This window comes from Streptomyces sp. NWU339, from assembly GCF_003143855.1.
Lineage (GTDB): Bacteria > Actinomycetota > Actinomycetes > Streptomycetales > Streptomycetaceae > Streptomyces.
The window spans coordinates 1-56492 of sequence record NZ_QFRK01000045.1 but is presented as its reverse complement, the minus strand read 5'-3'; the positions used below and the strand labels follow the sequence as shown (position 1 = coordinate 56492).

Genomic DNA, 56492 nt, shown 5'->3' with positions numbered 1-56492 from the left:
GCGCCCTGATCGGTGCCGCGCTCCTCGTCTACGTCCTCACCTACATCCGCCGCTACTACGGCGGCCGGCTCGCCCTCGACGTGCAGCACGACCTGCGCACCGAGATGTACCGGTCGATCACCCGGCTCGACGGCCGCCGCCAGGACGAGCTGTCCACCGGGCAGGTCGTCGGGCGGGCGACCAGCGACCTCCAGCTGATCCAGGGCCTGCTCTTCATGTTGCCGATGACCATCGGCAACATCCTGCTGTTCCTGATCTCCCTCGGGATCATGGCGGCGCTGTCGCTGCCGCTCACGGCCGTCGCCCTCGCCGTCGCGCCCGCCCTGTGGTGGATCGCCAAACGCAGCCGCACCCGGCTGCACCCCTCCACCTGGTACGCCCAGGCCCAGGCCGCCGCCGTCGCCGGCGTGGTCGACGGTGCCGTCGGCGGCGTCCGCGTGGTGAAGGGCTTCGGGCAGGAGGAGCAGGAGACGGGGAAGCTGCGCGAGGTCGGCCGGCGGCTGTTCGCCGGGCGGCTGCGCACCATCCGCCTGAACTCCAGGTACACCCCGGCCCTCCAGGCCGTCCCCGCCCTCGGCCAGGTGGCGATGCTCGCGCTCGGCGGCTGGCTCGCCGTGCGCGGCAGCATCACCCTGGGCACGTTCGTCGCGTTCTCCACCTACCTCGCCCAGCTCGTCGGCCCGGTCAGGATGCTCGCCGTCGTCCTCACCGTCGGCCAGCAGGCCCGCGCCGGCACCGAGCGCGTCCTGGAGCTGATCGACACCGAGCCGTCCCTCACCGACGGCACCAAGGAGCTCCCCGCCGACGCCCCCGCGACCGTCGAGTTCGACGACGTCTCCTTCGGCTACGAGTCCGGGCACCCCGTCCTCAGCGGCCTCTCCTTCGAGATCCGTCCCGGCGAGACCCTCGCCGTCGTCGGCGCCTCCGGCTCCGGCAAGTCCACCGTCTCCCTGCTCCTGCCACGGTTCTACGACGTCACCGGCGGCGCCGTCCTCGTCGGCGGGCACGACGTGCGGGAGCTGACCACCGAGTCCCTGCGCGCCGCCATCGGACTGGTCCCGGAGGACTCCTTCCTCTTCTCCGACACCGTCCGCGCCAACATCGCCTACGGCCGTCCGGACGCGACCGAGGAGCAGATCGTGGCCGCCGCCCGCGCGGCCCAGGCCGACGGGTTCATCACGGAACTGCCCGAGGGCTACGACACCACGGTCGGCGAGCACGGCCTGACCCTCTCCGGCGGCCAGCGCCAGCGCGTCGCACTCGCCCGCGCGATCCTCACCGACCCGCGCCTGCTGGTCCTCGACGACGCCACCTCCGCCGTGGACGCCCGCGTCGAGCACGAGATCCACGAGGCGCTGGCACAGGTCATGCGCGGCCGCACCACCCTGCTGATCGCCCACCGCCGCTCCACCCTCAACCTCGCCGACCGCATCGCCGTCCTCGACGGCGGCCGGCTCGCCGACATCGGCACCCACGACGAGCTCCAGCGGCGCTCCGCCCGCTACCGCCGGCTGCTCACCGACCCCGACGAGCTGGGCGGCGTCTCCCCGGGCCACACCCCGTCCGCCGCGCCGCAGGGGGCCCACCCGGAGGACACCTCGGTCCGCGCGGAGCTGGACGCCGAGTTCGACGCCGAACGCGGGGTCACCCCCCACCTGTGGACCGGCGACCGCGAGCCCAAGGACACCGCCCTGGCCGACAGCCCGGCCACCCCCGAGCTGCTCGCCCAGGTCGCGGCCCTGCCCCCGGCGAACGACGTCCCCGACGTGGACGAGAGCCGGGCCGTCCAGCGGGAGGAGTCCTACGGCCTGCGCCGCCTGCTGCGCGGCTTCGGCCTGCCCCTGCTGATCAGCCTCGGGCTGGTCGCCGTGGACGCGGCCATGGGCCTGCTGCTGCCGGTGCTGATCCGGCACGGCATCGACGACGGCGTCACCCGGGCCGCCCTCGGCGCGGTCTGGGCGGCCGCCCTGCTCGGCCTGCTCGCCGTGGTCGTCCAGTGGGCCGCGCAGATCGGTGAGATCCGGATGACCGGACGCACCGGCGAACGCGTGCTGTACTCGCTGCGGCTGAAGGTCTTCGCCCAGCTCCAGCGGCTCGGCCTCGACTACTACGAGCGCGAGCTGACCGGCCGGATCATGACCCGGATGACCACCGACATCGACGCCCTGTCGACGTTCCTGCAGACGGGCCTGGTCACCGCGTTCGTCTCGGTGGTCACCTTCTTCGGCATCATGGGCGTCCTGCTGGTGATCGACGTACAGCTCGCCCTGGTCGTCTTCGCCACCCTGCCCCCGCTGATCGTCGCCACGTTCTACTTCCGCCGGGCCAGCGTGAAGGCGTACGAACTGGCCCGGGAACGGGTGTCGACGGTCAACGCCGACCTCCAGGAGTCGGTGTCCGGGCTGCGGATCGTGCAGGCCTTCGGGCGTGAGCGGCACGGCAACCGGCGGTTCACCGAGCGCAGCGCCGACTACCGCGCCGCCCGGATCCGGGGCCAGTGGCTGATCTCGGTGTACTTCCCGTTCGTGCAGTTCCTGGCGTCGTCGGCCGCGGCGGCGGTGCTGATCGTGGGCGGGGCCAGGGTCGACAACGGAACGCTGACGACCGGCGCGCTGGTGGCGTACCTGCTCTACATCGACCTGTTCTTCGCCCCGGTGCAGCAGCTCTCCCAGGTCTTCGACGGCTACCAGCAGGCGACCGTCTCCCTGGGCCGCATCCAGGAACTGCTCCGGGAGCCGACGTCCACCGAGGACGCCGAGAAACCCCTCGACGTGCCCTCCCTGCGCGGGCAGATCGCCTTCGAGGACGTGCGCTTCGCCTACGGGGACGAGGAGGAGGCGCTCAGCGGCATCGACCTGCGCATCCCCGCCGGGCAGACCGTCGCGTTCGTCGGCGAGACCGGCGCCGGGAAGTCCACCCTGGTCAAGCTGGTGGCCCGGTTCTACGACCCCACCGGGGGCAGGGTCACCGTCGACGGCACCGACCTCAGGGACCTCGACATCACCGCGTACCGGCACCGGCTCGGCGTGGTCCCGCAGGAGGCCTACCTCTTCCCGGGCACCGTCCGCGACGCCATCGCCTACGGCCGCCCGGACGCCACCGACGCCGAGGTGGAGGCGGCGGCCCGCGCGGTCGGGGCGCACGAGATGATCGCCACCCTGGAGGGCGGCTATCTGCACGAGGTCGCCGAACGCGGCCGGAACCTCTCCGCCGGACAGCGCCAGCTGATCGCCCTGGCCCGCGCCGAACTGGTCGACCCGGACGTCCTGCTGCTCGACGAGGCCACCGCCGCGCTCGACCTGGCCACCGAGGCGCAGGTCAACCAGGCGACGGACCGGCTGGCGGGGCGGCGTACGACGCTGGTCGTCGCGCACCGGCTGACCACCGCCGCCCGCGCCGACCGGGTCGTCGTCATGGACCACGGCCGGGTCGCCGAGGACGGCACCCACGAGGAGCTGCTGGCCCGCGACGGGCGGTACGCCGAGCTGTGGCGGACCTTCATCGGGCAGGCCGAACCGGAGGAGCCGGTCGGCGCCGGCCGCTGACCGCGCAACCATCCGCGGTACGCCAGGCGTCCGTATCCGCATACGCCGTTGTGCGCGGCGGATGCGGCAGGTGCGATGCGGTTCGGGGGAGGAACGGCAGTGGGCAGTGGAGCGATACGGCGGCGGCTCGCGCTCGGTCTGGCGGTGCTGACCGCGTCGGGGCTGCTCGTCGCCGCCGCACCGGGCGACGCGCAGGCCGCGGGGCACTGCGCGGGACGCAAGGTGCGCACCCTGCCGTTCTCCACCGGCACCGTGGTCGTCCACAAGCGCGGCGGCTACCTCTGCGCCGTCACCCTCGCCGAGAAGCCCGGCACCCGGCGGACGATGTCGGTGAGCATCCGGGCGCGCGGCGGCCGGCCGGTCGTCGACGAGGGCCGCTACACGCGCTACGCCGGCCCGGTCACCGTGCACGCCGGCCGCCGGTGCGTCTGGGTGAAGGGACGGGTGGGCGGCGGCTCGGTCAGCTCCGGCTGGATCCTGTGCTGAGCCGGGGACACACCTGACCCAGGGACACATCTGCCCCAGGGACATACCTGACCTAAGGAAACGCCTGACCGAGGGATATCCCTATGTCCCCTGTTGCTGCGGGGAGTTGGTCCGATAGCTTCCGGCGCACATCTGTCTCACAGGGGAGTGCGCATGCGCAAGGCGCTCAGATGGCTGCTGGCGCTCACGGTGCTCATAGGCACACTGAGTACGGCCGGGGCGGCCACCGCCGCCGAGCCGGAGGCCACCGGCACCACTGACATCAAGGAGAGACTGCTCTCCGTACCGGGCATGAGCCTGGTCGAGGAGAAGCCGTACACCGGGTACCGCTTCTTCGTTCTCAACTACACCCAGCCGGTCGACCACCGCAGGCCCTCCCAGGGCACGTTCCAGCAGCGGATCACCGTGCTGCACAAGGACGTCGCGCGGCCGACCGTCTTCTTCACCGGCGGCTACAACGTCTCGACGACGCCCCGCCGCAGCGAGCCCACCCAGATCGTGGACGGCAACCAGGTCTCCCTGGAGTACCGCTTCTTCACCCCGTCCCGTCCCGAGCCAGCCGACTGGTCCAAGCTGGACATCTGGCAGGCCGCCAGTGACCAGCACCGCGTCTTCGAGGCGCTGAAGGGGATCTACTCCAAGAAGTGGATCTCCACCGGCGGCTCCAAGGGCGGCATGACCGCCACCTACTACGAACGTTTCTACCCGCGCGACATGGACGGTGTCGTCGCCTACGTCGCCCCCAACGACGTGGTGGACAAGGAGGATTCCGCCTACGACCGCTTCTTCGCGGAGGTCGGCACCAAGGAGTGCCGCGACCGGCTGAACGCGGTGCAGCGCGAGGCGCTGGTGCGCCGGGCGCCGCTGGTGAAGAAGTACGCGGCCCTCGCCGCCGAGGACGGCTACACCTTCGACACCGTCGGCAGCCTGGACCGCGCCTACGAGGCGGTCGTCCTCGATTACGTCTGGGGCTTCTGGCAGTACAGCACGGTGGCGGACTGCGAGCAGATCCCGGCGGACGCGAAGAACGCCACCGACGACGAGATCTGGACCTCGATCGACACGATCTCCGGCTTCTCGTTCTACACCGACCAGGGCCTCAGCCCGTACACGCCGTACTACTACCAGGCCGGTACGCAGCTCGGCGCACCGACCATCCGCTTCCCGCACATCGAGAAGAAGTACGTCCGTTACGGCTACCAGCCGCCCCGCACCTTCGTCCCCCGCTCGATCCCGATGAAGTTCGAGCACCGGGCCATGCGGGACGTCGACACCTGGGTGCGGCACAACGCCCGGCACATGCTGTTCGTCTACGGCGAGAACGACCCGTGGGGCGCCGAGCCGTTCCGGCTCGGGCACGGCGCGCGCGACTCCTACGTGCTGACCGCTCCCGGCATGAACCACGGCGCCAACGTGGCCGGTCTGGCCGGTGAGGAGAAGGCGCTGGCGACGGCCCGCATCCTCGACTGGGCGGGCGTCGCGCCGGCCGCGGTCCGGGAGGACCCGGCCGAGGCGAAGCCGCTGGCGGCGTTCGACGCCAAGCTGGACCGGCGGGACGTCGAGCGGGAGCCGGCCCTGCGCCCGTAGGGGACGCGGCGGGCGGGTAGGGACGCGCCGGGCGGCTCACACCGGGCGGGCGCAGCCCACCGGTGCGGCGCCGCCGAGCCGGACGAAGAGGACCGTGGACGCCGGGCACCGCGACTTGGCGTCCACGGCCTCGGTCACCTTGTACTCCGGCTTGTGCTTCCCCTCGCCGTCGCAGGCCGTCTCGTGGACCTTTCCGTCGGGCAGGCCGTAGACGCAGTCGCCGACGATGGTGCGCGGGCCGCCCCCGCCGCCGGGATCGCCCGGGTGCGGCGGCTGGAGGTTGCGCATGCAGGCGTAGCCGCGCGGCACCACCCCGTCGCCGTCCTCGTCGAAGGAGGGGTGCTGCTCGCTGATGTGCAGCACGAAGTCCGTGGTGGCCGGGCAGCGCGGCCCGTCGCGCACGGTCCCGTCGTGGCGGGCGACGACCCGGGCCGCCGCCCGTTCACCGTCGCAGGGCACCTCGGTGAAACTGGTCCGGCCGAACGAACTGCACTCGTCGACGTCGAGGAACACCGCCCCGTACCCGGAGGTCCGGGTCGGCGTGGGCGATTCCGTCGCCGTCCGCCGCTCGCCCGGGCGGCCGTCCTCCCCGCCACCGCCGAGCGCGCTCTGACATCCGGTCGACAGCACCGTGGCAAGGGCGGCGAGCGCGCACACCGCTCCCAGGGAACTCCTCATGCGCGTCACCATCCCCCGAAAAACCCCGTCCAGCGTGACCCGCCGGGGCGGGTCACGCCAGACATACGGGATAGTTTGCGTACGTCGGTGACGGTGTGTCGGGTGTGTGGCGTACAGGCGCTACGTCCACGCGCCCGGACGCGTCCGTACGGGCCGGCCGGTCAGTACGTCAGCCCGTGCCCGACGGGGTACAGCACCGTCGCCGGGTCGTCCGCGCGCTGCACCGGCACCGGCAGCTTCCCGCGCGGCTCCGCCTTGCCCGCGATCACCCGGGCCGCCGCCCGCAGTTCGACGTCGGTCCAGGAGTACGTCGCCAGACACGCCGGTACGGCGGGCAGGTGGGCCACGTCGTACGGGTTGCGGATCGCCACCGCGACCACCGGCCGGCCGGTCGCCAGGAGCTGCTCGACCAGGGTCCGCTGGCTGCTGGCCGCCGAGACGTTGTACGTCCCGACGACCACGGCGTCCGCGTCCCGCGCGGCGGCCACGGCCTCGGCGATCGTCGCCGCGGACGGTGCCGTCCCGGTGGACAGGGCGGTGGCCGTGAAGCCCAGCTCGGTCAGCGCCTGGGCGAGCACCCCGGTCGGCGGTCCCGTCGTACCGGACGGGGAGGCCGGGTCGGCGCCGACCACCAGCAGCTTCGGCCGGCTGCGCCGGGACAGCGGCAGCAGGCGCCCCTCGTTGACCAGCAGGGTGGTGGTCCGCTCGGCGATCCGGTCGGCCGCGGCCAGGTGCGCCCGGGTGCCGACGGTGCGGTCGACGCCGCCCGGGGACACGTACGGGTCCTTGAACAGGCCCAGCTTCGCCTTCAGCCGCAGCACCCGCAGGATCGATTCGTCGAGCCGCTCCTCGGTGAGCTCGCCGTCCTGGACGGCCTTCAGGACGGCGTTCCAGGCCACGTCCAGGGACGGCGGGTTGAGCAGCTGGTCCACGCCCGCCTTCAGCGCCAGCACCGGCACCCGGTCGTCGCCGTACTTGGTCCGTACGCCCTCCATGCCGAGGGAGTCGGTGACCACGACCCCGTCGTAGCCCAGTTCCTCGCGCAGGATGCCGGTGAGGATCGGGTGGGAGAGGGTGGCCGGGTCCTCGGAGCCGTCGAGCGCCGGGACCATCAGATGGGCCGTCATGATCGAGTCGATGCCCGCGGCGATCGCCGCCCGGAACGGCGGCGCGTCCAGCCGCTCCCACTGCTCACGGCTGTGGGTGATCACCGGGAAGCCGGTGTGGCTGTCGACGGCGGTGTCGCCGTGCCCGGGGAAGTGCTTGGCGGTCGCCGCGACCCCCGACTGCTGGAACCCGGAGACCTCGGCCGCGACCATCGCCGCCACCGCGCCCGGCTCGGAGCCGAAGGACCGTACGCCGATGACCGGGTTGGCCGGGTTCACGTTCACGTCGGCCACCGGGGCGTAGTCCTGACGGATGCCCAGGGCGCGCAGTTCCCGCCCGGCGATCCGGCCCAGGGTGCGCGCGTCGGAGCGGGAACCGCCCGCGCCGATGGCCATCGCCCCCGGGAACAGGGTCGCCGGCTCGCCGACGCGGGCGACGATGCCGTGCTCCTGGTCGGTGGAGATGAGCACCGGCAGCCCGCGCGGCAGGCCGAGGGACGCCTTCTGGATGCCGTTGGAGAGTCCGGCGATCTGGTGCGGATCGCGGGTGTTGTGCGCCCAGGCGAAGTAGATGATGCCGCCGACCCGGTACTTCTCGAGCAGCTCGGCGGCCGTGCGCACGCCGATCTCCTTGAGGTTGGCGTCGATGTCCGCCTGGTCGGGGTCGGTGGCGGAGTGGCCGTAGACGCGCATCACGAACAGCTGGCCGACCTTCTCCTCCAGGGTCATCCGGGAGATGAGGGCGCGGAGCTTTCTGTCGTCGGGGGAGGCGGGGGAACCGGGAGGGGCTGTGGCCGCGCCGGCCGCGTGCGCGGTGCCGCCGGCCGCGAGGACGGTGGTGACGCCCGCGGTCGCGGCGAGGACGGTACGTCTGGACGGACGTGCGGTGCCTGCCGTGCTTCCCGTGCCTGCTGTGCTTTCCGTGTTCCCCGTGCTTCCCGTGTTTCCCGTGCTGCTGTCGGGCACGTGCGCTCCTTTGGGAGGTGATACGCGACGGAATCCGCTGAAGGTAACTTCCAGGACGCCACCAATATCCGGGAAGTTTCTGCCAGTCAAGGGAGTGCGCGGTACGGGGGAGCGGGTGCTGTGCGGGAGGGGCCGCCACCGGCGCGCTGGGAGGGGGCGCGCGCCGATGACGGCGGTGCTGCCGGCCACGGCACGGCGGAGAGGGTAGGTCGGCGATCGCAGCCAGCAGCGAGGCCGACACCGCACCACGGAGACTCGTCCGGCAGTCCGAGCATTGGACGGGGCGGAGCGGGCGGGGGTTCCAGGGTGCGGGCGGAAATCTCAGATCGGGGAGGACGGTGTGCGAGCGGCCGCCGGTGACGGAGGGACGGCCGAACGGGTCCGCGCCGCCGGGGACGGGGGCGGCGCGGGGGGCCGGTGGGCCGCGACGTCGGGCCAGTGGGCGCGCAGGGTGCGGACGGTCTCCGCGATCGCCGGGCGGCGGGCCGCGCCGGTGCGCCACAGCGCGTACAGGTGCCGCACCGGCACCGGGTCGAGCGGCACCTCCACCACCCCCTCGGGCAGCGGACCGCGCCCGAGCCGGGGGATCAGCGCGATCCCGAGCCCGGCCGCGACCAGGGCGACCAGGGTCGGGTTCTCGTCCGCCTGGTGCACGATCTCCGGCTCGTGCCCGGCGGCCCGGAGGGTGCGCACCAGCCACTCGTGGCAGACCCGCCCCGGCGGCTGGCAGATCCACCGCTCACCGCCCAGCTCCTCCCGCCGTACCGCGCCGCGCCCCGCGAACGGATGCCCGCTCGGCACCAGCAGGTCGCACAGGTCGTCCCCGACGACCGCCTGGTCCACGCCCGCCGGGGCGGGCAGCGGCGCGATGTCCCAGTCGTGCGCGACGACGAGATCGACCGCACCCTTGGCCACCAGGTCCACGGACAGGTGCGGGTCGACCTCGGTCAGCCGGGTGTCGAGCGCGGGATGGCGCACGGCCAGATCGGCCAGCACGGACGGCATCAGTCCGCGCGCCGCCGACGGGAAGGCCGCGACGGTCAGCCGCCCGGACGGCACCCCGCGCCGCTCCTCCAGCTCGGTCTCCGCCCGCTCCACGATCGCCAGCAGCTCCTGTGCGGTGGCGACGAGCTGATGGGCCGCGTCGGTCAGCCGCACGCCCCGGCCCTCCCGCTCCAGCAGCACCGTCCTGGTCTCCCGCTCCAGTTTGGCGATCTGCTGGGAGACGGCCGAGGAGGTGTACCCGAGCGCCACGGCGGCGGCTCCGACGGTGCCGTGGACGGAGACGGCGTGCAGGGCGCGCAGGCGCTGGAGGTCGAGCATGACGGCTCCCTGACCGGTGGGCGGTGCGGTCGGTGGGTGGTGCGATAGGTAAGCGGTGCTTCATCCAACCATGCAGGAATCGTCGCTGGTCCTGAAGGGTTCCGGCGGTGATCCTCGACGCATGCGACCTTCCCACGTCCTGCTCGCCGTTCTCGTCACCGCCATCTGGGGCGTGAACTTCGTCGTCATCGAGATCGGCCTCGACCACTTTCCGCCGCTGCTCTTCTCCGCCCTGCGCTTCCTCGTGGCGGCACTGCCGGCCGTGTTCTTCGTCGGGCGCCCCGGGGTGGCGTGGAAGTGGATCGTGGGGGTGGGGCTCGCCCTCGGGGTGGCCAAGTTCGGGCTGCTGTTCGTCGGCATGGACGCGGGCATGCCGGCCGGGCTGTCCTCCCTGGTCCTGCAGATCCAGGCGGTGTTCACCGCTGTCATCGCCTTCCTGGTCCTCGGCGAACGGCCCGCGGGTATCCGGCTCGTGGGCATGGCGGTGGCACTGGCCGGGATCGCCGTCGCCGCCGTCGACGAGGGCGCCTCGGGACCCCTGGGCGCGTTCGCCCTGGTCGTCGCGGCGGCCGCCTGCTGGGGCGTCTCGAACGTGCTGACCCGCAGGGCCGCGCCCGACGACGCCCTGAACTTCATGGTGTGGGTGAGCACGGTGCCGGTGCTGCCGCTGCTGGCGTTGTCGCTGCTCCTGGAGGGTCCCTCGCGGGACCTGGCGGCGCTGGGCTCACTGGACTGGCGGGGGGCGGGCGCACTGCTGTTCGTGGCCTGGGTCGCCACCGTGTTCGGCTTCGGAACCTGGGGGTGGCTGCTGCGCCGTCACCCCGCGTCGACGGTGGCGCCGTTCTCCCTGCTGGTGCCGGTCTTCGGGATGTCGTCGGCGGCCCTGTTCCTCGGCGAGTCGGTGACACCGCTGCGGTGGTGCGCGGCGGCGCTGCTGGTGGGAGGCGTGGCGCTCGCGTCGGTCACATGGCGGGGGCGGGGCGCGGAGCAGGGCGCCGGGGTGCCGGGCGGCCGACGGGAGGGACCCGTCGGCCGGGGCAGCGGATCCGCCGACCGGGAGTCGGTCAAGCCGAGTCGTTGAGGAGGCGGGAGAGGTGGGCGTGGCCGGGGCCGAGCAGGGCGGGGAGGTCGGCGGCCCGCTCGTACCAGCGCTTCTCGTACTCCCAGCAGAGCCAGCCGTCCCAGCCGTGGCGGGAGAGGATCTCCACGCAGTCGGCCAGCGGCAGGATGCCCTCGCCGAGGGGGAGCGGCGTCGTGTCGTCGGCGGAGGCGATGTCCTTGACCTGGACGTAGCCGAGGTGGGGGGAGAGGGCCGCGAAGCTCTCCGCGGGCTGCTCGCCGCCCAGCCAGGTGTGCATCACGTCCCAGAGGGCGCCCACCTGACGGTGGCCCACGAGGCCGAGGATCCTCATCGCGTCGGCGCCGGTGCGGTGGGAGTCGTGGGTCTCCAGCAGGATGCGGACGCCGACGTCACCGGCGTACCGGGCGGCCGTGCCCAGGCGCCGGGCGGCCGTCGCGTCGGCCTCCTTGGGGGTCTGCTCGGGGGTGCCGCCGGGGAAGACCCGGACGTAGGGGGCGCCGAGGTCGCGGGCGAGGCCGAGGAGGGCGCGGATCTCGTCGACGACTGGGCCGTCCTCGCCCGGCGCGGCGACTCTGGCGTATCCCGCGACGCCCAGGACCTCGATGCCGGCCGCCTTGAACTGGGCGGCGACCTCGGCCCGTTCGTCGGGGGTGAGGCCCGGGTTGACCGGTTCCTCGGGGTGTGCGCGCAGTTCGACGCCGTGGTAGCCGTGCGTGGTCGCGAGGCGGAGCACGTCGGTCACGGGCAGGCCGGGGACACCGAGGGTGGAGAACGCCAGCTTCATGTCCACGGACCTACCCGCGACACCCGCCGGCGACTCCCCCTCGTCACCCCGATCCCCCGCGCGGGTCCGTGTCAGGCCCCGGCGGCCCTGCGGTAGACGCACACCTGGGCGCCCGACTTCGCGGTGGTCGTCCGGACCAGCTCGAACGGGCGCTTCACACCGTCGACGGGGAAGATCGACTTGCCGCCGCCCAGGACCACCGGCATGACGACGAGCTGCAGCTCGTCCACCAGGTCCTCACTCAGCAGGGTGCGGACGAGAGTGGGGCTGCCCATCATCGCGAGGTCGCCGCCCTCGGCGGCGCGCAGCTCCCGGATGCGGGCGACGGCCTCCCCGGCGGGGATGAGCCGGCTGTTGTTCCAGGTCAGGTCGGACTCGGTCAGGGTGCCGGAGACGACGTACTTCGGCAGGCTGTTGATCCGGTCGGCGAAGGGGTCCCCGGCCTGCTGGGGCCACGCCCCGGCCATCGTCTGCCAGGTGCGGCGCCCGTACAGCAGCGCGTCGGCCTTCTCCAGCGAGGCGTCGAAGGCGCCGCCGAGGACCTCCGGGTCGAAGTACGCGTGCGACCATCCTCCGTGCCGGAAGCCGCCGTCGGTGTCCTCCTCGGGGCCGCCGGGGGCCTGCACGACACCGTCGAGACTGATGAACTCGGTGATCACGATACGCATGGCTGCTGCCGCTCCTCTTGCGCGTCCTGCGCGCTCTGCTCGCTCGGGCGATGACGGAGGTGCAGACCGACGCCGCCGACGGAACTCATCGCTCCCACCGGAAACTCCGCGACGCGCACGACGTGCACGGTCGACGCGACCGCTGCGGCCGACGGCCCGCGGGGCCGGAACACCGCGCGCCCGACGCGCCCCGGCGCGGCAGACGCGGCCAGTGTGACCGGGCGTGCCCGATGCGTCCCGCGCCCGGCGCGGTCCGGCCGGCGCGCCCTCACGCGCCCGACGCGTGCCGACGCGGCCGACGCGTCCCGTGTGGCTGGGCGTCCGGCGCCCGACGGGCCCCGCGCGCCGGCGTCGCGGTGACCGGTCCCTCGTATCGAGCGGCTGAGAGGCCGAGCGGGCCGGGTGGCCCTGCGCCCCGCTCACCCCCTGGGCGTCCCGGAGGACCCCCGTACCATCAGCTCGCCCCGGATGGACGCGATGTCCCCGGGCGGCGGCTCCTCGCGGCCCATCGCGATCCGGCCGGCCCGTGCCCCCGCCTCGGCGAGCGGCAGCCGTACCGTCGTCAGGGCCGGTACCGCGTCGATGCTGAACGGCAGGTCGTCGAAACCGGCGACCGAGACGTCGTCGGGGATCTTCCGGCCGGAGTCCCGCAGCGCCGCGCACGCGCCCAGCGCGACGGAGTCGTTCGCGGCGACCACGGCGGTCAACCCGGGATCCCTGCGCAGGAGTTCGAGGGCGGCCTCGTAGCCGGACCGGCGGTCGTAGCGGCCGTGGACGGTCCAGCGGGGGTCCTCCTCGATGCCGTGCGCGGCGAGCGCGGCCCGGTGTCCCTCGAGGCGGTGGCGCGTGGTGGTGCGCTCCCGCGGGCCGGCGATGTAGCCGAGGCGGCGGTGGCCGAGCCCGATCAGGTGCTCGGTGAGCTCCCGGCCGCCGCCGCGGTTGTCGAAGGTCAGCGCGATCGCCCCGGTGTCCGGCGCCGGCGGCCGGCCGCACAGCACCACCCGGGTCCCGGCGTCCGCCAGCTTGCGCAGCTTCGCGTCCATGGCCGCCCGGTGCGGGGCGTCCTCGATGGCGCCGCCGGTCAGCACCACCGCCGCGGCCCGCTGCCGCTGCAGCAGCGTCAGGTACGTCAGCTCGCGCTCCGGGGTGCCGCCCGTGTTGCACACGACCGCGAGCCTCTCCCCGCCCGCTCGCCCGCCCGGACCCCCGATCTCGGACTGGATCGCGCTCGCCATGATCCCGAAGAACGGGTCGGCGATGTCGTTCACCAGGATGCCCACCAGGTCGGAGGTGGCGGCGGCCAGGGAGCTCGCGGGGCCGTTGAGCACGTAGTCCAGTTCGTCCACGGCCTTCAGCACCCGCTCGCGGGTGGAGGCGGCGACGGGATAGTTCCCGTTCAGCACGCGCGACACCGTCGCGGGGGAGACCTGCGCGCGGGCCGCCACGTCCGCCAGGGTCACCGTCATGTCTCGTCCTCCGGTCGCGCAGGTCGTCTCGTCGTCGTCCACGCCGGGCTCCCGCGCCGCGGTTCCCGGGGCCGCCCGTCGAGCAGACCCTATGGCCCCACGCTCCGTTGTTCGCCCCCTCGAACAAGTCGGATTCGCCATGGTCTTGTCCGGACCGCCGTTCAGAGGCTAGCTTCTAGCTACATAGAAAGCGCTTGCTGTGGCGTTCGCCAGTCACCGGTCACCCGCCGTCGGCTCCTGTCGAGCGGCAGCGGCCGGCACGTGACGGGTGGGGCGTACGCGGCGCGCGGGGACCGCGTACGAAGGGAACGACGTGACACGCAAGACGGTGTGTATCGCCATGAACGGTGTGACGGGGCGGATGGGCTACCGGCAGCACCTCGTCCGCTCCATCCTGACCCTGCGCGAGCAGGGCGGCCTCGACCTCGGCGACGGCACCGTGCTGTGGCCGGAACCGATCCTGGTCGGCCGCCGCGAGCACGCGCTGAGGGCGCTGGCCGAACGGCACGGCCTGGAGCACGTCTCCACCGACCTGGACGCCGTGCTCGCCGAAGAGAGCGTCGACGTCTACTTCGACGCCCAGGTCACCTCCGCCCGCGAGGAGGCCCTCAAGAAGGCGATCGCGGCCGGCAAGCACATCTACACCGAGAAGCCGACCGCCACCGGCCTCGACGGCGCCCTGGAGCTGGCCCGGCTGGCGAACGCGGCCGGCGTCAAGCACGGCGTCGTCCAGGACAAGCTCTTCCTCCCCGGCCTGCTCAAGCTGAAGCGCCTCATCGACGGCGGCTTCTTCGGCCGCATCCTGTCCGTGCGCGGCGAGTTCGGCTACTGGGTCTTCGAGGGCGACTGGCAGGAGGCCCAGCGCCCCTCCTGGAACTACCGCGCCGAGGACGGCGGCGGCATCGTCGTCGACATGTTCCCGCACTGGGAGTACGTCCTGCACGAGCTGTTCGGCCGCGTGCGCTCCGTCCAGGCCCTCACCGCCACCCACGTCCCGCAGCGCTGGGACGAGAACGGCAAGCCCTACGACGCCACCGCCGACGACGCCGCCTACGGCGTCTTCGAGCTCGACGGCGGCGCGATCGCCCAGATCAACTCCTCCTGGGCGGTCCGCGTCAACCGCGACGAACTCGTCGAGTTCCAGGTCGACGGCACCGAGGGCTCCGCGGTGGCCGGGCTGCGGGGCTGCCGCGTCCAGCACCGCTCCGCCACCCCGAAGCCCGTGTGGAACCCGGACATCCCCGCCACCGAGACCTTCCGCGACCAGTGGCAGGAGGTCCCGGACAACGGCGAGTTCGACAACGGCTTCAAGGCCCAGTGGGAGCTGTTCCTCAAGCACGTCTACGCCGACGCCCCCTACCACTGGGACCTGCTGGCCGGCGCCCGCGGTGTCCAGCTCGCCGAGCTGGGCCTGAAGTCCTCGGCCGAGGGCCGCCGCCTCGACGTACCGGAGATCTCGCTTTGAACCCTCCCCCGGCTGCCGCAGGGGGATTCCTGGCTCAAGCTGCTCATTCGCTCAGCGAGCGAGTCTGACGCTCTCAGCGCCAGCCGGGACGGAACCTGCCCGGTTGCCCTTCAAAACAAAGGAGTTGCGCGTGCTTGGTTCTCGCGACGCGCGCTGGTCATCTTGCGCCACCATGTGGGCGATCTCTTGCCTTTGGGGCGAAACCCCATTTCCCGCCAGAGGCGACCTCGGAGGTTCCCAGTGACGATCCGACTGCCCGACGCGCACGGCCGGTTGCGGACGTACGAATCCCGCACCGAGCCCCTCGCCCTCACCCCCGGAGCCCCCCTCACCTCCCGCACGGTCTTCTCCGCGGCGCACGTCGTCGCCGACCCGTACGCCGACACCACCCCCGACTCGCCCGCCGCCGTCGACTGGGACGCCACCCTCGCCTTCCGCCGCCACCTGTGGTCGCACGGGCTCGGCGTCGCCGAGGCGATGGACACCGCCCAGCGCGGCATGGGCCTGGACTGGGCGGGCGCGGCCGAACTGATCCGCCGCTCCGCCGCCGAGGCGAAGGCCGTCGGCGGCCGGATCGCCTGCGGCGTCGGCACCGACCAGCTCGCCTCGGGCACCCTCGCCGAGGTGCGGGCGGCCTACGAGGAACAGCTCGCGCTCGTCGAGGAGTCCGGCGCGCAGGCCATCCTGATGGCCTCCCGCGCGCTGGCCGCCGCCGCCCGCGGCCCGGAGGACTACCTGGAGGTGTACGGCCACCTGCTGCGCCAGGCCGCCGAGCCGGTGATCCTGCACTGGCTCGGCCCCATGTTCGACCCGGCGCTGGAGGGCTACTGGGGCTCCTCCGACCTCGACGCGGCCACCGACACCTTCCTGGAGGTCATCGCCGCGCACCCCGACAAGGTCGACGGCATCAAGGTCTCGCTGCTGGACGCCCGGCGCGAGGTCGACCTGCGCCGCCGCCTGCCGCAGGGGGTGCGCTGCTACACCGGCGACGACTTCCACTACCCCGAGCTGATCGCCGGCGACGCACAGGGCTTCAGCCACGCCCTGCTCGGCATCTTCGACCCGCTCGGCCCGCTGGCGGCCCAGGCCGTGCGCGTCCTGGACACCGGGGACACGGCGGGCTTCCGCGCCCTGCTCGACCCGACGGTGGAGCTGAGCCGCCACCTCTTCCAGGCCCCCACCCGCTTCTACAAGACGGGTGTGGTCTTCCTGGCCTGGCTGACGGGCCACCAGAGCCACTTCACGATGGTCGGCGGCCTGCAGTCGGCCCGCTCCCTGCCGCACTTCGCCCGCGCCTACGAACTCGCCGACGGCCTCGGCCTGTTCCCCGACCCCAAGCTCGCCGAGGACCGCATGAGGACCCTGCTGCACCTGTACGGAGTGACCCCATGACAGCCGACCTCGCACGCTTCAGCATCAACCAGATGACGGTCAAGCAGCTCTCCCTGCCGGAACTCGTCGACGCCTGCCGCGACCTGGGCGTGCCGGGCGTGGGCCTGTGGCGCGAGCCCGTCCAGGCGTACGGGCTCGACGCGGCCGCGAAACTGGTCCGGGACGCGGGCCTGACGGTGACGACCCTGTGCCGGGGCGGCTTCCTCACCGCGCTCGACCCCGCCGAGCGGGCCGCCGCCCTCGCCGACAACCGCCGCGCCGTCGACGAGGCGGCCGCGCTCGGCACCGACACCCTGGTCCTGGTCTCCGGCGGCCTTCCGGCCGGCTCCAGGGACCTGCGCGGCGCCCGCGAACGCATCGCGGACGCCCTCGCCGAACTCGGCCCGTACGCGGAGCAGCACGGCGTACGGCTGGCCATCGAGCCCCTCCACCCCATGTACGCCTCCGACCGCTGCGTGGTCTCCACCCTCGCCCAGGCCCTCGACCTCGCCGAACGGTTCCCGGCCCGGCAGGTCGGCGTCACCGTCGACACGTACCACGTCTGGTGGGACGACACGGCACCCGCGCAGATCGCCCGGGCCGGCGCCCAGGACCGCATCCACACCTTCCAGCTCGCCGACTGGACCACCCCGCTGCCCGAGGGCGTCCTCAACGGCCGCGGCCAGATCGGCGACGGCTCGATCGACATGCGCGAGTGGCAGGGCTACGTGGAGGCGGCCGGCTACACCGGCGCCATCGAGGTCGAGCTGTTCAACGACGTCCTGTGGGCCCGCGACGGCCGCGAGGTCCTGGCGGAGACGGCCCGGAGGTTCACGGAGCACGTCGAGCCGTGAGCCGTGAGCCGTGAGCGGTGACCCGGGTCCCGTGTGCTCCGTGACCCGGGTCCCGCCCGCGGTGTCCCGTGCGCGGAGCACGCCGTCAGGCGTCCGTCCCCGCCCCCGGCACACCGGCCCGCAGATGCGTCGCCAGGCGGTGCAGCTCGACGAGGGCGCCGGTGTCCGACCCGTCCCCCAGCGGGTAGTGCAGGGCCGGCTCGGAGGCGGGCCCCAGGACGACGGGCCGTACCCCGACGGGCGGGCGACGGGCATGGGTGAGTCCGATGCCCCGCACGTCGCGCGCACCCAGGGTGAAGGCGACCGGGACGGACGGGGCCTGGAGCACGGGCGCCGTCGTGAGGTCGCGGGAGGCCCGCCGCACCGAGGTCAGCATCGTCGTCAGGCCGTGTTCCACGACGAGGGTCTCGGCGAGGAGTCCGATCGCCTCCAGGGGCGGTTCCTCGCCCTCCCCGTATCCGAGGGTGAGCGTCACGTCCTGCTCGATCCCGGCGGTCGTCCGCGTCACCCGGATCCACGCCAGCGCGGGCCGGTCGGGGTGCCCCGTCACGAGCAGATGGGTGGGCTCGGGGGCCCGGTCACGGGCCAGTTCGGTCAGCCGGCGCGGCGACCAGGGCAGGTTGACGGGTTCCGCGGTGCCCCAGCCGGCCGGGGCCGAGCCGGTGAGCGCGCGCCAGGCCGTCTCGAGTGCTTCGCCCAGAACGGCGTCCTGGTGCGCGGGGAGCGTCGTACGGAACGCCACGACGAGCTGCCGGTCACCCGCCGGGGACGTCCGGCCGAACGCCTCGGCGACCGAGGCCGTGCCGTCCGCCCCGAGCGCGGGCGCGAACGTCCCGTCCCGCCAGCGCAGCACCGCCCCGGACAGCCCGTCGTAGTAGCCCTGTGCCGGGTCCTGGACGACCCAGCGGTTGGGCACCTGGAGGAGGGTGGCGCGGGCCGGGGCACTGAGCCGGACGTGCGGCGGGGTGACGATCTGCAGGGCCCGGCCCGACTCGGAGGTGCCGCGCAGCACCTCGGACAGCCAGGTGGTCAGGGCCAGGACGGGCCGGTCGGCCAGGACGACGGACGTGCTGTCGGTGAGGACGTCCACGACCGGCTGTCCGTCGTCCGGCGCGGCGGCCGCGCTCACGTCCACGACCTCGGTGCCCGCCGCCGGCTCGGGCCAGGTGCTGCCGCCCAGCAGCAGGGCGAGCCGCCCGCACACGGACCCCGCCAGCCGCTCGGCCTCGGGCACGGCGCCGGAGGCCCGGGCCTCGGTCCACCAGAACGGCACGGGCACGTCCTGCCCGAGCAGCCGTTCGGCCTCCCCGGGGACCTGGACCAGCAGCGGGGCCTCCACCGACACGAGGGTCCTGCCGTCCGGGGCGCACAGACGCAGCACGGCGCCCTGGGACCCGGCGGTGACGCCCGCCTCGGGCCCGGCCGCGTACAGGCCGGCCAGCAGGGCCCAGGTGTCCGGCATCGTCGGGGTGAGGGCGATGACGTCCTTGGTCACGACTGCTCCTCTTCGGCCTCTTCGGCTCCGGCCAGCGCTGTCTGGACGAGTTGGTGGCGCCGGCCGCGGCGGACCAGGGTGCCGCGGCCGGGCGGTTGCGGGGAGGCGTACAGGCCGGGGAAGAGCTGCCCCTCGGTGCGGTCGCCGGTCATCACCAGGGCGGTGGTGCCCGTCTCGCGCAGGGTGGTCAGCAGCGGCTCGTACAGCGCGCGGGAGGCACCCGCGACGCGGCGCGCCAGGACGAAGTGCAGGCCGATGTCCTGTGCGGAGGAGACGTACGGAAGGAAGGGCGCGAGGGGCTGCTGTCCGGCGGTGGTGAGGATGTCGTAGTCGTCGACGAGGATGACGATCCGCGGGCCCCGGAACGCGGGTTCGCCGGTCTCGGGTGCGTCCGGGTCGGCGGTCTCCGGCATCCGCTTGTGAAGTTCGGCGGCGATGCCCGTGGAGAGGGCGGCGGCGAGCGTGGCGTTGTGGGCGTAGCCGCCCCGGTACGGCTCCGGGACGACGCCGCGCAGGCCGCGGCGGGGGTCGAAGACGCCGAAGACCAGCTCGTCGTCGGAGTACCGCTCGACGAGCCCGGCGACGACCTGCTTCAGCAGGTTCGTCTTGCCGCACTCGTTGTCGCCGAGGACCAGCAGGTGTTGGTCGCCGCCGAAGAGGTCGAGCAGCACGGGGGCGAGGGCGTCCTGGTCGAGGCCGAGGGGTATCCGCCGCGGTTCGGCGGCCGGTGAGGGCAGCCGGGTCGCCGGCAGCCGGGCCGGCAGCACCCGCACCGGGGCGGCGGGCTCGCCGTGCCAGGTGGCGCGGACGGTCCGGGCCGCCTCGTCCAGGGCCGGGCCCAGGTCGCCGGTGGTGGGCGAGCCGTCGATGCGGGGCAGGGCGGCCTGCGCGAACAGCTTGCCGTCGGTGAGCACCCGGCCGGGCACGTCCGGCGAGAGGGTCTGGGAGAGCTTGCGGTCGACGGAGGAGTCGGCGGGATCGTTCAGGCGCAGTTCGACGCGGGTGCCGAAGAGCGACTGGGTGGCGATGCGGACGTCGTTCCAGCGCAGCATGCCCGCCACCACGTGGATGCCGTAGCCGCCGCCCCGCTTCAGCAGGTCGGCGACCGGCTCGTCGAGGTCGGCGAAGTCGTCGCGCAGCGCGCCGAAACCGTCGACGACGAGGACGATGTCGGTGGAGCCGAGCTGCGGCAGCCGGCCCTGGGCGCGGAGCCGGCGGAGCTGGTCGACGGAGTCGATGCCGTGCTCGCGGAAGACCGTCTCGCGCTCGTCGAGCATGGCGCGCACCTCGGCGACCGTACGGGCCGCGCGCTCACGGTCGGCCCGTCCGGCGATCCCGCCGACGTGCGGCAGGGCGGCCAGCGCCGACAGGCCGCCGCCGACCAGGTCCAGGCCGTACACGGCGACGTCGCGGGGGGTGTGGGTGACCGCCAGGGACAGCACGAGGGTCCGCAGGAGTGTGGTCTTGCCGGACTGGGGGCCGCCGATCACGGCCACGTGACCGCCGGCCGTGGTCAGGTCCAGCTCCCACTGGCCCTGCCACTGCCGGGCCGGGTCGTCGAGCACACCGAGCGGCACCCGCATCCCGCCCGTGGCACGCGCCAGGTGCAGCCCGTGCTCGGAGACCCGGACCGGTCCTGCGGCCGCGTCCAGGGTGACGGCGTCCGGCAGCGGGGGCAGCCAGATGCGGCGCACGGGCGATGGGGGTCCCCCCTGCTCTTGGGGGTCCCCCCTGCTCGAGCGGAGCCGAGAGCTTGGGGGAGGAGCCGAGAGCTTGGGGGAGGCGCCGGCGAGCCCGCCGACCATGAGGGACAGGACGGTCGGGCCGGTCTCGCGCCGGGTGGCGGAGGGTTCCTCCTCCGGCTCCTCGGCCCGGCCCGCGGTGTTGTACGCCGGGTAGGGCAGGGCGAGCGGCTCCTCGTCCCGCTGCTCACGCGCCGCCGGACCGCGGTGGGCGCCGGAGACGTACCCGGCCTTGAACCGTTCGTAGGTGGAGGTGTCGACCTTGAGGTAGCCGAAGCCGGGCAGCGGCGGCAGGTGGAAGGCGTCGGTGGTGTCGAGGACCGTGCGGGACTCGTCGGCGGAGAAGGTGCGCAGGCCCAGCCGGTACGACAGGTAGGTGTCCAGGCCCTTGAGCTTGCCGCCCTCGATGCGCTGGCTGGACAGCAGCAGGTGGACGCCGATGGAGCGGCCGATGCGCCCGATGGACAGGAACAGGTCGATGAAGTCCGGCTTGGCGGTGAGGAGTTCGCCGAACTCGTCGATGACGACGAACAGGTGCGGGAGCGGTTCGAGGTCCGGCCTCTTCGTCGCGCGCAGCACGGCGTAGTGGCCGATGTCGGCGACGTTGCCGGCGTCCTTCAGGACCTGCTGGCGGCGCTTGACCTCACCGGCGAGGCTGGTGTGGACGCGTTCGACGAGCCCTGCCTGATTCTCCAGGTTGGTGATCATCCCGGCGGTGTGCGGGAGGTCGGCGAACGGGGCGAAGGTGGCGCCGCCCTTGTAGTCGACCAGGACGAGTGCCAGGTCCTCCGGGGGGTGGGTGGTGGCCAGGGCGAGGACGAGGGTGCGCAGGAGCTCGCTCTTGCCGGAGCCGGTGGCTCCCACGCACAGTCCGTGCGGGCCCATGCCGAGCTGGGAGGACTCCTTCAGGTCCAGCAGGACCGGCTCATGACGGTCCGTGAGGCCGATGGGCACGCGGAGGAGGTCACGTTCGCCGCGGGGCTGCCACAGGGTGGGCAGATCGAGGTCGGCGGGGTCGGCGACGCCGAGGAGCGCGGGGAAGTCGACCGGACCGGTGACGGGGCTCCCCTCGGCGACGGACTCCGGCGACAGCCGCAGCGGGGCCAGCAGCCGGGCGACGCCCTCCGCCCCGGCCGCGGTGACCGGGTCGACGGCGCCCTCGGCGACGGCGGTCGGTGCGGTGGCGCCCTCGGCGACGGAACCACGTACGTCTCCGGCGGCGGAACCGCGCACATCCTCGACGACCACCCGCTCGCCCTGGACGGTGAGGCGCACGCTCACCTCGTCCGGTTCGTGCACCTGCTCCTGGAGGAGGTGCACCACGGTGACCCCCATGTCCGCCAGCCCGACCGCCGAGTCCGGGCGGGGGAGTTCGGCGGCCGGCTCGCCGTGGGCGTCGACGACCACCAGCAGCCGGCCCGCCAGCCGCAGCGCGGTCCGGTCGGCCAGACCCCGCCGCACCTCCGCCGCGTACGCGGAGCGTCGGCCCAGCTCGTGCCGGAGCCCTTCGGCGAGCTGCCGGACATCGGGCGCGATGCGGCGGGCGGCCACCGGACCGTCGTGCGCCTGCGGATCCAGCACGTGGGGCAGCCACTTCGCCCACTCCCAGTCGGCGAGCCGCTCGCCGGGCACGGCCAGGGCGAGCGCGACGTCGTCGGGAGCGTGTGTCACCGCCGTCTGCACCAGCAGGGCCCGGGCAACCCGCAGGACGTCCTCCCGGTCGCCGACGACGCTGACGTTCCCCGCGCGGTCCAGCGGCACCGTCAAGGGCACGTCGGCGGCCGTCGCGAACCGGCGCTGCAGGGCGCGCGCCTCGTTGAGCATGAACGGATCCGGCGGCGTCAGCACCCCGCCGGCGCCGCTCTGCTGGATCACCGGCTCCTGGGCCGGTACGTCACCGAGACCGACCCGCACCCGCAGGAAGTCGGCGTCCCGGCGGCGCCGCTCCCACAGCCGGGCGGGGTCCCGCACCAGGTCGTACAGCGCCTCCGGCGGCGGGTTCAGCTCCCGCTCCGCATCCCGCAGCCGGCGCTCCGCGACGCCGAGTTCCCCCCGCAGTTCCTCCAGGTACTCCAGGTAGCGCTCACGCTGGGTGCGCCGGGTGCGCTGCGCCTTGCCCCGCTGCGACAGGAACAGCGCCACCGCGCCCAGCAGCGCGAAGACCAGCACGACCGCGCCCACCACCGCGAACCGGCTGTTGCGGATCACGGTCATCATGATCACGGAGCCCATGACGCCGGCCATCGGCAGCAGCGCGGTGGCCGCGTTGCCGATCTTCCCTTCGGGAAGGTTCGGCGGGGGTTCGATCGTGCGGGGCCGGGCGGGTTCCGGGGGGCGGGTGCTGCGGGCGGGCCGATGGACGATCTGCAGGGTCACGGGCGGACTTCTCCGGAGCGGGTCGTGACGGAAGAGACGGAAGAGGGATGGGGCGGACACGAGCTGGGCGCACCGGCCGGGCGCTCATCGCACCCTCACCGCGCGCCCCATCACCTCGGCGGCCAGCCGCAGCACGGCCTGTTGCGTGGCGTGTGCCAGGAGGTCGGTGCGGATGGGACCTCCACCGGCCAGATGACGGTCGTACGGCACGGAGACGACGGTGACCCCGGCCTCCTTGAGGTGCCCGACGGCCGTCTTGTCGTCGAGGAGCATGTCGGGGGTGCCCGACACCAGCGCCACGACCGTCGTGGCCAGCGCGGAGTGCGGCAACCGGGCCAGCCAGTCCAGCACCTGACGGGTGGCGTTCACCCCCTCCGCGGTGGCCGGCGAGACCACCACCCGGGCGTGCGCGGTGTCCATGGCGGTACGGGCCACCTCGCCGGGGAGCGTCTCGCAGTCGACCACGGTCACGGCGAAGTAGCGGCGCAGCGCCAGCGTCACCTTGCGGTACGACGTCATGTCGAGCGGCGGACCGACCTGGCCCCGGCTCGCGGGCAGCAGCCAGCCGCCATCCGACACCGGCACCAAGTAGCCGGTCACGTCCGTCAGTTGCATGGACGGGTGGAGGATCGGCGCGAGGTCGGCACACGTCCAGCGCACCGCCTCCGCACCCATGCGCACCGGCAGGGTGCCCAGCGCGGCATCCGCCTCCAGTGTCAGCACCGGGTCGTGCCGGTAGTGGTTGAGGGTGCGCCCGAGCAAGGCGGAGACGGTGGACTTGCCGACGCCGCCACGGATGGAGGTGACGGCCACCACCCGGCCCGTGGTGACGGGCTGCTGCAACTCACGGGCGATCCGCGTCTGTTCGGCGACGTCCTGCGCCACGGACGAGGTGAGCTTGCGCAGGGCCCGCCCCGTGCGCCGGGTCACGGAGTCGCCGTGCAGGGGGCGTCCCAGGGCGAGGAGGAGACGGGGGTCGAGGGTGGGGGAGGACTCGGGGGCGGGGGCCGCCGGGAGGTGGGGGGCACGGGTGGGGACGGGGGCGGCGGGCGCCGCGGGCCGCTCCGGGACCGGCTCGTCGGCGGCCCGGTCGGCCGGTACGGGGGAGGGGGACACCGGGCCGAGCGCGTCACCTTCCGCGCCCGCCCCCGCTTCCGCACCGGTGTGCGTGCCCGCATCCGTACTCGTATCCGAAGGGCCGCTTCCCCCACCGCCCAACTCCCGCAGCACGTCCCGCTGCCAGTCGCCGCCACCGCCACCGTCGTGCGCCGACGGCTGCTCCCGTCCCTGCTCCCCGCTCGTCATGCCGCCGCGCCCCTCAAGCCCTCAAGCGAAGGTGTCGAGCAGTCGCCCGTACACACCGAACACGCCGACGAGCAGCGGAAGCAGCGCGATGACCCCCACCGACTCGAGCAGGTCACCGGCCCGCCGCAGCCTGACCCGTACGTGCTCGGCCGGCTGCACGGCGAGCACGACGAGCGGCAGGACCGCCAGCACCACGAGGACGGCCAGCGGTGCCGCGGCCGAGGACCGCTCCGCCCACACCACCAGCAACCGCACGGCGACGCCCGCCGCTGCGGCCAGCAGCACGACCACCTCGGCGACCAGCGGGAACGCCCGGGCTCGCAGCGCCAGCACCACCGCGACGACCGCGGCCAGCGGCACCGTCCACACGGAGGGATCCCGCAGCGCCAGTACGGCGGCCACGGCGGCCGACCCCGCCAGAGTGATCGTGGCGAGCACCAACCCGCGGTGGGCGGCGGCCAGGGCGACGGACACCTGGTGGCGGCTGACGGAGACCCCGCCGGCCCGGCGGTCGTCGAGCCCGGAGAGCCCGGACGCCATCAGCGCGAGCCGCGGCAGCACTCCGAGCAGCACCACCGAGACCACACCGAGAACGGCCCCGACACGGGCCTGCTGTTCCGCCGTCCCGGCACCGGACTGCACGGCGACGACGACCTCCCAGCCGACGGCGGTCAGCGCCACGGCCCCGGCACCCACGAGCCCGCCCCGCCCCAACGGCGTGAACAGCCCGAGCAGGACGAGGACCAGCACACTCACAGCAGCCACCCCGGCGAGCCGCAGCGCACCCGCCGAGGCCCCGCCGAGGTCGTCGACCAGGCTCCACACGCCCAGCACACCGAGCGCGCCACCGGCACACAGGAGGGTCGCGGCGAGCCCGTGCCTGCGCACCCGCCCCAGGACCGCGCCCGCGACCGCGGCCGCACCGGCGGCGGCGAGCAGGGCACCGGCGACGACCGAACTGTCGTACCGCGCACGTGCGAACAGGGCGGCGACGACCACCCAGCCCACGCTCGCGACCCCCGCCGTGACCCGCCGCGCGGCCGGCCCCCACACCCACGCCCGGTGGCCGAGATCCTCCGCCACCTCGTCGGTGACGTCGTGCACGACGGGGGCGGGCGGGGCGTCCTCCGCACGGACGAGACGCAGGACGGCACCGTCGCGGATGCCCGCCGTCTCCAGCGTGCTGTCGTGATCGAGCGCGGAGCCGTCCACCGTGACGAGGTGACGCGAGGCGGGCCGCCCCTCCACACGGTCGTCCAGCAACCGCATGACCTCGGGCAGCAGCAGCCCGACCGGCTCCCGCGCAGGAAGCACCAGGTCGACGCGGCGCCGCTCACCGACGAGCGTGACCCGGCTCAACACCGTCGGCCCACCGGCCGTTTCCCTGCTCAAGGCCCCCGTAGACATCACGCTCGCGAACCTATCACCGGCTTGTAGGACTATTGGGGGGCGTGGAAACGCCGGGAGAGTACGGGCTGTTCTGCCCCATCAGCCGATTCGAAACGAACGACCACCCCACACACCCCGCGCACAGCACGGCCGCGATCACCATCCCGGCGATCACCTTCCCCACCCGCTCGTCCACGGCCCGCCGTTGCCGCTGCGCCCCGAACAACAGGGCGTCCCGCAACCGCCGCCGCCGCACGGAAACGGATTCGAGAAGCTGACTGTCGTAGTCCTGAGCGGACATGCCGGTCACCTGTCTCACGTGGGGAATTCGCCCAGCCAATCGTGCTGGAGGAGGTGCTGGGGCAGGTAGTCCGACTCGACCTCGATGGGCAGGTGCCCGTCGTACGCCCAGCAGGCGATGGCGAGGGGGCCGAGGGCGATGGCGCCGTCGATGTCCTTCTGCCGTTCCTCGGTGAGGGTCCAGTAGGCGCGGTGCAGTTTCAGGGCTTCTTCCAGTGCGGGGCTGAAGCCTTCCACGTCCCTGCGTACGAAGTGGTAGAAGAGGTTGATCGGCGGATAGAGGATGCCCTGCAGCAGGTCTCGCGGGGCGATGCGGGCGACCGCCGGATCCGACATCTGCACTGCGGCGGTCAGCTTCTCGACCAGTCCTGGCCGGCGCAGCCAGTACGTCTGCAGGGTGTCGACCCAGTGGTAGATGTACTCGTCGTACTGCCCCTCCGGCGCCCGGAGCCGCTCCAGGGGGACCTCACACAACTGCGTCATACGCTCCGGCTCACGGCAGATGACGGCGAGCCAGAACGCGTTCAGCCAGGTTCCCGCGCGGGCCGTCGAGAGCGGGCCGGTCGCCCGAAGGGCGCGCACTTTCCCGTTGATGCGGCATTCGACTGTTCCCTCACTCTTGGCCGTGACGGCGAACAGCGCAGAACCCAGCTGCATCGCGTTGACCGCCGCTTCCCAGGTCTCCACTGCTTCGGCCTGAGGATCATTCACGCAGTGGGCGCGCAGGTTCATCACTCCGGAGCTGAATGCGAAGTCGATCAACTCCGATGAGTCCTCAAGGTCGTTGATCTCGTCAGTCAGATCGGAGGCCAACTGCTCAGCGAACTGTTCGGCATCAAGTCCTGCCGACAGACTATGCCGGGTGATTTCTGTGGTCATGGAAGGGTCCGGCGATGTCGTAAGCCATAGCTGCATGAAGATAGGTGCGCATGAAGGTTTCGAGCTCATCGTTCATGTGTAGATCCTGTGCACTCGCGCCGGTCGCACGGCGGTCCAGTGGACGGGTGAGTCAGTCGCTCCCCGAATCCAGAGCAAGCTGGGCTTTGATGACTGTCATATCGAGTGGGTGATCGAGGTGGGGAGTTTGTATGCGCGCACTGCTTCCGGGAATTTCATTACGGGAACATTCGGAAGATCCGGGATTCTCGATTCTGCGGCGTCGACCACGTAAGCGGGACTGTCGTCCTCCGGCTGCAGCACCCGTGCCAGTGTGAAACTGTCGTCCGGCAGGGCTACCCTTCGGACCCACGGGAATTTGGCATCCCAGGAAGTGAAAACCGACGCGGAGAGGCGCTGGGCTACCGACGAGGCCAGCTCCTTCTCTGACGGTCGGTGCTCGACCTTGTTGGCTGCGTAGATGCTCAGGGACCAGTTCAAGTCGTCTTGCAGGCGCTCGTATTCGCACGTGACGACAGCATCCCAGTTCCGGTCCTCCCACTCTGATTCTGCCGACACGTCCGTCTGTTCCAACGTGACACGGAACACCTCGGCGAGAATCACGGGCAGGTGGGTTGGCGCATCACTGCCGCGAACCATCAAGTGGTACATCACGAGTAGTACGTCCGGTAGAGGGCTGGCTCTTGTACAGACCCGTCCTGAGCGGTCATGTCGGTCACCTGTCTCACGTCGGGAATTCGCCCAGCCAGCTGCGCTTGAGCAGGTGCTCGGGCAGATACTCCGACTCGACCTCGATGGGGCGTCCGGCGTCGTGGGCGAGGCAGGTGAGGGCGAGAATCGCGAGGGGGATGTCGCCCTCGCCGGATTCCTCGCGGTCGGGGTCGGCGGTCCAGTACTCCTTGTGAAGCTCAAGCCCTTGAACCAGGGCCTCGTTGAACTGGTCGGCATCCCGGCCGACGAAGCGGTAGAACAGATTGATCGGCGGATACAGGACCTTGAGCATCATCTCGCGGTCCATGAACCGCAGCCGGTCCGGGTCGGTCGCGTCGAACGCGGCGACGAGCTTGTCCCCGAGGCCGGGCCGCTCCAGCCAGTACGTCTGGAGGGTGTCGACCCAGTGGTAGATGTACTCCTCGAAGACGGCGCCGGAGGCGCGCAGTGTCTCGATCGGCACCTCGCACAGCTGTGACATCCGCGCCTGGTCCCGGCAGACGACGGCCAGCCAGAAGGCTTCCAGCCAGGTACCGGCATCTACGAAATGCGTGATCCCCACGGCGGGGAGCGTCCGCACCTCATGGCCGATCATGCACTCGACGGTAGTGCCTTCGGGTGCGGTCGCCGAAGCGAACAACGCGGACCCGACCTGCATGGCCATCACCCATGCTTCCCACGTCTCCAGCTTGTCGGCAGTGGGATCGCTCAGCGTAAAGAGGCTGGCGTTGGACAGAGCACTGCTGAAGGTCAGGCCGAAGCTCTGCGGGTATTCCTCAAGACGCTTGATGTAACTGAGGGTTTCCTCGTTGAGTTCTTGTCGGAATTCATCCGGGTTCGGATGGCTACCCTTCGACGGAGGGCGGGAAATGCGTGTGTGCATGAACAATTTTCTCATTTCGTGAGGTCGAACTGCCTTATCTGGTATCCAGCATATGTGGGTCCGTTGAAGTCCGCCTTGACCAAGATGTAGTCCACCTTGCCCTCACTTAGCGCGTTTCGAAGGTCCATGGCCAAGGTGCGCTCGGCGCGAGCCGCGTCAAGGGAACCGCTATCTGCGCGTCGCTTGGCCCTCCTCTCCATTTCCTTGAGGATGGTCTCGAAGTACTCCTTCGTGCCCTGCGTCACCAGCCGTCCACTATGCCCCTTGCGTACCCCGAGGGAGGCCTTCGTGGACCCCTTCGCCTCGACGACGTACCGGCCGTCCGTCGTCCGGTACACCTGGTCGAACCGATTGTTGCCGAACGCCCCGTCGTCCAGACGCACCGCACCCTCGTAGTGCTCCGGGATCGCGTGGCGCTCGGCCGCGTACTCGCCGAGCAGTTCGCTCTGCCGGTTGGCGTCGCCATGGAGCGGTGAGTGTGTCTTGTCGGCGAGATCCCTCGCGGCGGCCAGCTCGTCCGTGGGGTTGGCGGCGTAGGCCTTCTCCGCGGCCTCGAGGACTTTCTCCGCCGCGTTGTCGGCCTTGACCGCCGCGTCCCGCCTGGCGGCCTGTTCGTTCAGGTATTTCAGAGTCTCGTCGGGAAGATCCGACACCTTGCCCGGGATGGGATCCGGCCGGATGTAATCCTCCTTGATCGCAGGAGGCATGTCACTGGCCGCGATCCACTTGGGCGGCGCGAACGGGTTGCGTGTGAGCTGGGGCACGGCCTGGCCGTAACCGCCCTCGGCGGATGTGGAGCGCCGGTATCCGTTGTTCTCCCGGTAGTGCTCCTTGAACCACTGGGGGTCGTTGTTGGCCCGCTCGACCTGCCGGCGCATGACCTCGCGTTCGTGGTCCAGCGGATCGCGGTTGCTGCCGGACGGCGATCCGTCAGGGCCGTTGCCGCCCCCGGTCCCGCCGTGCTGGGCGGGAACCCGGCCGCCGTCGGTCCCGTCGCCGCCCGCGTGCCCGTGGTCGCCGCCCGCCGCGTGCCCGCCCGTGTCGCGTGCGGGCACCGTGTCCGTGCCGCGCCCCCCGGTGTGGTCGGTGGCGTGCGCGGTCGCCGCCGTGTTGCCGCCGGCCCGCCCCGTCGCGTCGCCGCCGACGTGGGCCGTCGTGCTCCCGGCGGCGTGCGCGCCTGCCCGGTCGCCCGCCCCGACGAGTGCGCCCTCCTCGTGCGGCAGGCTCCGCTCCAGCAACTCCCGGTCCGCCGCCGACAGTTCCACCTTCGCCGGTGCCGCCGTGCCGTCCGGACGGACGACCGAACCGTCGTCCAGGTTCAGGCGGGTGCCGTCGGGCCACTCCACGACGTTGTCGCGGATGACTGGCGTGTCGTCGGCGACCCGGACCACGCTGCCGTCGGGCTGGACCCGTCCCGCGCCGGAGAGGACGTCGGCGTAGGCGCCCGCGTGCACGCCCCGCAGGCCGGCGAACAGGTCGGTGACCTTGACCGTGCCGAACGTCGCGGCCTTGCCCAGATACGTCATGGGGTCGACCAGCCGGGCCGTCTTGCCGAGCGCGCCGACCGTGCGGGCCACCGCGCCGCTCTTCGCGGCCGCTCCGGCGCCTCCGGTGAACACCGTGGTCAGCACGTTGAAGGTGACCGCGCCGCTCGCGCGTGCGGGGTTCTCGCCCCACTGGTCCCAGGCGACCAGCGCCTTGCCCGTCTCCTTGACCGCGTTGCGGGAGTCGCGCAGGTAGGAGGGCAGTTTGTCCTCGGGCATCGCCCAGTAGGCGACGCCGACGACGGGCACCGCGGTGATGAGCACACCGGTGGCGAGCTTGCCGAGCCCTTTCCAGGCCTCGCCCGCCGCGTCCCAGCCGTCGAAGCCGACGAGGGTGCCGAGGCCCTGGATCGTGCCCCACACTCCGTCGACGAAGAACCCCTTGCCGAACTCCCACACCTGGTGGCCCAGCCAGTCGAGCCCGTGCCGCTCCTTCTCCACGGTCCTGCCCCAGGGCAGTTCCTCGGCCTGGTCCAGCAGGTCGGCGGTGAAGCCGTAGGTGCTGGTGCCGCGCTTCACCAGGCGCTTGTCCGTGCCGTCCTCGAGGATCAGCGTCGAGCCGCCCACCAGCGCGGTGATCGCGTTGTGGCAGGCGATCTCCGCCAGCCAGAAGGCCTCCGCGGTGGCGTTGACGTCGTGCACCAGGTCGTTGTTGAGCTGGACGTTGTCGTCGTCCTCGCGCCAGTCGTCGTCACCCGCTATCTGGTGCCGGAAGGTTTCCGCACGCCGCTTGAGGCTCTTCAGCTTGGCCACGAGCGGCTGGATCTCCGTCTCGTACGCGCTGAGGGCCGCCGCGACCTTCTCCAGATCGTCGGCGAACTCGTCCGCCTTGGCCGCCACCGGCGCGGTCGTGGCGAACAACTGCTCCGCCTCCGGTGCCGTGTAGCACGCCGACAGCCCCTGGAAGCGGGTGTGCACGTCGGATCCCGACTGGCGGAAGACGAGGGCCTCCGCCGTCAGCAGCATGTGGTCCGTGCCCAGTTGCTCCAGGTCGCCGGTGAACTGCGGGATGTTCTGCGGGTCGATCAGGCCCGCGCTCACGTGCCCCCCTGTTGCCCGCCCGCCCCCGGCAGGTCGATCTTCGGTTCCTTCAGCGCGTTCGCCTGGGCCTGCGCGGCCATGTCCAGGTCGCCCTTGACGTATTCGTTGGTCGCGGTGGCCGCTCCGTTGAGGGAGTTCGACGTGCGCACCGCGACGTACATCAGCTTTTCCTGGTAGGCGGTGAAGAACTCGCCCAGCGCCGCCGCGACCGGGCCCTGGACCCCGCTCTTCTCCACGCCGCCCTGCTGGACCGTGCCGGCGGACTTCGCCGCGCTCGGCATGGTCTCCTGCAAGGCTTTGCCGGTGTCCGAGAGTCCCTCGGCCGCCTCCGCCGTCTTCGTGAGAACGCGATGCACGCCCGACGGCGAGATGTCCCACCCCGTCATGTGGATTCCCCGTATCCCCGTGTCCCCGTGTGCCGTCGGTCCGCCGACGCGCCCGTGTCAGCCGATGTTGTCGACCGCCGCCCGCGCCTTCGCCATCGTCGCCTGGGCCGTCCCGTCGTTGTCCTCGAGGGTGGTGCGCACCAGTTGGATGATGCTGCGTACCTCGTTGGCCGCGCGGTTCCAGCGCAGTTCCTTGCCGTGGTACTCCTCGGAGACCCCGTCGGCCTGGAAGTCGGCCATGGCGGCCTTCACGGCCTTGTCGCGGTCGGCCAGTACGCGCTCCAACTGGCCGACGATGCCTTGCAGACCACCCTGCACCTCGCTCGACGCGCCGGTGTCGTAGGAGCGGCGGTCCAGATTCTGGCCCATCGTCAAAACCCCCTGTGGTTGTCGGTCTCTGCCCCGGACGGCGGTCTAGCGCGCGCCGAAGCGGGCCGCGTCGAAGTTCGCCGCGCCCATGTTCTTCTGGGCGTTGTCCTGCTGTTCCACGTCACCGGTGCCGAACGCGGTGTCCATACCGCCCTGGCCTTCGAGGATCGCGCCGAGCGACTGGTTCAGCGCGGCGGTGATCTCGTCCGCCCGCGTCTTGAACGAGTCGAAGGCGACCTTTCCGGATCCGTTGAACTTGCCCTCCAGCGGCTCGGCCGCCTGGATGAGCATGCGGATCAGCGTGCCCAGGTCGGTGCTCGAACCAACCGTGTTCTTGCCCAGATCCGACAGGGTCGTGGACCCCATGTCGAACTTCACGTGTGTCACCCCCGTGCGTCACGTACGCATCACAAACCTGTTCGAACAGGCTGTCGCACAACCCGTCGCGAACGCAACGTCGTTGAGCATGATGTGACGTGATCCGGACATGTCGGGGACAACGTCCCACGGCTCGGGCGCGACGACGGTGCCGTGGACCCCCGGCACCGCACCCGCACCCGTATCCGTACCCGCACTCGCAGCCGGCCGAAGGCCGGGAAAGTTTTTTCGCGAAGACCTACAACCCTCCCCGCACCCCGCGGGTCGTACTTGCTGTCAGGACTTCTGTGGGGGGACCCGGGGGGGATCCGAGAGGTTCTGACAGGGGAGGGAACAGGGGGAGGGAACCGAGGGGGCCCGGTCACGTACCGGGCCCCCTCGAAATTTCTCCGTGTCGAAGTTTCCCCACGCACGGCAGAACCCCGTCCCCGTGGCCCGGCTCGGCCGACGTGTCGGAGAGACGCCGGTCGAGTATTCCGCTCCCCTTCACAGGGCGGCTACCTCTTCCGCCGTCGGGAAGGACACCTGCGCGCCCTCCTTGGTGACCGTCACCGCCCCCACCCGGGCCGCGTAGGAGGCCGCGTCGGCGAGGGAGTCGCCGAGGCCGAGCCGCCAGGCCAGCGCCGCGGTGAAGGAGTCCCCGGCGCCGGTGGTGTCCACGGCGCGCACCGGTACGGAGGGGACGCGGGCGACACCGTCGGAGGAGGCCACCAGGGAACCCTCACCGCCCAGCGTCACCACCACCGACCGGGGCCCCTTCGCGAGCAGCAGCCGTGCCCAGTCCTCGGGCTCCTCACCGACGCGGGCCTCACCCAGGATCACCTTCGCCTCGTGCTCGTTGAGGATCAGCGGGTCGCACGCCGCCAGCACCTCGGACGGCAGCGGCTGCGGCGGCGACGGGTTCAGCACGAGCCTGCTGCCCGGCGCCAGCGTGCGTGCCACCTCCGCCACCGTCTCCAGTGGGATCTCCAACTGCGTGGACACCACCCGGGCGGCGTGGAAGATGCTCCCGGCGGCGCGTACGTCCGCGGGTGTCAGCCGGCCGTTGGCGCCCGGTGAGACGACGATGCTGTTGTCCCCGGACGGGTCCACCGTGATCAGCGCGACGCCGGTCGGCGCCCCGCCCACCAGCACGTTCGCCGTGTCGACCCCGGCCTCCCGCTGCGAGTCCAGCAGCAGCCGCCCGTGCGCGTCGTCGCCGACCCGGGCCAGCAGGGCCGTACGGGCGCCGAGCCGGGCGGCCGCTACCGCCTGGTTCGCGCCCTTGCCACCCGGGTGGACGGCCAGGTCGGAGCCGAGCACCGTCTCTCCGGCGCCCGGCCGGCGCTCCACGCCGATCACCAGGTCGGCGTTGGCCGACCCCACGATCAGCAGGTCGTAGTCGTACACGGACTGGTGCTCCATGGCTCCCCATAGGGTCGTTCCGGGCGGGCGGCCGGCCGGCTGCTGTGCGGTGGACGCGTACAGCGTGCCCTCCCCGACCGCCTTCCGGCCGTCCGGCGTGCCGTCGAAGCCGACGACCCGGACCGGTTTTCCGGCCTTGGAGCCGAGCACCTCGATCGCGCCGAGCGCCGTCTCGTCGTCCTCGGCGTGCGGGGTGCCGCGACGCGTGCGTCCGGAACCGGCCGCCGACTGTCGACGTCGTGGTGTTCATGGCGCAGGGCGGGAGCACGATGGTCGAGGAGCCGACGTGGGCGGAGTCGCTGCTGATGTTTGTTTTCATCGGGGCGATCCCCACCGTCGTCGGAGGAGCGGTGCTCCTGTCCCTGTTCGGTCTGACGATGTGGGCGACAGCACCGCTGCGGCGCCGCAGACGGACCAGCGCTTGAGGTGTACGCGAAGGGCGGCCCGGCTTCGGCTCGTCGGACGGTGCCGGGTCTCCCTGCCTGTTGCCCGGCCGTGAGCACTTGGCCCTGAGGTGTACGTATCGCGCTCGGGTGAGCGCAGATCCAACAGCCGGCCGGGAAGTGTCAACGAGTCTGCGGGGCCATCAGGGGGCAGGGCCTGTGGGGCGACGGGGCGAGTGAGAGCCAGTTCGCACCATCGGAGATGTCAGCCGTTGTGATCTTGCTGCTTTTTCTGCAGGAACTGGGTGCTGAGCAGCAGGTTCGGCGAACCCTCACCCGGGTTCTGCACGACGTCCTTCAGCGCGTTGTCGGTCAGTGCCATGGAGACGTCGGCAGGAGCCTCATCCGGGTCGGCGCCCAGGTACAGCACCGCGACACCCGCGATGTACGGGGAAACCATCGAGGTACCGGATGGGTAGGAGCCGGTATGAAGGCGGAGAACGGCTGCGAACGGCGCGGGTGTTAGCTTCTTCCCCGTGGCGGAACACCAGGACGAGACCAGGGCGGCCTACGACGGGGTCGTCGAGCTCTATGCGTCGATGTTCGCTGATCGGTTGGAGACGCAGCCGTTCTCACGGAACATGATCGGCACTTTCGCCGAGCTGGTGCGCGGGACGGGGAACCCGCGGACAGCCGACGTCGGGTGCGGGCCCGGTCATCTGACGTCCATGCTGCACGACTTGGGGCTGGACGCCTTCGGGCTCGACCTGTCCCCGGGCATGGTCGACCACGCCCGGCGGGCCCATCCGGCGCTGCGGTTCGATGAGGCGCGGATGGAGGCCCTGCCGGTCGAGGACGGCGCGCTCGGCGGCGTGCTGGCCCACTACTCGGTGATCCATACCCCGCCTGGAAAATTGCCCGCGCTGCTCGCCGAGCAGGCACGTGTTTTGGCACCAGGGGGCCTGTTCCTGGTCTCGTTCTTCGCGACCGAGGGACCGGAGCCGGTCCGCTTCGACCACAAGGTGACGCCCGCCTATAGCTGGCCGGTGGACCGGTTCGCAGAGTTGCTGGCCGGGGCCGGGCTCGTCACGTTCGCCCGGCTGCTCCACGACCCGGCCTCCGAGCGAGGCTTCCTCGACGCCCACTTACTGGCCCGCCGCCCCTAGGACGCCTGCAGGCGACGCGCACACCTTCCGCATGTAATGTCCCATCGACATCGTGCACTTGGACCGCAGGCTGCGCGTCCTGTCGGTACGCACGATGCCCGGGCCACTGAGCCTCCCGCACCTACGCGCCCGGCACATCCCGGAGGCGGGGGCCGGGCGGCGGCGGACTGAGGGCTGTGGCCAGGGGCGCAGATCGCGGTCGACGAGGTCACGACCCCTCCGGACCCTCCGTGAACGCGGTGGCGTGGTCGGCGGCCCACTGGCGAAACGTTCGCGGCGCCGTCCCGAGGATGTCGGCCACCGCAGTGGTGATGTACGCGGGCTGTCCGACCGCCGCGCTCCACGCGGCGAGCAGCATGTCGACGACCGAGCTGGGCGCCGTGCCCTCCGACAGGCTTCGGAACTCGTCCGGCGTCATCTCCTCGAATGCGATCCGGTTCCCCAGGGCGTCGCCGATGACGCCGACCTGCGCGGCTTGGGTCAGCGATTCGGGGCCCGTAAGGACGTAGTCGCCTCCGACGTATCCGTCCTGACAGAGCGTCCGCGCCGCGACGGCTGCGACGTCGCGGTCGTCGACCGGTGCCGTCTCGGCAGCGCCGTAAGGCCACCGGACGACCTCGCCGGCCCGGATCGCGGGCGCCCACCAGGCCAGCGAGTTCGACGCGAGCATCCCCGGCCGGATGATCGTCGACTCGAGTCCGGTGGCTGCGATGAGCCGCTCGATGTCGGCGTGCAGCACCGCCGTGGGATTGGGCTGCTGGAAGAAGGGGTGCGGCGTCTGGTGCGGAGAGGAGAGGAAGACGACCCGCCGCACATGGGCTGCCAGCCGCTCGACGACCGCCGCGGCGGTCTGAGGCGGGGCGGTCCAGACGAGGAAGACGGCACCGGCGCCATTCAATGCCGGGTCGAGCGTCTCGGGCACAGTGAGGTCGCCGGTGAAGACCTCGACCTTCGCCGGCAGCGTTGCCGCCGCCTCGGAGCGACGGGTGAGGGCACGGACCGGCACGCCCGCGTCGAGGAGTCGGTCGATGACGACGCGGCCGACCCGGCCCGTCGCCCCGGTTACGAGCACGGGAGGAGTGTCTCTCTTCTGATTCACGCCGCCCATGGAAACGTTACTCGGTTAAAAAAGCAACCCGGTCATGAATGTTACGGTGGTCAGATGAGCGAGTCGACGGGACTGCGGGCCCGCAAGAAGGAGCGGACGCGCGACGCCATCGGCGACGCGGCCGTCTCGCTGTTCCTGGAGCGCGGCTTCGACCGCGTCTCGGTCAACGACATCGCCGCGGCGGCCGAGATCTCCAAGCCGACCCTCTTCCGGTACTTCCCCACCAAGGAAGACCTGGTGCTGCATCGGTTTGCGGACCACCAGGGCGAGGCAGCACGCGTCGTACGTGACCGCGGGTCCGGCATCAAGCCGGTGACGGCGCTGCACCGGCACTTTCGGGCCGGCCTCGATCGGTACGACCCCGTCACCGGTCTCAACGATCATCCCGAGGTGGTGGCGTTCCATCGGCTGGTGTTCACCACACCGAGCCTGGCAGGACGGCTCACGCGGTACCAGCTCGAGGACGAGGAGGCACTGGCGGACGCCCTCGGTGAAGGCATCCAGGCACGCCTGCTGGCCGCCCAGGTGCTTGCGGTCCAACGGGTGCTCGCCCGGACCAACTGGCAGAAGATCGCCGACGGTCGCACCGCCCACGACGTCCACCCCGAGGCCGTAGCCGACGCCGACCAGGCATTCAACCAGCTGCGGTGACAGGCGACCCTCCCGGTCGAAGGAGGCTCCGCAGTCTGGTGCACACGTTGCCACCGGCCCGGTCATGCCGCTTCCGCACTGTTCCGATCGGTGCCGACGTCCTCTGACCATCGCCGGAGGCGGCAACGGTCCAGGGCACGAAGGCTCCGGCGGTGCGGCGACCGCAGTAGTGCGAGCAACGATCTCCCGGAAGGTGGGAATTCCCAGGTCGACAGACTCCTGCTGCCGGGAGATCTGCGCGTCGAGTTGAGCGAGCTTCCCCTCGGCGTGGGTCAGGCTGCTCTGCAGTCCTTCGATCTCGCCGAGCCGCCCCTCGCCTTCGGCTTCCAGGATGCGTGCGAGGAGGTTGTCGCTGATCTCGACGAGCCGCGGGCGTTCGGAGACCTGCACGGTCAGGGCGGGACAACGGGCACACGTCCGCTGTCCGAAGGTCGGCTGTCCCGAAGGACGGCCTTCTCGGAGCGCGCGAAGATCAGGCGTTCCACCACTCATCGGTGGCACAGCCGACTTCGTAGTGCCACCACCCATCCTCTTGCCCTTGGGCCAGGAGCGCCTTGATTCCGTGGAAGTCACCACCGGCTGGTGCGTTGAAGGCCACCATCGGGAAGTCTTCACTGAAGACCTCGCCACCGAGCCCGAATCTCGAAAGATGCTGATGAACTGCCTGAGGGCTGCGCCCCAGCGGCCCGGAAGGAAGAGGCACAACGCGTATCGTGCAGTTGCCGGAGGAGCTGACCCGCCCCACGGCCCAGCGAAGCCCTTCCGAGTCGGTCTGGAACCGCACGACGTCACCCTCAGCCACCCCGTTCTGAAGAAAGGGGACGTTCTGTACGCGAGCCGTGTCAGCGCTGAGCCTCGTAGCCCATAGACCCTCGGTGTCCTGCGGGAGCCACCCCTCGCAAGGAACGAACCGGAACCAGACCTTGATCTTCTCGACCATGCTCTCCATGCCGGGCATCATGCGCCAGCCGCCGAAGTCCCGTCGCATCGGACCTGAGCTGGGCGATCAATCCTCGCTGTCACCGGACGCCCACCAGCAAGACCACGATCTACAGCTGGAGTGCTGATTCGTCACTTGTCTGAGTGAAGTGCAGAGAAGTGAGCGCAGATCCAACAGGTGGCCGGGAAGTGTCAGCGAGTCTGCGGGGCCGTCAGAGGGGTCGGGGGCTGTGGAGCGACGGGGCGAGTGAGAGCCGGCTCGCACCAGATGAACTTGCCCCGGTTGCCGTGTCTGGACAGTGGGTGCCACCCCCACACGTCGGCGCAGGCCCGCACCAGGGCCAGCCCCCGACCCGTCTCCAGCTCGCCGGCCTGCTCGAAGAGGGTCGGCGGTTCCGGTGGTTCCGGGTCCGCGTCCCATGCCCCGATCCGCAGCGTGCCCGGCGGTGCCCAGCGGACCCGGAGGGCGGCGGGACCCTGGGTGTGCGTCACGGCGTTGGCGACCAACTCGGTCGCCAGCAACTCGGCGACATCGACGAGGCCGATCAGCCCGTGCATGGTCAGGACCAGCCGGAGGGTGCGGCGGCTGATGGTGACGGCGCGGAGGTCGTTGGGGATGTGGAGGGAGTACTCCCACGGCTCGTTTTCAGGCATGCGTCAACTCCGTTCGGTGAGGGAGGGGTTCAGAGGGGGGCCCGGTGTCATTGCCGCAGCCGTCACGACAGGACGGAACGGTGCGCTTCCGGTGCCCCGGTTGCACTTGGCGTTCAATGCGTCACCGACGGTAGATCTAAATATAGAGACGTAGCAAGCCGGTCGCGTAAAGTGACACCGAACGAGTCGCGCTTACGGGCGCGTTGGATCAGAGAGCGGTCGAGGGCTGTGAGGCGCGAACCAACGGCACGCCAGATGCGACTGGCGACTGAACTGCGCAGACTGCGCGAAGCGGCCGGTCTCACTTCTCGCCAGGCGGCGGCCCTGCTGGGCGTGAGCCCCGCCCAGATCACCCATATCGAGTCCGCGCTGGCAGGCGTGAGTGAACAGCGGCTCCGTCGCCTCGTGTCCCACTACGCCTGTACGGACGAGGAGTTCATCGACGCCCTGGTCGCCATGGCCACCGACCGGACACGCGGCTGGTGGGAGGAGTACCGGGGCCTGCTGCCCACGTCGTTCCTCGACCTCTCCGAACTGAACCACCACGCCCTGTTCCGACGCGACGTGGCCATTCTCTACGTACCGGGCCTCCTGCAGACGGAGGCCTACGCCCGTGCCGTCTTCTCCGGCCGGGTACCGGAACTCACGCCGAACGAACTCGAGTTGCGTGTCCGTCACCGAATGACGTCCCAGGAGATCACTCTCCCGTACGAGTTGGTCATCCACGAGGCGGCCCTGCGGATCAGGGTCGGTGACCGGGCCACCTCCAGGGCTCAACTCACCAGACTCCTGGAGCTCTCCGAAGCGGACGACATCACCATGCGTGTCATCCCGTTCGACCTGGACGGCTTCGCCAGAGCCGCCAGCACCATGACCTATGTGGGTGGCCCCGTGCCCAGGCTGGACACGGTGGTGCGTGACGTACCCCACGGCTCGGCCTTCATCGACTCCGAAGCACAGCTCGGTGCCTTTCGAACTCGCTTCCGTAAAGTGGAGGCGGTAGCACTCGACCCCGCACGGTCACGTGACTTCATCGGCCGACTGGCGAAAGAGCTGTGAGGCGCATGGACAACTGGCGTACGTCGTCCTACTCAGGTCCCGACGACGGCAACGAGTGCGTGGAGATCGCGAACTCGCCCACCCGTGTCGCCGTCCGTGACTCCAAGGCCCCCACCCGAGCCACCCTCACCTTCCCCACCACCGTCTTCACTCCCTTCCTCGATGCCCTGAAGGAGTCGGGCAAGGAGCTGTGACACGCACGCGGGGCCGTTGCCGGCATGGGGCTCAGGAGGGCGTCGGCAGCGTCTGCGGCCGTGCCTCGTGGCCGGCGAGGTGGAGCCTCAGGCGAGTGAGGTCCTCGGCCTCGACGAACACCTGCTGTCCCCAGTACGCGGTGAGGCGATGGGCGACATCGACCAGCCGACGGCGGTCCTCGGGCGTGTAAGCCGGGAAACGCGCGTAGCCGTGGTCGGCGATCTCGTTCCCGAGCTCGCTGAAGAGCACGGCCCGGAAGCGCTGCTCCTCCTCGTCGGTCAGCGGTGCGTCGGCGGCCTCGGTGGGCCGCAACCGGACGTTGTAGAGGTCTCGCATCACGTGCCGCTCCGCCATCTGCTCGAGTTCGTCCGCGGGAGCCTACCGACTGCGGCCTCCCGGGCAGGTCCCGGCTGTCACAGCCCGCCGGTACCGTCACCGGGTTCCTTGGGCAGTCCCCCCGTGCGGGCGTCGCCATAAGGCTCGGCTGTCATCGTTCGATCGTTGGCCGACGGAGGCTGGGCGGTTTCGTTCGGATCAGCCGCTTGTTGTTTCCGGCCGCAGGCCCGGTCGCGGCGTCCGGTCCGGAAAGAGTGGCTCGATCCGCGCCCACTGCACGTCACTCAAGGCCAGGTACGTATCAGCCTGCAGCAGAGACGGGAGAACGCCGTCAAGGCCGGGAAGCTCGTGCGTCGTGCTCCTCGCGGTTGGCGAGGACTTGGGCCATGTGGGTCTGCGCCCACTGTCGGAGCCCGCGTGTCAGGTGGTGGAGTGAGAGGCCGAGGTCAGTCAGCTCGTAGGTGACGGTGACGGGGACCGTGGGCGTCACGGTGCGGGTGAGCAAGCCGTCGCGTTCGAGGGCCCGCAGGGTCTGGGTCAGCATCTTCTGGCTGACGCCGGCCAGGAGCCGGGCGAGCTCGGAGTAGCGCATCGCCTTCGGGGCGTGCGATGCACCGGACCGCTCGGGCGCGCTACCGCCCAGTGCGCACAGGATCAGGACGACCCACTTGTCGGAGATCCGGTCGAGAAGCTGACGGCTGGGGCACACCGCCAGGAACGCGTTGTACTCCGCCTTGGCCCGTGCCTTCTTGTCGGCCTTCGTCGTCGTCACTGATCCCGCCTCTCACCCTCTGGGTTGGTTACGCACTTCAGAGTGCCTACTTCCCGCAAGGAAGCATCTCTCCAACACTGGTCCAAGGGGACCGGAGACACCACCCCTGGCAAGAAGCGAAAGGCACTGTGATGAACACGCCCTCCACACCTCTTCCAGGCGGAACCTGGACGCTGGGTGACTCGACCGTCACCCGGTTCGGCTACGGCGCGATGCAGCTCGCCGGCCCGTGGGTCATGGGCCCGCCCGCCGACCACGACGGCGCCCTGGCCGTCCTGCGCGAGGCAGTCGGCCTCGGGATCACCCACATCGACACCAGCGACGCCTACGGACCGCGCATCACGAATGAGCTGATCCGCGAAGCGCTGCACCCCTACCCGGAGTCGCTGTTCATCGCCACCAAGGTGGGCGCGACCCGCGACGCACAGGGCGGCTGGCCCACGGCCCGGCGCCCCGCAGACCTGCGCAAGCAGGTCCACGAGAACCTCGAATCCCTCGGCGTCGAGGCTCTCGACCTGGTCAACATGCGCATGGGCGACGCTCGGGGCTCCCGGCCCGGCTCGATCACCGAAGCATTCGAGACGCTCGTCGACCTCCAGCGAGAGGGCCTGATCCGCCACCTCGGCGTCAGCAACGTCACCCCGGAGCAGGTCGCCGAGGCACGCGGCATCGCCCCGATCGTGTGCGTGCAGAACATGTACAACCTCGCCCACCGCCACGACGACGACCTCGTGGACCGCCTCGCCACCGACGGCATCGCCTATGTGCCGTTCTTCCCCCTGGGAGGCTTCACGCCGCTGCAGTCCGAGGCGCTCTCGAAGGTCGCGAGCCGACTGGAGGCGACGCCGATGTCGGTCGCGCTGGCCTGGCTGATGCAACGCTCGCCGAACATCCTGCTCATCCCCGGTACGTCGTCCACCGCCCACCTGCGCGAAAACATCGCAGGCGCCGGGCTCTCCCTTTCCGACGAGGACATGGCCGAACTGGACAGCATCGGCCGCTGAACAACACACAGGTCACCGACCGGGACCAGGCGGTTTCACTCGGACTGTCGGGCGGACCGGAGGAAGATGCCCGCGATGTGGAGTCCGGCCAGGTAGATCGGGGCCGTCTTCTCACAACGGGTCGCGATGCCGCGCCATTGCTTGAGCTTGTTGATACACCGCTTGCCGGTGTGGCGTTGCTTGTGTGCCTCACGGTCGAAGGCGGGCGGTCTGCCACCCCGGCAGCGCCTGTTCACACGGGCGCATGTGCACACGGCGTGGCAGCGCCTGTCCGAGGCGGGCCTCCTGCCGTCGCACGAACCCGGCTCACCCGCGTGAGGGAACAGGCCCTGGCCCGCGCCACCCACGCCGTCCTGCCCCGGGGCCTTCGCCCCCTTCGTCCAAGCGCTCCCAGCGGATTCCCGGCGCTGAAGCCCGGGCGACCCGGCACCCTGTCACAGCCCCCCGGTACCGTCGGAGCATGTCCAACCAGTCCGCAGCGGCCCCCGGTGAGCGGCGGCTCGCCACCCTCGAAGGTGTCCTCGAGCGCATCACGTACGCCAACGAGGACAACGGCTACACGGTCGCCCGGGTCGACACCGGCCGGGGCGCCGGCGACCTGCTCACCGTCGTCGGGGCGCTGCTCGGCGCCCAGGTGGGCGAGTCGCTGCGGATGGAGGGGCGCTGGGGGTCCCATCCGCAGTACGGCAAGCAGTTCCACGTGGAGAACTACACGACACTGCTCCCGGCCACCGTCCAGGGCATCCGCCGCTATCTCGGCTCGGGGCTGGTCAAGGGCATCGGGCCGGTCTTCGCCGACCGCATCACCCAGCACTTCGGGCTGGACACCCTGACCGTCATCGAGGAGGAGCCCAAGCGGCTGATCGAGGTGCCCGGTCTCGGCCCCAAGCGGACCAAGAAGATCGCCGACGCCTGGGAGGAGCAGAAGGCGATCAAGGAGGTCATGCTCTTCCTCCAGACCGTCGAGGTGTCCACCTCCATCGCCGTGCGGATCTACAAGAAGTACGGCGACGCCTCGATCTCCGTCGTGAAGAACCAGCCGTACCGGCTGGCGTCCGACGTCTGGGGCATCGGCTTCCTCACCGCCGACCGGATCGCCCAGTCCGTCGGCATCCCGCACGACAGCCCGGACCGGGTCAAGGCGGGCCTGCAGTACGCCCTGTCGCAGGCCACCGACCAGGGGCACTGCTACCTCCCCGAGGAGAAGCTGATCGCCGACGCGGTGAAGCTGCTCCAGGTGGACACCGGACTCGTCATCGAGTGCCTTGCCGAGCTGGCCGCGGAACCGGAGGAGGGCGAGGACCCCGGAGTCGTACGGGAGAAGGTGCCCGACCCGCAGGGCGGCGACCCGGTCACCGCCGTCTACCTCGTCCCCTTCCACCGCGCCGAGCTGTCCCTCTCCGCCCAGCTGCTGCGGCTGCTGCGCACCGGAGAGGACCGGATGCCGGGCTTCCGGGACGTGGACTGGGCGAAGGCCCTCGGCTGGCTCAAGGGGCGTACGGGGGCCGACCTGGCCCCCGAGCAGGAGGCCGCCGTGAAGCTGGCGCTCACCGAGAAGGTCGCGGTCCTCACCGGCGGTCCCGGCTGCGGCAAGTCGTTCACCGTCCGCTCCATCGTGGAGCTGGCCCGTGCCAGGAAGGCCAAGGTGGTGCTCGCGGCGCCGACCGGCCGCGCCGCCAAGCGCCTGGCCGAGCTGACCGGAGCCGAGGCCTCCACCGTCCACCGCCTGCTGGAGCTCAAGCCCGGCGGCGACGCGGCCTACGACCGGGACCGGCCGCTGGACGCCGACCTGGTGGTGGTCGACGAGGCGTCCATGCTCGACCTGCTGCTGGCCAACAAGCTGGTCAAGGCCGTGGCCCCCGGCGCCCACCTGCTCTTCGTCGGCGACGTCGACCAGCTCCCCAGCGTCGGCGCGGGCGAGGTGCTCCGTGACCTGCTGGCGGACGGCAGTCCGGTCCCCGCCGTCCGCCTCACCCGCGTGTTCCGCCAGGCCCAGCAGTCGGGCGTGGTGACCAACGCGCACCGGATCAACGCCGGGCGGCACCCGGTCACCGACGGCATGAAGGACTTCTTCCTGTTCGTCGAGGACGACACGGAGGAGGCCGGCCGGCTCACCGTGGACGTGGCGGCCCGGCGCATCCCGGCGAGGTTCGGTCTCGATCCGCGCCGGGACGTGCAGGTCCTGGCCCCCATGCACCGGGGCCCGGCCGGCGCCGGCACGCTGAACGGACTGCTCCAGCAGGCCGTCACCCCGGGCCGCCCGGACCTGCCCGAGAAGCGGTTCGGCGGCCGGGTCTTCCGTGTCGGCGACAAGGTCACCCAGATCCGCAACAATTACGAGAAGGGCGCGAACGGGGTCTTCAACGGCACCGTCGGAGTGGTCACCTCGCTCGACCCGGTCGACCAGAAGCTGACGGTGCTGACGGACGAGGACGAGGAGGTGCCGTACGAGTTCGACGAACTGGACGAACTGGCGCACGCCTACGCGGTGACCATCCACCGCTCCCAGGGCAGCGAGTACCCGGCCGTCGTCATCCCGGTGACCACCGGCGCCTGGATGATGCTCCAGCGCAATCTGCTCTACACGGCGGTCACCCGGGCCAAGCGGCTGGTCGTCCTCGTCGGCTCCCGCAGGGCGATCGGACAGGCGGTCCGCACGGTGTCGGCGGGCAGGCGCTGCACGGCGCTCGACTTCCGGCTCGCGGGCGCCTGATCCGCCGTTGTTGCGGTCCTTCGCCCCGTTCCCGGAAGAAAAATGATCGATCAAATGAGTCGTAAAGGTCACAAGGGCTTCCGGAAGTTGAACACAGCGGGCAGGATGAGAAAGCTGGCGGCACTCAGTGCCGCCAATAGGCCCGATGGTCGACCCCGAGTGCACTCTCCTGAGCCAAGTGGGGGATGGTAGAGACAGTCAGGGCACCTCGAAGATGAGGCACTACGTCGGTGAGGGAAGACGTGAGCGACAACTCTGTAGTACTGCGGTACGGCGACGGCGAGTACACCTACCCGGTGGTCGACAGCAGCGTCGGCGACAAGGGCTTCGACATCGGGAAGCTCCGCGCCCAGACCGGACTGGTGACGCTGGACAGCGGCTACGGCAACACCGCCGCATACAAATCCGCGATCACGTACCTGGACGGTGAGGGGGGCATCCTCCGTTACCGCGGATACCCGATCGAGCAGCTGGCCGAGCGCTCCTCGTTCCTGGAGGTCGCCTACCTGCTGATCAACGGTGAGCTGCCGACCGTCGACGAACTCAGCACGTTCAGGAACAACATCACGCAGCACACCCTGCTGCACGAGGATGTCAAGAACTTCTACAAGGGCTTCCCGCGCGACGCCCACCCGATGGCCATGCTGTCGTCGGTCGTCTCGGCGCTGTCCACGTTCTACCAGGACAGCCACAACCCGTTCGACGAGCGCCAGCGCAACCTCTCCACCACCCGGCTGCTCGCCAAGCTCCCGACCATCGCGGCCTACGCGTACAAGAAGTCGATCGGCCACCCGTTCGTCTTCCCGCGCAACGACCTCGGTTACGTCGAGAACTTCCTGCGCATGACCTTCTCGGTCCCGGCCCAGGAGTACGAGCTCGACCCGGTCGTCGTCTCCGCCCTGGACAAGCTGCTCATCCTGCACGCGGACCACGAGCAGAACTGCTCGACCTCCACGGTGCGCCTGGTCGGTTCCTCGCAGGCGAACATGTTCGCCTCGATCTCCGCCGGCATCTCCGCCCTGTGGGGCCCGCTGCACGGTGGCGCCAACCAGTCGGTCCTGGAGATGCTCGAGGGCATCCAGGCCGACGGCGGCGACGTCGACTCCTTCATCCGCAAGGTGAAGAACAAGGAGGACGGCGTCCGCCTGATGGGCTTCGGCCACCGGGTCTACAAGAACTTCGACCCCCGCGCCAAGATCATCAAGGCCGCCGCGCACGAGGTGTTGTCCGCCCTCGGCAAGTCCGACGAGCTGCTGGACATCGCGCTGAAGCTGGAGGAGCACGCGCTCTCCGACGACTACTTCGTCTCGCGCAGCCTCTACCCGAACGTCGACTTCTACACCGGTCTGATCTACCGGGCCATGGGCTTCCCGACCGAGATGTTCACGGTCCTGTTCGCCCTCGGCCGCCTCCCGGGCTGGATCGCCCAGTGGCACGAGATGATCAAGGAGCCGGGCTCCCGCATCGGCCGCCCGCGCCAGATCTACACGGGCGTGGTGGAGCGGGACTTCATCCCGGTCGAGCAGCGCTGACCGACCCCGGTCGCCCGCACGGACACTGGACGGCATGCCCTCAGGGTGTGCCGTCCGGTGTTTTCGTCGGCCGCCCGGGCCGGAACCGAGCCTCGGGAAAAGCGAGAAGGCGCCCCGCGCCGGTCCCCCCACGGGCCGACGGCAGGGCGCCTTCCCATGTCCCGGTGCGGATTCCCCCCACGGGATCCGGCCGGGCGCCTGTGAAGAACAGCGCCTGAATCGCTGTGTGAGCACAATGAGCAGAACAGAACTCACTGCCCTCATGCGGTCTGCCGGGACAGCGCACGGTCGGGAGGGCCGCTCAAAGCTCTCCGATGTACGTGCCCCGGCAACGCAGTCTGGGAAAGTCCCCCAAAGACATCCCCAGATGCCAGGTCGCGCCCCCCAAGACGCTTCCTGACATCGCCAACTTAGACCTTCGAACCCCTTCGATGGTTACGTTCACTTCACTGTGATCTGCGTCTCTTGCATATGTCCGTTACGCGCGCAAGGGCCCCGGTATTGCCAATGGGGCCCAGGCGTAAGGGCGATGCGTACGCCTTGTGAAGAGCTTATGTGAAAGGTCGTACCGGACTCCAGGGGTTCATCAGGTCGAGATCTCAATGAAACGCCCTTCGGCGGCGGGTCGGCCGGTGCGGCGAAGGCCGGCCGGGGCACCGTGTCCTCAGGCCTTGCCGACCAGTTCGAAACCGGCCTCGTCGACGGCGGCGCGGACGGCCTCCTCGTCGAGCGGGGCCGCGGAGACGACGGTGACCACGCCGGTGGTGGCGACGGCCTTCACCGAGGAGACCCCGGGGAGCCCGGAGACTTCGCCGGAGACGGCGCCCTCGCAGTGGCCGCAGCTCATGCCGCTCACCTTGTAGGTGGCGGTGACGGAGCCCTGGATGTCGGTCTGGGTGGTCATGTCGTTGCTCCCTCGTCGAGACGTGTGAGGTGGAGGGGCCCGCGGGGGCCACGTTTTTCAGTTTATACCCCTAGGGGGTATGAATCCAGGACCGTCGGGGCTCCCGGATCAAGGAGCCGCCCGCGACAGGGCGGAGGTTCGCGGATAGCGTTCCGCCGCAAACGGTGATCGCCGGGAAGGGGCGGGGGAGGCGCCGGGGTGCGCGTACGGCACTCCACGCCGGCTCCCGCACCGCCGGCGCGGACGGAAGGCGGGCCGGTCATGCGGGCGGTGGTGTTCGAGCGGTACGGGGAGCCGGCCGAGGTGCGGGAGGTCGCGGACCCGGAACCCGCGGAGCACGGGGTCGTGGTGCGGGTCGAGGCCACCGGCCTGTGCCGCAGCGACTGGCACGGCTGGCAAGGTCACGACCCGGACATCACACTGCCGCACGTGCCCGGCCACGAACTCGCCGGTGTCGTCGAGGCGGTCGGCGCGCGGGTCACCGGCCGGCGGGTCGGCGACCGGGTCACCGTCCCCTTCGTCTGCGCCTGCGGGAACTGCCCGGCCTGCGCGGCAGGGGACCAGCAGGTGTGCGAGCGGCAGACCCAGCCCGGCTTCACCCACTGGGGCTCGTTCGCCCAGTACGTGGCCCTGGACCACGCCGACGTGAACCTGGTCGAGGTCCCCGAGGGCATGTCCTTGGCGACGGCCGCCTCCCTGGGCTGCCGTTTCGCCACGGCCTACCGGGCGGTGGTGCAGCAGGGCAGGGTGGCGGCGGGGGAGTTCGTCGCGGTGCACGGCTGTGGCGGGGTGGGCCTGTCGGCCGTGATGATCGCGGCGGCCTCGGGCGCCCGGGTCGTCGCCGTGGACGTGTCCCCCCGGGCCCTGGACCTGGCACGGAAGTTCGGCGCGGCTCAGTGCGTGGACGGGTCCGGGACGGAGGACACCGCGGCCGCGGTCCGCGACCTCACCGGCGGTGGCGCCCACCTCTCCCTGGACGCCCTGGGCTCGCCCGCCACCTGCGCCGCCTCCGTGAACGGCCTGCGCCGCCGGGGCCGCCACGTCCAGGTCGGCCTGCTGCCCTCGCCGACGGGCACGACCCCGGTGCCGATGGCCCGTGCCGTCGCCCTGGAGCTCGAGCTCCTCGGCAGCCACGGCATGGCCGCGCACACCTACCCCCCGATGCTGGAGCTGGTCCGGGCGGGCGTCCTGCGCCCCGACCTGCTGGTGACGCGCACCATCGGCCTGGCCGCGGTCCCGTCGGCCCTGGCGGCAATGGGCACGGCACCGGGCGCGGGCGTGACGGTCATCGAGCCCTGGAACTGAGCACCGCCCACGCCCGGCCGGAGCCGGAGGCGGGCGGTGCCGTACGGATCGGCTAGTCCCTGCGGTTCCGGTTGCCGGGCCGGGCCGCCACCCAGCGGCGCACCGTGTCCGCGTACCAGTACGGTTTGCCGCTCTCCACGTGGTCGGGCGGGGGCAGCAGACCGTGCTTGCGGTAGGAGCGTACGGTGTCCGGCTGCACCTTGATGTGCGCCGCGATGTCCTTGTACGACCACAGGCGTCGGTCGGTCATGCGTCGTTCCTCCCCACGAGCACCACGGAGGCGGCCAGGGGGCGGCCGTCAGGGGGAGCCGGGTGCTGCGCTGGCGATCACCCAGCGTTCTGCCCGGTCAACGACGTGTTACGGAACGGGTTGACGGTTGTGCGCGGGGCGTGACGGAAGAACCGTCTGCGCGGGACATCTGTGACAGGGGCGGGGTGTTTGTGACACAAGTGACGCAAAGATCCTCGCCGGTCCGTCGGCGGGGCGGGTTGACCCGTTCGGGGTGTCCCCGGTCGAACCGGCCGGGTTCGGGGAGGCCCTGTCGAGATCTGGTCCGTATGTCTGGACAAAGTATTGACAGGGCTTCGCTCCACGGCTAGAAACCGGAGGAGAGCCGTACCAGGACGACCCGGGACCACCGGACACCGCGACACGGCACGAAGGGAACGCGATCGCGATGGCGTACGACCTGATCACCATGGGCCGTATCGGAGTGGACCTCTACCCGCTCCAGACCGGTGTCCCGCTTCCGCAGGTCACCTCCTTCGGCAAGTTCCTCGGCGGCTCGGCGACGAACGTCGCGGTCGCCGCCGCCCGCCTCGGGCGGCACACGGCGGTGATCAGCCGCACCGGCGACGACCCCTTCGGCACCTACCTCCACCAGGAGCTGCGCGACTTCGGCGTGGACGACCGCTGGGTCACCGCGGTCCCCGGGCTGCCCACCCCGGTCACCTTCTGCGAGGTGTTCCCGCCGGACGACTTCCCGCTGTACTTCTACCGCCGGCCCAAGGCCCCCGACCTGGAGATCGACGCCCACGAACTCGACCTGGACGCCATCCGTGACGCGAGCGTCTTCTGGGTCACCGGCACCGGACTGAGCGAGGAGCCCAGCCGCACCGCGACCCTCGGCGCACTCGCCCACCGGGCCAAGGCCGGCACCACCGTCTTCGACCTCGACTGGCGCCCGATGTTCTGGCGCGATCCCGACCAGGCCCGCCCCTTCTACCGGGAGGCCCTGCGCCACACCACCGTCGCCGTGGGCAACCTGGACGAGGTGGAGGTCGCCACCGGCGTCCGCGAACCCCACGCCGCCGCCCGTGCGCTGCTGGCCGCCGGCGTCGAACTCGCCGTGGTCAAGCAGGGACCGAAGGGCGTCCTCGCGGTCAGCACCACGGGGGAGAGCGCCGAGGTCCCGCCGCTCCCGGTGAACGTCCTCAACGGCCTCGGCGCCGGCGACGCCTTCGGCGGCTCCCTCTGCCACGGCCTGCTCGCCGGCTGGAGCCTGGAGCGGACCATGCGGTACGCCAACGCCGCCGGAGCCATCGTCGCCTCCCGGCTCGAGTGCTCGTCCGCGATGCCCACCGAGGACGAGATCGAGGCGGCGGTCACCGAGGGGGCCGTGCGATGACCGATGCGCACCCCGGCCGCGTGGGTTCCGGCCGTACCCCGGGGCACCGCTGACGGCCAGCCCCGGCACCGATCGCCTCCGGCGCGGGAGGCCGCTTTGCTTTGGCAGGAGCGAAGTGCGTGCGATGACTCCCCGCCCGCTACGGCCCCGCGCCGGAGGTCCCCGGCCCACCCCGACCTCCCCGCCCAAGTGTCTACGGGGAGACCGGAAAGCCCGACAGTGTGTCGGGCGCGTCCCGCGCCCGATCCTGGTGGGATGAAACCAAGGCACGTAACTCAAGGCACGTGAAGAACCGGCGCCGCCCTCTGTGAAGGAGTTCTCGGTCATGACGAAGATCGTCAATCACTGGATCGGCGGCAAGACCGCCGAAGGCACGTCGGGCGCGTACGGGCCGGTGACCGACCCGGCGACCGGCGAGGTCACCACGAAGGTCGCGTTCGCCTCCGTGGAGGAGGTGGACGCCGCGGTCGCCGCCGCCAAGGAGGCGTACCTGACCTGGGGGCAGTCCTCCCTGGCCCAGCGGACCTCCGTCCTCTTCGCGTTCCGGGCGCTGCTGGACGCGCACCGCGACGAGATCGCCGAGCTGATCACCGCCGAGCACGGCAAGGTGCACTCCGACGCGCTCGGCGAGGTGGCGCGCGGGCTGGAGATCGTCGACCTGGCCTGCGGGATCAGCGTGCAGCTCAAGGGCGAGCTGTCCACGCAGGTCGCCAGCCGGGTCGACGTCGCCTCGATCCGCCAGCCGCTGGGCGTCGTGGCGGGCATCACCCCGTTCAACTTCCCGGCGATGGTGCCGCTGTGGATGTTCCCGCTGGCCATCGCCTGCGGCAACACCTTCGTGCTGAAGCCGTCCGAGAAGGACCCCTCGGCCGCCGTCCGCCTCGCCGAGCTGCTGTCGGAGGCCGGGCTGCCGGACGGCGTCTTCAACGTCGTCCACGGCGACAAGCTCGCCGTCGACCGGCTCCTCGCCCACCCCGACGTCCAGGCCGTCTCCTTCGTCGGCTCCACGCCGATCGCCCGCTACATCCACACCACCGCCTCGGCGAACGGCAAGCGCGTCCAGGCCCTGGGCGGCGCCAAGAACCACATGCTGGTGCTGCCCGACGCCGACCTGGACGCGGCGGCCGACGCCGCCGTCTCCGCCGCCTACGGCTCGGCGGGGGAGCGCTGCATGGCGATCTCCGCGGTCGTCGCCGTCGGCGCGATCGGCGACACCCTGGTGGAGAAGATCCGCGAGCGCGCCGAGAAGATCAAGATCGGTCCCGGCAACGACCCGGCCTCCGAGATGGGCCCGCTGATCACCAAGGCCCACCGCGACAAGGTCGCTTCCTACGTGGCGAACGCGGCGGGCGAGGGCGCCGAGGTCGTCCTGGACGGCACCGGCCACACCGTCGAGGGCCACGAGGGCGGCCACTGGATCGGCATCTCCCTGCTGGACCGGGTGCCCACGTCCGCGAAGGCCTACCAGGACGAGATCTTCGGCCCGGTACTGTGCGTGCTGCGCACCGAGACGTACGAGGAGGCGCTGGACCTGATCAACGCCTCGCCGTACGGCAACGGCACCGCGATCTTCACCCGGGACGGCGGCGCCGCCCGCCGCTTCCAGCTGGAGGTCGAGGCCGGCATGGTCGGCGTGAACGTCCCGATCCCGGTCCCCGTCGGCTACCACTCCTTCGGCGGCTGGAAGGACTCCCTCTTCGGCGACCACCACATCTACGGCAACGACGGCACGCACTTCTACACCCGCGGCAAGGTCGTCACCACCCGCTGGCCCGACCCCTCCGACGCCCCGACCGGCATCGACCTGGGCTTCCCCCGCAACCACTGACGGCGCGGACCGTCATCCCGGCCGACCGGGACCGTGCTCACCCCCACGGTCCCGGCCGACCGGGCGCAGCCGCTCCGGGGGCACGGTCCACTCCCGGCCCCCACCGACGGGACGTACGAACGCGGTCGGACGCGGGCGCTGGTCCCCTCGCCAGGGAGGCACGTACGCCGTGACGTCCTGGAGGATCCCCACGCGCCCGGATTCCGGATCCTCGACCAGCGTGCCACGCGGGATCTCGTCCGTGCCGCGTGGTGGTGCGAGCCAGTCCACGTCCGACGACCGCCCGGTCACCGCAGGCCGTCCCGGTGACTGCTCCAGTGGTTGAGTTCCCGAAGCCGCTCGCTCAGCGGCCGCCCGTCTCCCCGCCACGCGGACGGCGATGACGACTCGTCGTCCGGGCCCTGCTGCTCACTGTCGCGCGCCAGGCCGTTCCTCAGGCAGGCCAGTAACCGCAGCATCAACCGCCACTCGTCAGCCGTGAGTGGCCGCGCCCCCTCGCTCACCGCGTCGTTCCGGCGGCCCGCAGTACGGTCGCGAGCTTCCGGGCGGTCGCGAGGTTGCAGCGCCCGAGGTCGATGAGCGGAACCGCGTGGCATGCCGCGACCATGGGAACGTCCAGCGCCAGCGAGGGCAGTGTGATCCCGACACCGGCCAGCGCCATCCCCAACTCCTCCCGCACGGCCTCTGCCTGCTGAATGCCGTCCATCACCGCTTCGAGTTCCTTGTCCGTCATTTACCTGCTCCGGCTGTTCGTCACGTGTTGCACTCGAAGCATCACGCTGACCAGGTGGCGCGACCAGGGCCGACGCGTTGCCGCTCCACGAGGCAGCGGACGCGTACAGGGGACAGGGGAACAGGGGAGTGGCCGATGAACGTACGGCCGGAGCAGCAGGACAGCAACGAGGACTCCGCGCGGGGCGCGCTCGGCAGCACCCTGCGCTACCTCCGCGAGAAAGCGGGCAAGTCGCTGAGCCAGCTCGCAGAGGACACCAACTACGACAAGAGCTACCTGTACCGGATCGAAGCCGCCGAACGCATCTCCAAACGACCGGTGATGGAAGACCTGGACACGTACTACGAGACCGGAGACCTGCTGGTTCGGCTGTGGAAGCTGGCGCGGATGGAGGTGTTCAAGGACCAGTACAAGGCGTTCATGCGGCTGGAAGCCACGGCCAACGTGATGCACATGTATACCCCTGGCGTTCCTGGTCTGCTTCAGACGGAGGCGTACGCCAGGGTTGTGCTGTCGCTGTGGCAGGCGCAGCCGGATGAAGAGGCATTGGAAGAACAGGTCGTCGCGCGTATCGGGCGTCAGGAGTTGCTTCACCGAAAGCCCAAACCTGTCATCCGAGTGATCATCGATGAAGCGGCACTGCGGCGCACTGTGGCCGACCCCAAGATTTGGGACGACCAGTTGCTCCACCTCGTCTACTCGGCAGCCCAACCCACGATCACCATCCAGGTACTGCCGTTCAGCGCGGGGGTTCACCCGCTCAACAGGGGCTCACTCCACCTGTTGTGGCAACCTGACGGAACCTCTGTTGCCTACTTGGAAGGCAACACGTCCGGCGAACTGCTCGAAGAGCCTGACGATATCCATAAGTTCCGTTTGGCCTACGATCGGGTGCGAGATGTGGCGTTGACGCCACAGGACTCGGTGATGTTCATCGAGCGCGTCCTGGAGGAGCTCCGGTCATGAGCCGTACAACCGATCTTGGTGCCGTTAACTGGCGCAAGTCGAGCTACAGCGACGGAGGAGCAGACAACTGCGTCGAGGTTGCCCATGGCCTCCCCGCCGTTGTCCCCGTCCGCGACAGCAAGACCCCGCACGGCCCGGTCCTCCGCTTCCCCACCACCGCCTGGACCGCCTTCCTCAGCACCCTCAAGGGGCCCGGTTCCCCGACTGCCTGATGCGTAGCCGCTGACTCACGGAACACCCCCGCGTCGGCGGGGAAGGCTCCGGCTACGTGTGTATCTATCCCGAGATCAACGGAACACCCCCGTGTCGGTGGGGAAGACTGGCAGGACGGCACCACGTCCTACGTGCTCCACGGAACACCCTCGCGTCGGCGGGGAAGACCCGATGCGTCCCGGCGTGCGATCAGACTGTCACGGAACACCCCCGCGTCGGCGGGGAAGACGCTTCCCGGGCCTCTCGCATCGTGAGGGGCGTGAGCGGAACACCCCCGCGTCGGCGGGGAAGACCTCGTGACCACCCAAGGCTGGGACCGAGCCGACGGAACACCCCCGCGTCGGCGGGGAAGACGTGAACGGCGCGGCCGCCGTGAGGGGCGTGAGCGGAACACCCCCGCGTCGGCGGGGAAGACGAGTCGGCGGCCTTCTGCCGCAGCGCCTTCACGGAACACCCCCGCGTCGGCGGGGAAGACTAGCCGGTGACTTCGCACATGGGGTTTTAGGTCTCCAGCCAGCGGGGTCGGGTTTCGTCGATGCCGAGGAGTTCGAGCAGGTGTGCCTGGATTCCTCGGCTGACGAGGATGGCGGGCGGGTCGGTGGCGGTGCCGGGGCGGAGCGTGAGGCTGTCGAGGTGGTAGAGGATCATGCGGCCGGTGGGGCGGACCCTGCGGTTGTCGGGGTAGAGGCCGTGCATGGTCGGTTCGGGGCCCAGGGCCTGGCGTACCTGCCGTTCGATCAGGCAGAACACCAGCAGGGCCAGACAGATCACGGTGATCAGGGCGGCGATGCGCCGGTTGTGTTCCAGGAAGACCGGCGCGACCGCGAGGGGGCCTTTGAAGTCGTGGTAGCGGCGTTCGACCACGCCTTGGCCCTTGTAGCGGCGCAGGACCTCGGCGGCGTCGGCCTGCTCGGGGGTAAGGCGGGTGACCAGGGCGTACCAGCCGTCGGCGGCGGCCTGGGCGTCCAGGATGTCCTGGTCGAAGTGCCAGGTCAGCGACGGGCGCCCGTCGGGGGATGTGGTGACGGTGGTGCGCAGGCAGTTCGCGACCCGGCGGGTCTTGGCGATCACGCCGATCCGGGCCTCGACCTTGGCCGCGGTGTTGTAGTAGCGGCCGCCGGGGGAGCGTTGCAGTTTCTCCAGGTCCTCCGCCGCCCTGGCCAGGCGTTTGGCGCGGGCGGCCTGCTGCCCTTTGGCGTTGCCGGTGGAGTGGACCAGGATCCGGCGGAGCCGGTGCACGGGGTCGCTCTTGCGGGGCCCGGGCATGACGTGGACGTCCTCCAGGACCCGGTAGGACTCCCACTGGTCGGCGGGGGTGTTCCGCTCGCGGTCACGGTCGTTGACGCAGTCCACCAACTCGGCCGCCTCCAGGTCCAGGGCGGCGTAGACCTCCGCCTTGACCTGGGCGGCCGGGACGGGGGCGACGAAGTCGACCTTCGCGTCCAGCAGCGCGGTGATGTTCGGGTAGGACACGAGTTTGGAGTCCGCGACGAGCAGGAAGTCCTTGCGGCCGGCGATCTTCCGCAGGGCCTTCATCGCGCCCACGACCTGGGCGACCTCGCCCGCGCCGCCGTCGTAGATCCGGTGGAAGAGGGGGATCCCGCCGTCGCGGCTGACGGCCAGCCCGGCCTGGACCTGCTTCAGATCGACCCGCCGGTCCTTGGGATGACCGTACCTGACCTGCGGGAACGCCTCGTCCTGGTCCTCGTAGGCGCCGAACAGGGACATCGACGTCATGTCCCAGTGGATCTGGGCGGTGTCGATACCGAACTCCGCGATGGCCTGCGCGCCGACCGATCCGGTGATCTCTTCCAGACGCGGAGCGATCGCGTCCAGCGCGCGGGCGAGCCGGTCGTCGTTCAGCAGTTCGGGCTCTACGCCGAAGACCTCCTCCACAGCCCATGTCCGGGCCCAGTTCTCCACGCGGACCATCGAGGCCGGCGAGGACAGCCGGTTGGCGACCAGCACCTCGATGACCTGCCCGTGTGTCAGATGCGCCACATCCCGTACGGGACACAGCTCGTCGATGATCCCGGCCACGTCCAGCCGGCGCAGAAACTCGGCAGAGGCAGGCAGAGCGCCCAGACGCCTCTCCACCACGGAAGCCAACTCCACCGCCATGCGAGGACGCTGGACCCGGGAACGGCGCGAACGAGATATCGGCACGCTCTACCCAACGACCCGTCCCCACAGAAGTACCGGCCACATCATCAGTTCATCCGAACCGGTCATGTGCGGAGGATGGGACTAGCCCTTGAGACCCATCGCGGCCCGGATGTTCGGAACACCCCCGCGTCGGCGGGGAAGACTTCAGCTTCCGGGCCATGGGTGGACCCCTCCCCGGAACACCCCCGCGTCGGCGGGGAAGACGGAGACCCGCGATGAGCACGAACACTCGCCTCCGGAACACCCCCGCGTCGGCGGGGAAGACGCAGGGCGAAGGCCAACCGACCGGCCGCAGAGCGGAACACCCCCGCGTCGGCGGGGAAGACGACGAGCGCCCCGTACGACGCTCCCGCGCAGCCGGAACACCCCCGCGTCGGCGGGGAAGACCCTTTCTGACCTGACCCTATGAGGGCCGGGCCCCCTTCCCTGCTCAGCCCGGCGGTACCTACTGTCCGGGTATGTACGGGCTCGGGAAGGAGGCCCTCAATGTCTGTCTACGTCGGTATCGACGTGCACCGCAAGCGTTCGCAGATCGCCGTGGTCGAGGACGACGGTGCGGTGCAGGTCAACCGGAATGTGCCGAACGGGGTCAAGACGGTGCTGTCGGTGATCGGAGATCTGCCGAKCGGTGCGCCGG

Annotated in this window: 49 protein-coding genes, 1 pseudogene and 2 CRISPR repeat arrays (1 of these 52 running past the window's edge); of the genes and pseudogenes, 21 read left to right on the top strand and 29 right to left on the bottom strand. The window is 71.0% G+C overall.

Going from position 1 to position 56492, the window contains the following annotated elements; all coding sequences use genetic code 11:
• The 3 genes from DIZ27_RS34640 to DIZ27_RS34630 all read left to right on the top strand — a co-directional run.
• Positions 1 to 3545, top strand: partial view of an ABC transporter ATP-binding protein gene (locus DIZ27_RS34640; RefSeq protein WP_109382367.1) — the 3' portion only. It extends 187 nt beyond the left edge of the window; only the last 3545 of its 3732 coding nucleotides appear in the window; its start codon lies off the left edge, out of view; it ends in the stop codon at positions 3543 to 3545.
• 99 nt (positions 3546 to 3644) lie between these two features.
• Positions 3645 to 4031, top strand: a complete 387-nt coding sequence (locus DIZ27_RS34635) for a hypothetical protein (protein ID WP_109382366.1) — start codon at positions 3645 to 3647, stop codon at positions 4029 to 4031.
• 153 nt (positions 4032 to 4184) lie between these two features.
• Entirely contained in the window at positions 4185 to 5618 is a 1434-nt protein-coding gene (locus DIZ27_RS34630; protein ID WP_109382365.1) for a S28 family serine protease, read from the top strand.
• 36 nt (positions 5619 to 5654) lie between these two features.
• Here DIZ27_RS34630 and DIZ27_RS34625 read toward each other — a convergent pair whose 3' ends face one another.
• From DIZ27_RS34625 to DIZ27_RS34615, 3 genes are all read right to left on the bottom strand, one after another.
• Positions 5655 to 6296 (bottom strand): hypothetical protein, encoded by a 642-nt coding sequence (locus DIZ27_RS34625; RefSeq protein WP_109382381.1) that lies wholly within the window; start codon positions 6294 to 6296, stop codon positions 5655 to 5657.
• 161 nt (positions 6297 to 6457) lie between these two features.
• Positions 6458 to 8368: a glycoside hydrolase family 3 protein gene (locus tag DIZ27_RS34620; RefSeq protein WP_109382364.1), complete on the bottom strand. Its 1911-nt coding sequence runs from the start codon at positions 8366 to 8368 to the stop codon at positions 6458 to 6460.
• 321 nt (positions 8369 to 8689) lie between these two features.
• Positions 8690 to 9691 (bottom strand): LysR family transcriptional regulator, encoded by a 1002-nt coding sequence (locus tag DIZ27_RS34615; RefSeq protein ID WP_258308678.1) that lies wholly within the window; start codon positions 9689 to 9691, stop codon positions 8690 to 8692.
• A 121-nt stretch (positions 9692 to 9812) separates the two neighbouring features.
• Here DIZ27_RS34615 and DIZ27_RS34610 point away from each other — a divergent pair, with 121 nt between their 5' ends.
• Positions 9813 to 10772: an EamA family transporter gene (locus tag DIZ27_RS34610; RefSeq protein ID WP_109382363.1), complete on the top strand. Its 960-nt coding sequence runs from the start codon at positions 9813 to 9815 to the stop codon at positions 10770 to 10772.
• Here DIZ27_RS34610 and DIZ27_RS34605 read toward each other — a convergent pair.
• The 3 genes from DIZ27_RS34605 to DIZ27_RS34595 form a co-directional block, all read right to left on the bottom strand.
• Positions 10756 to 11556: a sugar phosphate isomerase/epimerase gene (locus DIZ27_RS34605; protein ID WP_181383831.1), complete on the bottom strand. Its 801-nt coding sequence runs from the start codon at positions 11554 to 11556 to the stop codon at positions 10756 to 10758. The genes DIZ27_RS34610 and DIZ27_RS34605 overlap by 17 nt on opposite strands.
• A gap of 71 nt (positions 11557 to 11627) precedes the next feature.
• Positions 11628 to 12224 carry a dihydrofolate reductase family protein gene (locus DIZ27_RS34600; RefSeq protein WP_109382361.1) on the bottom strand — a complete coding sequence of 199 codons (597 nt, stop codon included), beginning with the start codon at positions 12222 to 12224 and terminating at the stop codon, positions 11628 to 11630.
• A gap of 419 nt (positions 12225 to 12643) precedes the next feature.
• Complete coding sequence (locus tag DIZ27_RS34595) at positions 12644 to 13690, bottom strand: LacI family DNA-binding transcriptional regulator (RefSeq protein ID WP_109382380.1); 1047 nt, start codon at positions 13688 to 13690, stop codon at positions 12644 to 12646.
• Positions 13691 to 14003: 313 nt separating this feature from the next.
• On the opposite strand from DIZ27_RS34595, the gene DIZ27_RS34590 reads away from it, so the two are divergent.
• From DIZ27_RS34590 to DIZ27_RS34580, 3 genes are all read left to right on the top strand, one after another.
• Positions 14004 to 15155, top strand: a complete 1152-nt coding sequence (locus DIZ27_RS34590) for a Gfo/Idh/MocA family protein (RefSeq protein ID WP_181383830.1) — start codon at positions 14004 to 14006, stop codon at positions 15153 to 15155.
• 240 nt (positions 15156 to 15395) lie between these two features.
• The gene (locus DIZ27_RS34585; RefSeq protein WP_109382359.1) at positions 15396 to 16547 is read left to right on the top strand and encodes a dihydrodipicolinate synthase family protein; all 1152 of its coding nucleotides are present in this window, start codon (positions 15396 to 15398) and stop codon (positions 16545 to 16547) included.
• A complete protein-coding gene (locus DIZ27_RS34580; RefSeq protein ID WP_109382358.1) occupies positions 16544 to 17380 on the top strand; it encodes a sugar phosphate isomerase/epimerase in 837 nt (278 codons plus the stop codon). Before DIZ27_RS34585 ends, DIZ27_RS34580 begins: the two co-directional genes overlap by 4 nt.
• Positions 17381 to 17465: 85 nt before the next feature.
• Here DIZ27_RS34580 and DIZ27_RS34575 read toward each other — a convergent pair whose 3' ends face one another.
• From DIZ27_RS34575 to DIZ27_RS34515, 13 genes are all read right to left on the bottom strand, one after another.
• Positions 17466 to 18875, bottom strand: coding sequence for a DUF6177 family protein (locus DIZ27_RS34575; protein WP_109382357.1), 1410 nt, complete (start codon positions 18873 to 18875; stop codon positions 17466 to 17468).
• A complete protein-coding gene (gene eccCa / locus DIZ27_RS34570) occupies positions 18872 to 22993 on the bottom strand; it encodes a type VII secretion protein EccCa (RefSeq protein WP_109382356.1) in 4122 nt (1373 codons plus the stop codon). Before eccCa ends, DIZ27_RS34575 begins: the two co-directional genes overlap by 4 nt.
• An 84-nt stretch (positions 22994 to 23077) precedes the next feature.
• On the bottom strand, positions 23078 to 24298 hold the full coding sequence (locus DIZ27_RS34565; RefSeq protein ID WP_109382355.1) for a hypothetical protein: 1221 nt from the start codon (positions 24296 to 24298) through the stop codon (positions 23078 to 23080).
• Positions 24299 to 24319: 21 nt separating this feature from the next.
• Positions 24320 to 25705 (bottom strand): type VII secretion integral membrane protein EccD, encoded by a 1386-nt coding sequence (eccD, locus tag DIZ27_RS34560; RefSeq protein WP_109382354.1) that lies wholly within the window; start codon positions 25703 to 25705, stop codon positions 24320 to 24322.
• A 16-nt stretch (positions 25706 to 25721) separates the two neighbouring features.
• Positions 25722 to 25988, bottom strand: a complete 267-nt coding sequence (locus DIZ27_RS34555; RefSeq protein WP_109382379.1) for a hypothetical protein — start codon at positions 25986 to 25988, stop codon at positions 25722 to 25724.
• A 14-nt stretch (positions 25989 to 26002) separates the two neighbouring features.
• Complete coding sequence (locus DIZ27_RS34550) at positions 26003 to 26866, bottom strand: immunity 49 family protein (RefSeq protein WP_109382353.1); 864 nt, start codon at positions 26864 to 26866, stop codon at positions 26003 to 26005.
• 174 nt (positions 26867 to 27040) lie between these two features.
• Entirely contained in the window at positions 27041 to 27535 is a 495-nt protein-coding gene (locus DIZ27_RS34545; RefSeq protein WP_109382352.1) for a hypothetical protein, read from the bottom strand.
• Positions 27536 to 27608: 73 nt separating this feature from the next.
• On the bottom strand, positions 27609 to 28478 hold the full coding sequence (locus DIZ27_RS34540; protein ID WP_109382351.1) for an immunity 49 family protein: 870 nt from the start codon (positions 28476 to 28478) through the stop codon (positions 27609 to 27611).
• An 11-nt stretch (positions 28479 to 28489) separates the two neighbouring features.
• Positions 28490 to 31063, bottom strand: coding sequence for a hypothetical protein (locus DIZ27_RS34535; RefSeq protein ID WP_109382350.1), 2574 nt, complete (start codon positions 31061 to 31063; stop codon positions 28490 to 28492).
• On the bottom strand, positions 31060 to 31449 hold the full coding sequence (locus DIZ27_RS46120; protein WP_181383829.1) for a DUF6507 family protein: 390 nt from the start codon (positions 31447 to 31449) through the stop codon (positions 31060 to 31062). The genes DIZ27_RS34535 and DIZ27_RS46120 overlap by 4 nt, the downstream gene beginning before the upstream one ends.
• Positions 31450 to 31506: 57 nt before the next feature.
• Complete coding sequence (locus tag DIZ27_RS34525) at positions 31507 to 31818, bottom strand: pore-forming ESAT-6 family protein (RefSeq protein ID WP_109382349.1); 312 nt, start codon at positions 31816 to 31818, stop codon at positions 31507 to 31509.
• 45 nt (positions 31819 to 31863) lie between these two features.
• Entirely contained in the window at positions 31864 to 32196 is a 333-nt protein-coding gene (locus DIZ27_RS34520; protein ID WP_109382377.1) for a hypothetical protein, read from the bottom strand.
• 486 nt (positions 32197 to 32682) lie between these two features.
• Positions 32683 to 33585 carry a ribokinase gene (locus tag DIZ27_RS34515; RefSeq protein ID WP_109382376.1) on the bottom strand — a complete coding sequence of 301 codons (903 nt, stop codon included), beginning with the start codon at positions 33583 to 33585 and terminating at the stop codon, positions 32683 to 32685.
• A 254-nt stretch (positions 33586 to 33839) separates the two neighbouring features.
• On the opposite strand from DIZ27_RS34515, the gene DIZ27_RS34510 reads away from it, so the two are divergent.
• Positions 33840 to 34025 (top strand): hypothetical protein, encoded by a 186-nt coding sequence (locus DIZ27_RS34510; RefSeq protein ID WP_109382348.1) that lies wholly within the window; start codon positions 33840 to 33842, stop codon positions 34023 to 34025.
• A gap of 223 nt (positions 34026 to 34248) precedes the next feature.
• On the opposite strand, the gene DIZ27_RS34505 is transcribed toward DIZ27_RS34510, so the two are convergent.
• Positions 34249 to 34443: a hypothetical protein gene (locus DIZ27_RS34505; RefSeq protein ID WP_109382347.1), complete on the bottom strand. Its 195-nt coding sequence runs from the start codon at positions 34441 to 34443 to the stop codon at positions 34249 to 34251.
• Positions 34444 to 34519: 76 nt separating this feature from the next.
• On the opposite strand from DIZ27_RS34505, the gene DIZ27_RS34500 reads away from it, so the two are divergent.
• Complete coding sequence (locus DIZ27_RS34500; RefSeq protein WP_109382346.1) at positions 34520 to 35149, top strand: class I SAM-dependent methyltransferase; 630 nt, start codon at positions 34520 to 34522, stop codon at positions 35147 to 35149.
• Positions 35150 to 35357: 208 nt separating this feature from the next.
• Here the strand turns inward: DIZ27_RS34500 and DIZ27_RS34495 are convergent, their stop codons facing one another.
• Entirely contained in the window at positions 35358 to 36221 is an 864-nt protein-coding gene (locus DIZ27_RS34495; RefSeq protein WP_109382345.1) for an SDR family oxidoreductase, read from the bottom strand.
• A 90-nt stretch (positions 36222 to 36311) separates the two neighbouring features.
• Here DIZ27_RS34495 and DIZ27_RS34490 point away from each other — a divergent pair, with 90 nt between their 5' ends.
• Positions 36312 to 36908, top strand: coding sequence for a TetR/AcrR family transcriptional regulator (locus DIZ27_RS34490; protein WP_109382344.1), 597 nt, complete (start codon positions 36312 to 36314; stop codon positions 36906 to 36908).
• A gap of 472 nt (positions 36909 to 37380) precedes the next feature.
• On the opposite strand, the gene DIZ27_RS34480 is transcribed toward DIZ27_RS34490, so the two are convergent.
• Positions 37381 to 37857, bottom strand: a complete 477-nt coding sequence (locus tag DIZ27_RS34480; RefSeq protein ID WP_309074938.1) for a DUF4265 domain-containing protein — start codon at positions 37855 to 37857, stop codon at positions 37381 to 37383.
• A gap of 182 nt (positions 37858 to 38039) precedes the next feature.
• The gene (locus tag DIZ27_RS34475; RefSeq protein WP_109382343.1) at positions 38040 to 38501 is read right to left on the bottom strand and encodes an ATP-binding protein; all 462 of its coding nucleotides are present in this window, start codon (positions 38499 to 38501) and stop codon (positions 38040 to 38042) included.
• A 255-nt stretch (positions 38502 to 38756) separates the two neighbouring features.
• Between DIZ27_RS34475 and DIZ27_RS34470 the strand changes: the two genes are divergently transcribed.
• On the top strand, positions 38757 to 39560 hold the full coding sequence (locus DIZ27_RS34470) for a helix-turn-helix transcriptional regulator (protein ID WP_109382342.1): 804 nt from the start codon (positions 38757 to 38759) through the stop codon (positions 39558 to 39560).
• A 5-nt stretch (positions 39561 to 39565) separates the two neighbouring features.
• Positions 39566 to 39754, top strand: coding sequence for a DUF397 domain-containing protein (locus tag DIZ27_RS34465; RefSeq protein ID WP_181383828.1), 189 nt, complete (start codon positions 39566 to 39568; stop codon positions 39752 to 39754).
• A gap of 31 nt (positions 39755 to 39785) precedes the next feature.
• Here the strand turns inward: DIZ27_RS34465 and DIZ27_RS34460 are convergent, their stop codons facing one another.
• Both DIZ27_RS34460 and DIZ27_RS34455 read right to left on the bottom strand, forming a co-directional pair.
• Positions 39786 to 40109 (bottom strand): hypothetical protein, encoded by a 324-nt coding sequence (locus DIZ27_RS34460; protein WP_258308676.1) that lies wholly within the window; start codon positions 40107 to 40109, stop codon positions 39786 to 39788.
• A gap of 313 nt (positions 40110 to 40422) precedes the next feature.
• Positions 40423 to 40863: a helix-turn-helix domain-containing protein gene (locus DIZ27_RS34455; RefSeq protein ID WP_109382340.1), complete on the bottom strand. Its 441-nt coding sequence runs from the start codon at positions 40861 to 40863 to the stop codon at positions 40423 to 40425.
• 131 nt (positions 40864 to 40994) lie between these two features.
• On the opposite strand from DIZ27_RS34455, the gene DIZ27_RS34450 reads away from it, so the two are divergent.
• The 3 genes from DIZ27_RS34450 to DIZ27_RS34435 all read left to right on the top strand — a co-directional run bounded on the left by DIZ27_RS34450 (position 40995) and on the right by DIZ27_RS34435 (position 46112).
• Entirely contained in the window at positions 40995 to 41867 is an 873-nt protein-coding gene (locus tag DIZ27_RS34450; RefSeq protein ID WP_109382373.1) for an aldo/keto reductase family oxidoreductase, read from the top strand.
• 460 nt (positions 41868 to 42327) lie between these two features.
• Complete coding sequence (locus DIZ27_RS34440) at positions 42328 to 44580, top strand: ATP-dependent RecD-like DNA helicase (protein ID WP_109382338.1); 2253 nt, start codon at positions 42328 to 42330, stop codon at positions 44578 to 44580.
• A gap of 242 nt (positions 44581 to 44822) precedes the next feature.
• The gene (locus DIZ27_RS34435) at positions 44823 to 46112 is read left to right on the top strand and encodes a citrate synthase (protein WP_109382337.1); all 1290 of its coding nucleotides are present in this window, start codon (positions 44823 to 44825) and stop codon (positions 46110 to 46112) included.
• A gap of 664 nt (positions 46113 to 46776) precedes the next feature.
• Here DIZ27_RS34435 and DIZ27_RS34430 read toward each other — a convergent pair.
• Positions 46777 to 47016 (bottom strand): heavy-metal-associated domain-containing protein, encoded by a 240-nt coding sequence (locus DIZ27_RS34430; protein WP_109382336.1) that lies wholly within the window; start codon positions 47014 to 47016, stop codon positions 46777 to 46779.
• 261 nt (positions 47017 to 47277) lie between these two features.
• Here DIZ27_RS34430 and DIZ27_RS34425 point away from each other — a divergent pair, with 261 nt between their 5' ends.
• Positions 47278 to 48321 (top strand): zinc-dependent alcohol dehydrogenase family protein, encoded by a 1044-nt coding sequence (locus DIZ27_RS34425; RefSeq protein ID WP_109382335.1) that lies wholly within the window; start codon positions 47278 to 47280, stop codon positions 48319 to 48321.
• Between the two features lie 52 nt (positions 48322 to 48373).
• On the opposite strand, the gene DIZ27_RS34420 is transcribed toward DIZ27_RS34425, so the two are convergent.
• Entirely contained in the window at positions 48374 to 48571 is a 198-nt protein-coding gene (locus tag DIZ27_RS34420) for an AlpA family transcriptional regulator (protein WP_109382334.1), read from the bottom strand.
• A 427-nt stretch (positions 48572 to 48998) separates the two neighbouring features.
• Here DIZ27_RS34420 and iolC point away from each other — a divergent pair, with 427 nt between their 5' ends.
• The 3 genes and pseudogenes from iolC (at position 48999) to mmsA (ending at position 51777) form a co-directional block, all read left to right on the top strand.
• Positions 48999 to 49949: a 5-dehydro-2-deoxygluconokinase gene (iolC, locus tag DIZ27_RS34415; RefSeq protein WP_109382333.1), complete on the top strand. Its 951-nt coding sequence runs from the start codon at positions 48999 to 49001 to the stop codon at positions 49947 to 49949.
• 53 nt (positions 49950 to 50002) lie between these two features.
• A pseudogene (locus tag DIZ27_RS47730) lies at positions 50003 to 50074 on the top strand (5-deoxy-glucuronate isomerase); the annotation flags it as partial.
• A gap of 200 nt (positions 50075 to 50274) precedes the next feature.
• The gene (mmsA, locus tag DIZ27_RS34405) at positions 50275 to 51777 is read left to right on the top strand and encodes a CoA-acylating methylmalonate-semialdehyde dehydrogenase (protein ID WP_109382372.1); all 1503 of its coding nucleotides are present in this window, start codon (positions 50275 to 50277) and stop codon (positions 51775 to 51777) included.
• Between the two features lie 499 nt (positions 51778 to 52276).
• Here mmsA and DIZ27_RS34390 read toward each other — a convergent pair whose 3' ends face one another.
• Complete coding sequence (locus tag DIZ27_RS34390; protein ID WP_258308675.1) at positions 52277 to 52510, bottom strand: hypothetical protein; 234 nt, start codon at positions 52508 to 52510, stop codon at positions 52277 to 52279.
• 135 nt (positions 52511 to 52645) lie between these two features.
• Here DIZ27_RS34390 and DIZ27_RS34385 point away from each other — a divergent pair, with 135 nt between their 5' ends.
• Both DIZ27_RS34385 and DIZ27_RS34380 read left to right on the top strand, forming a co-directional pair.
• The gene (locus tag DIZ27_RS34385; protein ID WP_109382330.1) at positions 52646 to 53476 is read left to right on the top strand and encodes a helix-turn-helix transcriptional regulator; all 831 of its coding nucleotides are present in this window, start codon (positions 52646 to 52648) and stop codon (positions 53474 to 53476) included.
• Positions 53473 to 53688, top strand: a complete 216-nt coding sequence (locus tag DIZ27_RS34380; RefSeq protein WP_109382329.1) for a DUF397 domain-containing protein — start codon at positions 53473 to 53475, stop codon at positions 53686 to 53688. The genes DIZ27_RS34385 and DIZ27_RS34380 overlap by 4 nt, the downstream gene beginning before the upstream one ends.
• An 18-nt stretch (positions 53689 to 53706) precedes the next feature.
• A CRISPR array of direct repeats spans positions 53707 to 54164; the repeat unit is 29 nt; unit sequence CGGAACACCCCCGCGTCGGCGGGGAAGAC.
• Between the two features lie 26 nt (positions 54165 to 54190).
• Here the strand turns inward: DIZ27_RS34380 and DIZ27_RS47725 are convergent.
• On the bottom strand, positions 54191 to 55810 hold the full coding sequence (locus tag DIZ27_RS47725; protein WP_181383827.1) for an IS1634 family transposase: 1620 nt from the start codon (positions 55808 to 55810) through the stop codon (positions 54191 to 54193).
• Between the two features lie 159 nt (positions 55811 to 55969).
• A CRISPR array of direct repeats spans positions 55970 to 56242; the repeat unit is 29 nt; unit sequence CGGAACACCCCCGCGTCGGCGGGGAAGAC.
• Between the last annotated feature and the right edge of the window lie 250 nt (positions 56243 to 56492).

What these genes read in the sequence shown, in the direction of transcription:
- DIZ27_RS34605 (WP_181383831.1), bottom strand. Translation starts at nt 11,556, where the DNA reads ATGAAGCTGGCGTTCTCCACCCTCGGTGTCCCCGGCCTGCCCGTGACC.
- DIZ27_RS34430 (WP_109382336.1), bottom strand. Translation starts at nt 47,016, where the DNA reads ATGACCACCCAGACCGACATCCAGGGCTCCGTCACCGCCACCTACAAG.
- DIZ27_RS34600 (WP_109382361.1), bottom strand. Translation starts at nt 12,224, where the DNA reads ATGCGTATCGTGATCACCGAGTTCATCAGTCTCGACGGTGTCGTGCAG.
- eccD (WP_109382354.1), bottom strand. Translation starts at nt 25,705, where the DNA reads ATGTCTACGGGGGCCTTGAGCAGGGAAACGGCCGGTGGGCCGACGGTG.
- DIZ27_RS34555 (WP_109382379.1), bottom strand. Translation starts at nt 25,988, where the DNA reads ATGTCCGCTCAGGACTACGACAGTCAGCTTCTCGAATCCGTTTCCGTG.
- DIZ27_RS34580 (WP_109382358.1), top strand. Translation starts at nt 16,544, where the DNA reads ATGACAGCCGACCTCGCACGCTTCAGCATCAACCAGATGACGGTCAAG.
- DIZ27_RS46120 (WP_181383829.1), bottom strand. Translation starts at nt 31,449, where the DNA reads ATGACGGGGTGGGACATCTCGCCGTCGGGCGTGCATCGCGTTCTCACG.
- DIZ27_RS34470 (WP_109382342.1), top strand. Translation starts at nt 38,757, where the DNA reads ATGCGACTGGCGACTGAACTGCGCAGACTGCGCGAAGCGGCCGGTCTC.
- DIZ27_RS34425 (WP_109382335.1), top strand. Translation starts at nt 47,278, where the DNA reads ATGCGGGCGGTGGTGTTCGAGCGGTACGGGGAGCCGGCCGAGGTGCGG.
- DIZ27_RS34630 (WP_109382365.1), top strand. Translation starts at nt 4,185, where the DNA reads ATGCGCAAGGCGCTCAGATGGCTGCTGGCGCTCACGGTGCTCATAGGC.
- mmsA (WP_109382372.1), top strand. Translation starts at nt 50,275, where the DNA reads ATGACGAAGATCGTCAATCACTGGATCGGCGGCAAGACCGCCGAAGGC.
- DIZ27_RS34545 (WP_109382352.1), bottom strand. Translation starts at nt 27,535, where the DNA reads ATGTACCACTTGATGGTTCGCGGCAGTGATGCGCCAACCCACCTGCCC.
- DIZ27_RS34595 (WP_109382380.1), bottom strand. Translation starts at nt 13,690, where the DNA reads ATGACGGTGACCCTGGCGGACGTGGCGGCCCGCGCGCAGGTCTCCCCC.
- DIZ27_RS47725 (WP_181383827.1), bottom strand. Translation starts at nt 55,810, where the DNA reads ATGGCGGTGGAGTTGGCTTCCGTGGTGGAGAGGCGTCTGGGCGCTCTG.
- DIZ27_RS34615 (WP_258308678.1), bottom strand. Translation starts at nt 9,691, where the DNA reads ATGCTCGACCTCCAGCGCCTGCGCGCCCTGCACGCCGTCTCCGTCCAC.
- DIZ27_RS34505 (WP_109382347.1), bottom strand. Translation starts at nt 34,443, where the DNA reads ATGGTTTCCCCGTACATCGCGGGTGTCGCGGTGCTGTACCTGGGCGCC.
- DIZ27_RS34550 (WP_109382353.1), bottom strand. Translation starts at nt 26,866, where the DNA reads ATGACCACAGAAATCACCCGGCATAGTCTGTCGGCAGGACTTGATGCC.
- DIZ27_RS34460 (WP_258308676.1), bottom strand. Translation starts at nt 40,109, where the DNA reads ATGGCGGAGCGGCACGTGATGCGAGACCTCTACAACGTCCGGTTGCGG.
- DIZ27_RS34490 (WP_109382344.1), top strand. Translation starts at nt 36,312, where the DNA reads ATGAGCGAGTCGACGGGACTGCGGGCCCGCAAGAAGGAGCGGACGCGC.
- DIZ27_RS34610 (WP_109382363.1), top strand. Translation starts at nt 9,813, where the DNA reads ATGCGACCTTCCCACGTCCTGCTCGCCGTTCTCGTCACCGCCATCTGG.
- DIZ27_RS34440 (WP_109382338.1), top strand. Translation starts at nt 42,328, where the DNA reads ATGTCCAACCAGTCCGCAGCGGCCCCCGGTGAGCGGCGGCTCGCCACC.
- DIZ27_RS34385 (WP_109382330.1), top strand. Translation starts at nt 52,646, where the DNA reads ATGAACGTACGGCCGGAGCAGCAGGACAGCAACGAGGACTCCGCGCGG.
- DIZ27_RS34565 (WP_109382355.1), bottom strand. Translation starts at nt 24,298, where the DNA reads ATGACGAGCGGGGAGCAGGGACGGGAGCAGCCGTCGGCGCACGACGGT.
- DIZ27_RS34450 (WP_109382373.1), top strand. Translation starts at nt 40,995, where the DNA reads ATGAACACGCCCTCCACACCTCTTCCAGGCGGAACCTGGACGCTGGGT.
- DIZ27_RS34420 (WP_109382334.1), bottom strand. Translation starts at nt 48,571, where the DNA reads ATGACCGACCGACGCCTGTGGTCGTACAAGGACATCGCGGCGCACATC.
- DIZ27_RS34625 (WP_109382381.1), bottom strand. Translation starts at nt 6,296, where the DNA reads ATGAGGAGTTCCCTGGGAGCGGTGTGCGCGCTCGCCGCCCTTGCCACG.
- DIZ27_RS34465 (WP_181383828.1), top strand. Translation starts at nt 39,566, where the DNA reads ATGGACAACTGGCGTACGTCGTCCTACTCAGGTCCCGACGACGGCAAC.
- DIZ27_RS34380 (WP_109382329.1), top strand. Translation starts at nt 53,473, where the DNA reads ATGAGCCGTACAACCGATCTTGGTGCCGTTAACTGGCGCAAGTCGAGC.
- DIZ27_RS34540 (WP_109382351.1), bottom strand. Translation starts at nt 28,478, where the DNA reads ATGCACACACGCATTTCCCGCCCTCCGTCGAAGGGTAGCCATCCGAAC.
- iolC (WP_109382333.1), top strand. Translation starts at nt 48,999, where the DNA reads ATGGCGTACGACCTGATCACCATGGGCCGTATCGGAGTGGACCTCTAC.
- DIZ27_RS34475 (WP_109382343.1), bottom strand. Translation starts at nt 38,501, where the DNA reads ATGCCTGAAAACGAGCCGTGGGAGTACTCCCTCCACATCCCCAACGAC.
- DIZ27_RS34390 (WP_258308675.1), bottom strand. Translation starts at nt 52,510, where the DNA reads ATGACGGACAAGGAACTCGAAGCGGTGATGGACGGCATTCAGCAGGCA.
- DIZ27_RS34525 (WP_109382349.1), bottom strand. Translation starts at nt 31,818, where the DNA reads ATGGGCCAGAATCTGGACCGCCGCTCCTACGACACCGGCGCGTCGAGC.
- DIZ27_RS34480 (WP_309074938.1), bottom strand. Translation starts at nt 37,857, where the DNA reads ATGGAGAGCATGGTCGAGAAGATCAAGGTCTGGTTCCGGTTCGTTCCT.